General features: G+C 42.8%; 39 protein-coding genes. 15 read left to right on the forward strand and 24 right to left on the reverse strand.

All coding sequences use genetic code 11. The annotated features are described in order from the left end of the window. Positions 1 to 100: 100 nt before the first annotated feature. The gene (locus DUL71_RS29690; protein WP_244228876.1) at positions 101 to 1,387 is read right to left on the reverse strand and encodes a Fic family protein; all 1,287 of its coding nucleotides are present in this window, start codon (positions 1,385 to 1,387) and stop codon (positions 101 to 103) included. Further along, the gene (locus tag DUL71_RS32590; protein ID WP_244228877.1) at positions 1,321 to 1,647 is read right to left on the reverse strand and encodes a hypothetical protein; all 327 of its coding nucleotides are present in this window, start codon (positions 1,645 to 1,647) and stop codon (positions 1,321 to 1,323) included. The genes DUL71_RS29690 and DUL71_RS32590 overlap by 67 nt, the downstream gene beginning before the upstream one ends. 134 nt (positions 1,648 to 1,781) lie before the next feature. On the opposite strand from DUL71_RS32590, the gene DUL71_RS32120 reads away from it, so the two are divergent. Both DUL71_RS32120 and DUL71_RS29700 read left to right on the forward strand, forming a co-directional pair. Continuing rightward, positions 1,782 to 2,006 carry a hypothetical protein gene (locus tag DUL71_RS32120; RefSeq protein WP_154402518.1) on the forward strand — a complete coding sequence of 75 codons (225 nt, stop codon included), beginning with the start codon at positions 1,782 to 1,784 and terminating at the stop codon, positions 2,004 to 2,006. Positions 2,007 to 2,138: 132 nt separating this feature from the next. After that, entirely contained in the window at positions 2,139 to 2,561 is a 423-nt protein-coding gene (locus tag DUL71_RS29700) for a hypothetical protein (protein WP_114941445.1), read from the forward strand. Positions 2,562 to 2,921: 360 nt separating this feature from the next. Here the strand turns inward: DUL71_RS29700 and DUL71_RS29705 are convergent, their stop codons facing one another. Both DUL71_RS29705 and DUL71_RS29710 read right to left on the reverse strand, forming a co-directional pair. Then, the gene (locus DUL71_RS29705) at positions 2,922 to 3,449 is read right to left on the reverse strand and encodes a GNAT family N-acetyltransferase (RefSeq protein WP_114941446.1); all 528 of its coding nucleotides are present in this window, start codon (positions 3,447 to 3,449) and stop codon (positions 2,922 to 2,924) included. Next, the gene (locus tag DUL71_RS29710) at positions 3,446 to 3,676 is read right to left on the reverse strand and encodes a hypothetical protein (protein ID WP_114941447.1); all 231 of its coding nucleotides are present in this window, start codon (positions 3,674 to 3,676) and stop codon (positions 3,446 to 3,448) included. Before DUL71_RS29710 ends, DUL71_RS29705 begins: the two co-directional genes overlap by 4 nt. 452 nt (positions 3,677 to 4,128) lie before the next feature. Here DUL71_RS29710 and DUL71_RS29720 point away from each other — a divergent pair, with 452 nt between their 5' ends. Beyond that, positions 4,129 to 4,902: a DNA-formamidopyrimidine glycosylase family protein gene (locus DUL71_RS29720; RefSeq protein ID WP_114941449.1), complete on the forward strand. Its 774-nt coding sequence runs from the start codon at positions 4,129 to 4,131 to the stop codon at positions 4,900 to 4,902. Between the two features lie 551 nt (positions 4,903 to 5,453). On the opposite strand, the gene DUL71_RS29730 is transcribed toward DUL71_RS29720, so the two are convergent. The 7 genes from DUL71_RS29730 to DUL71_RS29760 form a co-directional block, all read right to left on the reverse strand. Further along, positions 5,454 to 6,467, reverse strand: a complete 1,014-nt coding sequence (locus DUL71_RS29730) for a zinc-binding alcohol dehydrogenase family protein (protein ID WP_114941451.1) — start codon at positions 6,465 to 6,467, stop codon at positions 5,454 to 5,456. 12 nt (positions 6,468 to 6,479) lie between these two features. Next, complete coding sequence (locus DUL71_RS29735; protein ID WP_114941452.1) at positions 6,480 to 6,815, reverse strand: L-rhamnose mutarotase; 336 nt, start codon at positions 6,813 to 6,815, stop codon at positions 6,480 to 6,482. Between the two features lie 16 nt (positions 6,816 to 6,831). Then, a complete protein-coding gene (locus DUL71_RS29740) occupies positions 6,832 to 7,848 on the reverse strand; it encodes an aldo/keto reductase (RefSeq protein WP_114941453.1) in 1,017 nt (338 codons plus the stop codon). A 17-nt stretch (positions 7,849 to 7,865) separates the two neighbouring features. Then, positions 7,866 to 9,134, reverse strand: coding sequence for an L-fucose:H+ symporter permease (fucP, locus tag DUL71_RS29745; protein ID WP_114941490.1), 1,269 nt, complete (start codon positions 9,132 to 9,134; stop codon positions 7,866 to 7,868). A gap of 50 nt (positions 9,135 to 9,184) precedes the next feature. Then, positions 9,185 to 11,137 (reverse strand): glycoside hydrolase family 97 protein, encoded by a 1,953-nt coding sequence (locus DUL71_RS32470; RefSeq protein WP_208645690.1) that lies wholly within the window; start codon positions 11,135 to 11,137, stop codon positions 9,185 to 9,187. An 8-nt stretch (positions 11,138 to 11,145) separates the two neighbouring features. Then, a complete protein-coding gene (locus DUL71_RS29755; protein ID WP_114941454.1) occupies positions 11,146 to 12,792 on the reverse strand; it encodes an alpha-L-fucosidase in 1,647 nt (548 codons plus the stop codon). A gap of 468 nt (positions 12,793 to 13,260) precedes the next feature. Beyond that, positions 13,261 to 14,148: a helix-turn-helix domain-containing protein gene (locus DUL71_RS29760; RefSeq protein ID WP_114941455.1), complete on the reverse strand. Its 888-nt coding sequence runs from the start codon at positions 14,146 to 14,148 to the stop codon at positions 13,261 to 13,263. Between the two features lie 268 nt (positions 14,149 to 14,416). Between DUL71_RS29760 and DUL71_RS29765 the strand changes: the two genes are divergently transcribed. The 6 genes from DUL71_RS29765 (at position 14,417) to DUL71_RS29790 (ending at position 29,547) form a co-directional block, all read left to right on the forward strand. Beyond that, positions 14,417 to 18,568 carry a hybrid sensor histidine kinase/response regulator transcription factor gene (locus DUL71_RS29765; protein ID WP_114941456.1) on the forward strand — a complete coding sequence of 1,384 codons (4,152 nt, stop codon included), beginning with the start codon at positions 14,417 to 14,419 and terminating at the stop codon, positions 18,566 to 18,568. Between the two features lie 454 nt (positions 18,569 to 19,022). Then, entirely contained in the window at positions 19,023 to 20,225 is a 1,203-nt protein-coding gene (locus tag DUL71_RS29770) for a glycoside hydrolase family 5 protein (RefSeq protein ID WP_208645691.1), read from the forward strand. Positions 20,226 to 20,324: 99 nt separating this feature from the next. Beyond that, complete coding sequence (gene galA, locus DUL71_RS29775) at positions 20,325 to 23,198, forward strand: beta-galactosidase GalA (protein ID WP_114941457.1); 2,874 nt, start codon at positions 20,325 to 20,327, stop codon at positions 23,196 to 23,198. A gap of 32 nt (positions 23,199 to 23,230) precedes the next feature. Then, positions 23,231 to 25,387, forward strand: coding sequence for a glycoside hydrolase family 3 C-terminal domain-containing protein (locus DUL71_RS29780; protein ID WP_114941493.1), 2,157 nt, complete (start codon positions 23,231 to 23,233; stop codon positions 25,385 to 25,387). A 22-nt stretch (positions 25,388 to 25,409) separates the two neighbouring features. Then, positions 25,410 to 27,815: a glycoside hydrolase family 2 TIM barrel-domain containing protein gene (locus DUL71_RS29785; RefSeq protein ID WP_114941494.1), complete on the forward strand. Its 2,406-nt coding sequence runs from the start codon at positions 25,410 to 25,412 to the stop codon at positions 27,813 to 27,815. Positions 27,816 to 28,035: 220 nt separating this feature from the next. Further along, the gene (locus tag DUL71_RS29790; RefSeq protein ID WP_208645692.1) at positions 28,036 to 29,547 is read left to right on the forward strand and encodes an alpha-L-fucosidase; all 1,512 of its coding nucleotides are present in this window, start codon (positions 28,036 to 28,038) and stop codon (positions 29,545 to 29,547) included. A 98-nt stretch (positions 29,548 to 29,645) separates the two neighbouring features. Here the strand turns inward: DUL71_RS29790 and DUL71_RS29795 are convergent, their stop codons facing one another. The 8 genes from DUL71_RS29795 to DUL71_RS29830 form a co-directional block, all read right to left on the reverse strand. Further along, complete coding sequence (locus tag DUL71_RS29795; RefSeq protein ID WP_114941459.1) at positions 29,646 to 29,885, reverse strand: hypothetical protein; 240 nt, start codon at positions 29,883 to 29,885, stop codon at positions 29,646 to 29,648. Beyond that, positions 29,882 to 30,469, reverse strand: a complete 588-nt coding sequence (locus DUL71_RS29800) for an MBL fold metallo-hydrolase (RefSeq protein WP_114941460.1) — start codon at positions 30,467 to 30,469, stop codon at positions 29,882 to 29,884. The genes DUL71_RS29795 and DUL71_RS29800 overlap by 4 nt, the downstream gene beginning before the upstream one ends. A 79-nt stretch (positions 30,470 to 30,548) precedes the next feature. Then, positions 30,549 to 30,932 carry a helix-turn-helix domain-containing protein gene (locus DUL71_RS29805; protein WP_114941461.1) on the reverse strand — a complete coding sequence of 128 codons (384 nt, stop codon included), beginning with the start codon at positions 30,930 to 30,932 and terminating at the stop codon, positions 30,549 to 30,551. Positions 30,933 to 30,949: 17 nt separating this feature from the next. Next, a complete protein-coding gene (locus DUL71_RS29810; protein WP_114941462.1) occupies positions 30,950 to 31,408 on the reverse strand; it encodes a hypothetical protein in 459 nt (152 codons plus the stop codon). A gap of 211 nt (positions 31,409 to 31,619) precedes the next feature. Continuing rightward, on the reverse strand, positions 31,620 to 33,086 hold the full coding sequence (locus DUL71_RS29815; RefSeq protein WP_114941463.1) for a cellulase family glycosylhydrolase: 1,467 nt from the start codon (positions 33,084 to 33,086) through the stop codon (positions 31,620 to 31,622). Positions 33,087 to 33,467: 381 nt separating this feature from the next. Beyond that, entirely contained in the window at positions 33,468 to 34,679 is a 1,212-nt protein-coding gene (locus DUL71_RS29820; RefSeq protein ID WP_114941464.1) for a glycan-binding surface protein, read from the reverse strand. A gap of 35 nt (positions 34,680 to 34,714) precedes the next feature. Further along, positions 34,715 to 36,322, reverse strand: coding sequence for a RagB/SusD family nutrient uptake outer membrane protein (locus DUL71_RS29825; RefSeq protein ID WP_114941465.1), 1,608 nt, complete (start codon positions 36,320 to 36,322; stop codon positions 34,715 to 34,717). Between the two features lie 11 nt (positions 36,323 to 36,333). Continuing rightward, positions 36,334 to 39,495: a SusC/RagA family TonB-linked outer membrane protein gene (locus DUL71_RS29830; RefSeq protein ID WP_114941466.1), complete on the reverse strand. Its 3,162-nt coding sequence runs from the start codon at positions 39,493 to 39,495 to the stop codon at positions 36,334 to 36,336. Between the two features lie 830 nt (positions 39,496 to 40,325). Between DUL71_RS29830 and DUL71_RS29835 the strand changes: the two genes are divergently transcribed. From DUL71_RS29835 to DUL71_RS29850, 4 genes are all read left to right on the forward strand, one after another. After that, a complete protein-coding gene (locus tag DUL71_RS29835; RefSeq protein WP_114941467.1) occupies positions 40,326 to 41,915 on the forward strand; it encodes a GH39 family glycosyl hydrolase in 1,590 nt (529 codons plus the stop codon). Between the two features lie 159 nt (positions 41,916 to 42,074). After that, a complete protein-coding gene (locus DUL71_RS29840) occupies positions 42,075 to 43,622 on the forward strand; it encodes a carboxylesterase/lipase family protein (RefSeq protein WP_114941468.1) in 1,548 nt (515 codons plus the stop codon). A gap of 818 nt (positions 43,623 to 44,440) precedes the next feature. Then, positions 44,441 to 46,135, forward strand: coding sequence for a cellulase family glycosylhydrolase (locus tag DUL71_RS29845; protein WP_114941469.1), 1,695 nt, complete (start codon positions 44,441 to 44,443; stop codon positions 46,133 to 46,135). A gap of 456 nt (positions 46,136 to 46,591) precedes the next feature. Continuing rightward, positions 46,592 to 46,861 carry an alpha/beta hydrolase gene (locus DUL71_RS29850; protein WP_161964546.1) on the forward strand — a complete coding sequence of 90 codons (270 nt, stop codon included), beginning with the start codon at positions 46,592 to 46,594 and terminating at the stop codon, positions 46,859 to 46,861. Positions 46,862 to 47,052: 191 nt separating this feature from the next. On the opposite strand, the gene DUL71_RS29855 is transcribed toward DUL71_RS29850, so the two are convergent. Both DUL71_RS29855 and DUL71_RS29860 read right to left on the reverse strand, forming a co-directional pair. Continuing rightward, a complete protein-coding gene (locus DUL71_RS29855; RefSeq protein WP_114941471.1) occupies positions 47,053 to 48,417 on the reverse strand; it encodes an alpha-L-fucosidase in 1,365 nt (454 codons plus the stop codon). Between the two features lie 590 nt (positions 48,418 to 49,007). Further along, entirely contained in the window at positions 49,008 to 50,084 is a 1,077-nt protein-coding gene (locus DUL71_RS29860; protein ID WP_114941472.1) for a DUF4932 domain-containing protein, read from the reverse strand. Between the two features lie 192 nt (positions 50,085 to 50,276). Here DUL71_RS29860 and DUL71_RS29865 point away from each other — a divergent pair, with 192 nt between their 5' ends. Both DUL71_RS29865 and DUL71_RS29870 read left to right on the forward strand, forming a co-directional pair. After that, entirely contained in the window at positions 50,277 to 51,335 is a 1,059-nt protein-coding gene (locus DUL71_RS29865) for a sensor histidine kinase (RefSeq protein WP_114941473.1), read from the forward strand. After that, positions 51,332 to 52,051 (forward strand): LytR/AlgR family response regulator transcription factor, encoded by a 720-nt coding sequence (locus DUL71_RS29870; RefSeq protein ID WP_114941474.1) that lies wholly within the window; start codon positions 51,332 to 51,334, stop codon positions 52,049 to 52,051. The genes DUL71_RS29865 and DUL71_RS29870 overlap by 4 nt, the downstream gene beginning before the upstream one ends. Positions 52,052 to 52,406: 355 nt before the next feature. Here DUL71_RS29870 and DUL71_RS29875 read toward each other — a convergent pair whose 3' ends face one another. The 3 genes from DUL71_RS29875 to DUL71_RS29885 all read right to left on the reverse strand — a co-directional run. After that, positions 52,407 to 53,615, reverse strand: coding sequence for a DUF2252 domain-containing protein (locus tag DUL71_RS29875; RefSeq protein WP_114941475.1), 1,209 nt, complete (start codon positions 53,613 to 53,615; stop codon positions 52,407 to 52,409). Continuing rightward, entirely contained in the window at positions 53,596 to 54,066 is a 471-nt protein-coding gene (locus DUL71_RS29880; RefSeq protein ID WP_114941495.1) for a low affinity iron permease family protein, read from the reverse strand. The genes DUL71_RS29875 and DUL71_RS29880 overlap by 20 nt, the downstream gene beginning before the upstream one ends. 374 nt (positions 54,067 to 54,440) lie before the next feature. Then, positions 54,441 to 55,083 (reverse strand): sensor histidine kinase (locus tag DUL71_RS29885; RefSeq protein WP_244228878.1); only part of this gene is annotated, 643 nt, incomplete at its 5' end.

A 55,083-nucleotide genomic window follows, 5' to 3' on the forward strand; every position in this document is an offset into this window, starting at 1 on the left:
TTAGTAATCAATAAACTACTATGGTCAAAGTGTTACGGAATTAGCTGTTTGCTATTCCGAAACAGGCTGATCAATAACTCCGGAATGTCCAATGTTAGCATTAAACTGTCGCCGCCGGTTTACCTGCCACGGTTTGGCTAACAAGTTTTGCAATAAATCCCGCTAAGGCTTTGATGTCGCCGCCTACACTGGCTGCTTCCAATGATTTCATGTAAGCTTCGCGCTGTTCTACGGGAATTACCGTCCAGGGGTAACCGCCTGATGCCAGCATTGCGTTCATTAGAAACCTACCCATCCGACCGTTGCCATCCATATAGGGATGAATGTAAACAAAGATAAAATGTCCTAACACAGCTCTGACTGATGCTTCAGGTTCCTGTTCGAGTAGCTCAAAAAGCAGGGGCATGGTATCTCTCACCCCTTCGACATCCACTGGCACGTGTTTGGAGCCGCCAATATAAACCTGATGATTACGGTAACCAGCCAAATCTGAAGGTCTTAATATACCAGCCGTTACACTTGGGCCAAATAGTTCCCGGTACCAGCCAGCATGGTCGCCGTCAACTGCCGCCCCGGCATTTTCACCGTCTAACACTCGTTTGATGGTATTTTCAACTTGCTGAAATGCCAGCCAGTAGCCCCTTGCGGCCATTGCATTGCGTTCCCGGTGGTCATCCGCATTTCCTCGGACATTCCATTGGCCACCCCTGACACGCTCAATCAATTCCGGTGTAACCTGGTAACGTTCAATCGACAAAGAGTGATAAGCATCGTTAACGTAAGCGTCTTCAATGCTTTTCAAGTAGGCCGCTTTGTCGGCAGGTATGCCGGGCGCTGCTGGAAAAACCGCTAATACCTGTTCGCGCATTTGCTGCCACAGTAACCTGATCCGGTTGGCGTAGGGTGACCGGTCTCTAAAAGATAGTTCTGCAGTAAGTTGCGTTTCAAATGGGTCCGTCTCCCGCACCTCATAACCGGCGGCGCGCATTGCATTCAATATATCATCTGCGATCCGCTGCTGACCCATACTGCGGAAAGATCCCGCCAATCGTCCGGCGATAACACTGTGTCCACCCTCTAATAAAATACCTAATACATCCGCTGCGTTTCTAATGAGCGCAAGGGCGGTCCGGGTATCTGTTTCTGCTTGGGTATAAATGGCCGGCGAACAATAAACCAGTGCAGCGGGTAAGGTGAACATGCGGATACCATTAACCATCATCCGCTGTTCCTCCGGCGGCAAATTGCCTTGCAAATGAAACAGGGACGTATGATGCAGTAAGTTAGTATTAAAATTAGTGGCAGCGGGCGCTTTGATCATCAACTGGGCCGGCACTGCATGATTGCCCACATGCCATTGCAGCGAGTGATCAGCATTATAATCCATTGATCGCCATACCGGCTTTCCAGATAGCGTGCGCAAAAGTCCCAATAGTTCGCATACCAGGAAGTGGTGTCACCAGCCCGTTCATTAGGCCTGGCTGGAATATACCAGGCCCGTACCACTTCCTTCAAAAACCCTTGTTTTGTGAGTAAGCTGCGATGCTGATTGCTTAATTCGTCGGTATGAATTGCAATTAGTCCGCGTTGTTGTAACGCTTGTAATGCCGCTAATGCTGCTGCTAATTTTTCTGACGGTGTTGCCATTGATAAACACGATAACGAACATAAAGCGCAAAACGCGCAAAACGTTTAGGGCGAAAACTATAATAAAGATACGGACAAAAACTATAATAAACGAACGAATCAAAACTATAATAAAGATGCGGACAAAAACTATAATGAAAAATAGAACAAACCGGGTGCGACCCAATGTTACGGGTGAAGATTTTCTGGAGAGGGTACCCGATGAAAAAGCAAAAGCTGTTTCCCGCGGGTTTTTGGGGAAACATCCTATCGATGAGCTATACTTTCAAAAACTTAAATCAGGATTAAAAAGATTACTTCCGAAGAAGATCATTAATCCAGGATTAATTATCCTATTGGGCTTAAATGAGCTCGGCTAAGCTCATTGTGAAAAGATGAGATTCAGGAGAAAGTCCCGGCGGCGAGCGCTTTGGGGTTTTTATTTTTAACGGCAATTGAGCCGAACATTGAAAGTATCAATTTAAACCTGCCGAAAATCTTTATTTTTGAACATGATCGTAGAGGAACTCATTTATTTTGAAAAGCAACAGCTGAAGCCTGCTGATCCTTTGGAGGTTCAGTTATCGAAGGTTCAGACATTTTTTTCCGGCTCTCCTCCTGTAAGTCTTGAAAAACTAGAGTTTTTTGTCGTTTTGCTCAAGGAACGTCAGGCTGAAGATCGACCCTATGAAGGATTTAATTTCTATAAGCTTATTTCAGTTTTTCTCGTGGTCAGTTTGATTATCTCGGCTTTAGGGTTCAGGGGGCTATCTCCCTTCCAGGAAATAAGGACGGAACTCCTGTTGGGTTCAATGGCATTGGCTGTTTTATGGATGTTCCCGTTGGTGCAACTTGTTCGTTCCAAGAGAAACCTAAATTATCAGCTTCTTATCCGTGTATTGGAATGCTATATTGCGAAAATGTCAGTTGGCTAATTCCGCCTCGGGTAATACTCATTCAACCTAAGCGCCTGGACGTGCCTGAATGATGCCTGTACGGGCAAGGATATCTATATTCCGGACTGTTTGTTAACTTACTTTACTGTATAAGGCATATTTAACAATCACTTTTGAATCAAATTTTTTTAGAAAGATATATTAAATTCCCACTGGCGTATTAGGCAGGAATCATTCAGCAGCCCGATCTCAATAAGCTATTCCGTGATTTTTTAGAAACCTATCGTTTTGACGAATCAATTGTATTCTTTCAAGGATATCATGCATGGGATACCACCTTTTACGGATCTGAAACCGGTGTTATGGCAACTCTGAGATTGGTCCTTCGTGAGCTACTATTCAGTAATAATAAAGATCCTGGGTCTGGTCAAAAATCCCCGCTAACCTGAAGCCGGAACGCTTTAATACTTTTGCAGCCGGAATATTGCGGCGGTTGACGACTGCTGCTAATTGTCCGATCCCTTCTCCTTCCAAATGTTTAACTACTGTCGACAGCAAGCGCGTCATTAAAGCTTTACCCCTTACGTTCCCTTTCAAATAAAATTCGATAAAAAACGGATAGTGCGCCAGCTGGTAATGCTCTTTAGCCACCGCCGGCGGGATAAGATCCAGAACACCTAATAATGCACCGTTCGACTTTGAACGGATCAAATGAACCTGATTGCGACCGGAATAGAAATTCAATATGGCGGTACTCAGCCAGATCCTGGCCTCACCCAACGATGTGAGTTTTTTGCTGGGTAAGTATTGTAACGTATGCTCATCAGATAATAACTGGTAGATTTCCGAAGCCAGTTGTTCATGTTGAAAGACATCATTTGCGGTTAAAGGTGCGATACAGTGTGCCTCGTTTTCGATAACCGTCATATGCGGAAACGTAAGGCTATGTTTTTAGCTATTGCGTTAACGAGGTCTGATGTTATGCCTTCCATAGGCTTTTCCATCACCCAAAACTTACCTTCTTTAATGATCGTCACCGACTGGCCGTCCAGTGACAGATCGATGATCTGTGTCTCACGCGTAATAGCTTCTTTATTCAAAATCCTGAAACTATGATCTTGATTCTCAAAATTTATTCTTAGTAATTGTCCCATACCCAGCGGCTGAAATTAATTTATTTTTTCTTTTCGGGCAAATTGGCCATTTTATCAACACATGCAGCAATGTGAAAGTGCATGGCGTGAAGCAATATGGAAGTTATCCGTCTTTTGGGGTTCTTCCAGTGCCTGGATACCTGAGATATCAGACAAATTATTTAGTGTATGATGATGCTTTTTTGATAGGACTCAATACCTTTGATTTATGCACTTTGGTAGAAACGAAATGGATATAACAAATTTTGATCATCACTTGCCAGCGGACAGCGTGAGAACTTTACGGGTGTTCGAAAACGCGCAACCTGTGGGTGATTTTGAAGCCTTTGTGGGCGCGCCCATACAAGTGACGCGACCTGGATACAGGAATCGGGTATCATATTATCAGATTCGATCATTGAAGAAATTGGCCTGCGGGTCGAAAGTGAATATCAATAATAATAATTAAAGCCATGCCGGAAATCCCTGATTTAAATGTATTCAGCAGCAACCTTGCCCGAAGACTCGTTGGAAAGACCCTGGCGTCAATCCATATCCCGATAACCCGCCAGCTCAAAGTCTCCGAAAACGTCATTCAGGAGGCGCTGGAAGACCAGTCTTTAACGGGCATTAACAGGATAGGCAAGGAACTACACTTTTTATTTGGAAACGGGCATGTATTAAGCATCCATCTGATGCTGCACGGCACCATGTACTGGTATGAAAATGAAAATACCAACCGGTTCACGATCGCGGAACTGCTGTTTGCCGATGGTACCGGGCTGGCGGTCACGGACTGGCAAAAGGCGGTGATCCTGACGCTCGATCCTAAACCCAACGGAGCCCCCGATGCCATGGACCTGCCCGCCGGTTATTTGAAGGCGGCACTCTTCAAATTGTCCAGGCCCATCAAAACGGTGTTAACCGATGGGAAAACTGTCCAGGGTATCGGCAATGCGTATGTGGATGAAATCCTTTACGCGGCAAAAATATCCCCTTTTTCCAAGGCCAACAAAATACCTGAAGCTCATATTGAGGTCTTAACCCAGGCCATTAACAATGTTTTAACTGATGCGGAAAACCATATCCGCGGAAATTTTCCGGATACCATCACTGAAAAGGAACGTGATTTTCTGCAGGTGCACCGGCCGAAGCAAAGCTTGACGCTTAATGGTGAAGTAATACTCAAATCTGAATTGGATAAACGCAAAACGTATTATACGGAAAGTCAGCAGTTGTTTGAATAAGTTTTTCAAAAGCGAAAATCACAAGAGGTTGCTCAAACGTGCTGATGCCAAGCACTTGTCTAAAATTATTCCGATTTGATTCAGATTCGGCGTACAATTTTAGACAATCCTCATACGTAACACCACTCGCAGAAGTTAGTTTCGGCATCAACAAAATCGCAATCTACTGATACTAATCTTCTGGTGTCCATTGGCACCTCAATGCCCGATACCAAAACAACAGATTCTTCAACTTTTTGTCAGCATTTATATGTAGTTTAACAACAAGTTGATTAACTTCTCGTCAGCATTTACATGTGATTTGACAACAGGTTGATTAACTTTTCGTTGTTGTAACAATCGGCGAAACAATCAACTACATCTTTCAAAGTATAATTAGTTCTTGAAGACTTTGCGAGGTGTCTTTCCACCCCCGCGTTCAAATTAACAAGTGTCTGCTTATTCACTCCAAGAATAATTGACGCTGCGAGCGCCATCTTGCTGTTTACAATAGGAAGTGCATTTGATAAATTCTTAAAGTTAAAGTTTGTGGGCTTGAATGTTTATCTTATTTAAACCTCTGCCATCGCTTTAATCACCCCATTCGCTGGGTCAAGCCAGCTTTCAAAGTTATCCTTCACTTTATTAAACGCTACCCGATGTGTAATATAATTTGCCGGTTGCACTAACCCTTTTTTTATTGAGGTGATCACATGCTCAAAGTCTTCCCTGGTTGCATTGCGGCTGCTCATGAGCGTAGCTTCACGTTTATGAAATTCAGGATGGCTTACTCTGATCTCCCCCTTTTGTAGACCGACCAATACATATCTGGCACCGTGAGCCATGTAGCTAAACCCATTATTAATTGCATTTAAGCTGCCGGTTGCATCTATTATTACAGCAGGCATATCGCCGTTTGTTATTTTTGACAATCGCGTTATTACGTTCTCGTCCAATACATTGATCGTGTGATCTACCTTTAATTTGTCGCTGCAAAATTTAAGCCGCCCGGCATTTAGATCCATTGCAATTACCCTGCCGCCGGCAATGCGGGCAAATTCCATGATCCCCAGGCCTATTGGCCCTGCCCCGATAACCAGCACGCATTCCCCTGGTTTAACATCCGCCCGTCTTACACCATGTGCACCAATAGCAAGTGGCTCTACTAAAGCCAGTTCATCATAGCTTAAACCTTCGCCATGTACAAGTGAGTAAGTTGGCACATTCAGGTATTCGGCCATTCCGCCGTCAATATGTACGCCGCATACATTGATCTTTACACAGCAATTGGGTTTGCCCGATCTGCAAGCTATACAAGAGCCGCAGTTGAAGTAGGGGATAAATGTAACAACATCTCCTTTTTGAAAACCTGCTGCGCCGCCTGTATCAACCAATTCGCCAGAAAGCTCATGGCCCAAAACGCGCGGGTAGCTAAAATATGGTTGTGTCCCATCAAAAGCATGCAGATCGGTGCCGCAAATTCCTATTCTCCTGATTCTGATCTGTGCATAGCCTTCTTGAATTTCGGGTTTTTCCTGTTCTTTAAAAGCCAGCCGCCCTGGCTCCTCGCAAACTATTACCTGCATATACTCTCGGTTTTAAAGCTTAAAAATCTGTTTCATAAGTACCCATTTCTCCCCGTCCTTTGCCCAGGGGAGGGGCTGTTGAAATAGCCACATCAACTGTTCCCATTCCTGTACTTTAGGGTTAAGCGCATCCATTGCTTCTTTTCTTTTTGCCTGGTAGTCATCGCTAGTTTCCATGATCATAAACAATCTGTTTCCGGTACGATAGATCTGCATATCGAGTATATCTACGTCCACGATGCTTTTGCGTATCTCCGGCCAGCTATTTTCTGCCTTATGCCAGTGTTCATATTCTGCTATCAATTGCGGATCATCCTTTAAATCAAGGGCCAAACAGTATCTTTTCATCGTGATATTTTATTTTTTACAGGTAGGTGGAGGCGTATGACACATCGATTAAACCAGTTGCCTTCATTTCTTTCCAAAATTGCGCAGGGATCGTTAAATAGGCTAAAGCAACATTTTGGGACACCCGCTCCGCATTGGTGGTATTTATGGCAATGCTTTTAACACCGGGCGCTTTTAGTCCAAAGGCAACACAGGCGTCGGCGGGTTTTATGTTATAATCTGCACATAAGCCATAGAACAACTCCCTCCAGCGGTACAAATGGCTGTCTTTTACCGGATCGGTTAACCGGTAATTGTAATAAGCAGATCCTGTTAAAAAGCCCCCGTTAAAAACAGCGGAATTAATGATCTGAGTTCCTTGTTTTTCAAGGTCCTGCATAAATTCAATTAATTCCCGGGGGTGGCTGTGCACTGTCATACTATTGGCTATCATCACCCAATCGAGCTTTACATCATCGGTTATTTTCCTGATGATCCGCCAGTCCTTAGAACCTACGCCGATGCCCTTTACTTTACCATCCCGTTTCAACTCGTTTAGCGCACGGTAAGCTTCCAATATATCATGGTAACGTTGCGCTTGTTCCTGCTCATCTTTTGCCGCATTAAAATATTCATCCGGGTCATGTACAGACACCAGTTCTGCATGGTAATTGCCCAACAATTTGTTTCCCTGTTCATAGCACTCCAGGATGCCTTCATAACTAATTCGTTGAACGGCATCGTATTTCAGGTCACGCCAAACCCCAGGTTCAAAAGTAGGCTCCGGACTTGTTAATGCAGTACGCAGCCAGCCTAATTTATTGCTAATGAGTACATCTGAAGGGTTTGCCTTCAATTGTGCCAGTGCACTTCCCAGCGATTCGAGCGCAAGTCCCGCGCCGTATTTGCCAGCGGAATCAAATACGGCCGGTTTAGGGGAATATCTGATGCTTTCGGCAACAATTGACCGTTTAACTTCATCAGAAAGTGCTACGTATAAATTTCCTAATCCGCTGGTTCCAAAAATTATTTTAGGTAAATTAATTTCTTGCATATCGAAAATGGATATTATTAAAGGATAGCTGAAACAGGTATATTTTCTTGTTTCACTTTTATCTGATGGCCTTTTAATCCAAAAAATGCTACCACCGCAAAGCATACCAATGGTACCACATAGCCATATTGAATATTACCGGTTACGTCGCTGATGTAACCAAACACCCTTGGCAAAACAGCACCGCCGACGATGGACATAATGATCAGGCTGCTGCCAAATTCCGTATCGGCTTTCAAGTCCTTTATGCCCAGCGCAAAAATTGTTGGAAACATGATCGACATAAAGAAACATATAGCCATAACCGTATAGACGGTGATCATACCATGACTTAAGATAGCTATCGCGCAAAGCAAGATATTAATAGCTCCATAGGCAGCGAGTAAGCTCGCCGAGCTAAAATACCTCATCAGGAAAGTACCGATAAACCTGCCGATAAGGAATGCAAAGCCACATACTCCCAAATAATCTGCCGCTTTTACTTCTGTAATACCTGCCGATTTTGTTGCATAAAGAATAAATAAACTAAACACGCAAACCTGCGCACCTACGTAAAAGAACTGTGCGGCTACACCCCAGGCCAAATGACGGTGCTTGAGGGCGTGTAAGATATTTTTACTGGCCGCATGTCCTTCATGTTGTTGGATTCGGGGGAGATGGGTAAATGCAAAGATTAAGGCGATAAGTACCAGTACACTACCTAATATAAAATAAGGCATTTTTACGGAAGAAGCCTCTGCGGCCAGCGCCAGTTTTCGGCCTTCTTCTGTCATAACTCCTAATTGTGCAGCGGTATATCCTTTAGTGAGGATGATACGTGCGCCAATAATGGGGGCGAGGGTGGCAGCCAGCCCGTTAAATGACTGGGCAAAGTTAAGCCTTTGTATAGAAGTTGCCGGATCGCCCAATGAAGAAGCATAGGGATTGGCGGCGGTTTCTAAAATGGTTAACCCGCAGGCAATGATAAATAAGGCTACCAGGAAAAACGTGTACTGTTGGGTATTAGCCGCCGGTATAAATAAATATGAGCCAAATGCAAAAACAAGCAGACCGGTTATGATACCTGCTTTATAGCCATATTTTTTCATGATGAAGCCTGCCGGCAAAGCCATCAAAAAATAGGCAATAAATACAGCCGAATCCACCAGTGTGGCTTGGACGGTTGTGAGCGTAAACGACTTTTTTAAGTGCGGTATCAATATAGGGTCGAGGTTATGGGCGAAACCCCATAAAAAGAATAAACTGGTTATTAGTATAAATGGAAAGAGTGTTTTATTCTTCGTCATGATCGGATCATTATGTTTTATGTTTCTGTTGCCGGGTAAAAGGGCCATTCTTATTTGTAGGCTGTGATTTTGGCTACCCATCCGCCCGAGGTATCCAAATGGATATTCATAACTGCACTTGCTGATACTTTGCCTTCAGTCCGGGTTAAGTTTTGAGGTGAGGACAACACATCCGCCCATGACGATAAGGTATATTTACCCGCCGGTAAAAAATCCATTTTTAATTGAATCGTCCTTTCCGAACCGTTGGTCATTGCGCCTACGTACCAGTCTTTTCCGCTTCTTTTGGCGATGATGACATATTCGCCCGGGTAACCGCCAAGTACTTTCGTATCGTCCCAAACGGTAGGCATATTGTTTAGGAAATCGGCCCCTGGCTTACCCAAAATGTAGTCGGGTGCATCGCAGTAAACCGTAAAGGGACTTTCGTAAATCACAAATTTTGCCAGTTCGGCGCAACGGCTGTTCATTACCTGGGTGGGGCTGCCTTTCCTGAACTCTTCTTTTTTTACATTTAAAAAACCGCCGGGAGTATAATCCATTGGCCCTGCCAGCATACGGGTGAATGGGAGTGTAGTATTATGTCCTGCTGTTATTCTGGTCGAAAACTTGGAATATTCCTCTCCTAAAACTCCTTCGCGGGTTAACATGTTCGGATAGGTACGCTCAATACCATCGGGTTTATAAGCACCGTGAAAATCAACCATCAGGTGATACTGGGCGGCAGTTCTAATGATGCGGCGGTACCAGTTTACCATTTGCTGGTCGTCCCGGTCCATAAAATCAATCTTAACCCCGGCAATGCCCCATTGTTCGTAAATTGGAAAAGCTTTTTCAAAATTATCATTCCGGTTAACATCCGAACTATACAACCACAGCCAGCATTTAACCTTTTTTGCTTGGGCATAAGCTAAAATTTCGGGCATGTTCAATTGCGGGGCAGGTTTGGTAATATTAGCTTCTGGCTTGTTAAATGGGCCATACCATTGCCAGTCGATAAGCATGTAAGGCCAATGCTGTGCCGATGCCAGATCGATATACTTTTTGATGGTTGGCATATCCATCTTGACCTCGCCGCTCCACCAGTTATCCCAGGCGCTCATACCAGGCTTGATCCAGTTTGCATCCTTCAAGATGCAGGGAGGGTTCAGGTTCTGGATCAGTTCCGATTCGATTAATTTACCCGGCGAAGCTGCCAGCATGACCACACGCCAGGGGGTAAGCAGGTTGTTAGCGAAACGCGCCTTAACCCCGTTCTCACTTTCGCCTGGCAGAGGGGATAATTTCGTAACCAGTTCAACTTTGTCAGTTGCGTTCGTATCTGTTTTTAGCGAACCAATATAAAACCCGGGATAGTTATCGATATTAGCCTCTGTAATTGCCGTATAATGGCTTTGATCTAATTCTACCAGCAGGGGTAAGCCCGCTATTGTTTTTTCTGTGATATGGTTTAGGTTTTTGGGTTGAAATTCAGTCTCCTGAGATGAGGTATAACTGCCGTAGTCTGCCACCCAACTCTTTGCCTTTGCCGGTAAATTAAAACTGGTCAGTTCCCTTATAATCTGCCGGTCGCCGATGTTGTCGGCTCCGAATAACTGGTAACGAAAGGCAATCCCGTCATCATAAGCCCTGAACCAGATCTTTATCCGGCGCATAGGACCCGATTTTTCCATCAGTGACAGTTCCAGTTCATTGTAATGGTCGGTGATGGTACTATGTTTTGCTTTTACTACCGGTGCCCATGTTTGGTTAACGGAATGTTCAACATGACCGGTTACGGTCATGCTGGCACCCATAGCAGGTTCGTTTTTAAACTCAAAGCCCAGTGAAGAAGGATGGATGATAGTTAAACCATTGCTGGTTACAGTATATTGCAGACTATTGGTATTGTTTACCTCGATAATGTTTTTTTTATCGGGCGATACCAGCTTAAAAGTTTGGGCTAAAGAAGGAACTGCCAACGAAACAGCAGTAATCAAGACGTAAAAAGTTTTCAGGTTCATGATATTGATTAAATAGCCCCTTCTATTTTTAATACAAATGCATCGTTGCAAGGAGCATTTTCAGGCATCTTTACCTTAAGCCCTGCTTCCGTCTGTTCAAAGCTCAGCTTATCGTTTCCAAGCAGGCTTACGCTGCTTATAATACCTGCTTCATTGCCTTTTGCTAATTTTTTAATAATTGCTTCATTACCGGCAGGCCAACCCAGCATAGTAGCGTAAAGGGTTTTACCTTTTGTGGTAAACCGGATATCTTCGGCACCGAATGGCTTGCCTTTACCTTCATTAAAACCCTGTGCATTGATAGGTGCCGCCGAATCTGTTGCCGGCCCTTCTCCAAATACCTTCCATGGCCGGGTGCCGTAAATTGCCCCGCTGTTAACCTGCATCCAGGCTCCTATACCGTCAACTACGGTACGTTCCTCACTATCAAGAGTGCCATCGCCACGTAACGGTATGTTTAAGAGCAGATTGCCGTTTTTGCTTACAATGTCAACCAGGGTGTGAACCACGGTTTTGGCGCTTTTATAATGTTTATTATCAAATATGCGGCGATCATAGTGCCAGGCACCAATACAAGTATCCGTTTGCCATGGCAAGGGCTCTATCTGGTTGCTCTGTCCGCGCTCTATATCCCATATCATACATTTACGCTGTTGCTCATTCAGTACCTTGGCAAACAATGCAGCCTGCAGTTTACCATGTTTTTTAATACTGGTATTGTACATATGCGCTGCAATTTTTAAGCCTGCATCGCTTACCGGCCAAAGAGGTAATGCGGTATCGTCAAAATAGATTAATTCGGGCCCATATTTATCAATTAGCTCGATGGTACGGTTCAGGAACTTATCGCAATAAGCTTTATTAGGCACGCTTGCGCCGTTGCCCCAATCCCAATGAGCCCCCATGCTGTCGTCATTAAGACTATCCTTGCTTAAGGTGTGGTTTTGTGCATACAATTCCTGCGGGTCATAACCGTTCCACCATTTGCCTGCGCCATCAGCTTTAGTGAGTTTACCGTCGTAAGGGATACCTGCATATGGTCCGCTTTTATCTGCACGCTGTGCAACCTCATACCATGTCCATGGATGGGAAGCGTGCACTGTTACACCAAAAGGCAGGCCGTGTTCTTTAGCTGCTTTGGCCCAGCCGCCAATCAGGTCTTTTTTGGGGCCAAGTTTGGTAGAGTTCCAGCTTTGGTATTTGCTGTCGTAAAGGTCAAAGTTATCATGGTGATTGGCCAGTGCCATAAAATATTTAGCACCTGCTTTTTTGTAAAGGCCTACCAGTTCATCGGGGTTCCAGTTCTCGGCCTTCCATTCGTTAATAACATCTTTAAAGCCAAATTTTGAAGGGTGTCCATATTTTTGAACATGGTATTTATATTGATCACTACCTTCCTGGTACATGCCGCGGGCATACCAGTCGCCGCGTTCGGGCTGGCATTGAGGTCCCCAGTGCGCCCAGATACCAAACTTCGCGTCGCGAAACCAATCGGGTACCTGGTATTGCGCTAATGAATCCCATGCGGGTTTAAAAGGGCCGGGGGCGAGACTGGCATTTAAATTTGGGTGCAGCAAACTACTGCCAAAGGCCCTTGACAGATACAAGGATGAGAATCCTGCAGCTAAGCCTTTTATTAAAGTTCTTCTTTTCATAATTAAGTTTAACGATTAAAGAAAACAGCTATGCCGATAAGCTATATGGATGAATAGCCGGGCTTTAAATAAATATCTACAAGTGGCTATCTATAATTGGTTAATCTGCAATTCGCATTATCGGATCAATAATTGATAATCATACAAATTTCTTTGAATTAACAGCTAAATAATTGGCCTAATGGGACTTTTTTTTGTATAAAACCGACTTTTTGGGCGGGAGAAAATGCGAATTATTGAAAAGAATTGAGGTTGCTAAATCGAAGTGTATATTGGGAGGACTGACTGTAACTTGTTTATTTAGTGGTTGTTGTATGTGGAGTAAAGCTAATATGTTGTACGAGCTATTACACATTGATTATTTAAGGCCCGGTATCTATAAATGCATTGGCAATGGTTATTTCAGACCAAGCTTTTTTAATGACAGCCCTATTTTTCTCGGCTATCATGATATCTGTAGCTCGTTGATCAATGATCAAAACCAACCAGGTACATCTGCTTTCTATATTCACTGGGCGACATGCCGGTGAGCTTTTTGAATGTTTTGGAGAAATAAGAAAGGTTATCAAATCCGGTTTGAGTACAGATTTCTGAATAGGACATGCGGCTTGTCGCCATCAGGTACTGTGCACGCTCAACGCGTTTTTCATTGATATAATTTAATGGCCTGCTTCCGGTATATTGTTTAAATTGCCTTGAAAAATAATCAACATTTTGATTGGCCCGGGATGCAAGCAGCTGAACCGAAAGTTCCAAATGTAAATTAACAAGGATATAATTTAATGTTTCTGCAATTTTTACCGGGATAAGTTTATGTTCCGGGCTTTTGAACAATTGAGGAGTCAGGAATTTGGCAGTTAGCATCATCAGGATACCCTGGGTTTCCAGGTATGTTGATGTGTTTTGTTGATTGTTAAGTTCCTGGTATTCCTTATAATAAATATCTTTTTCATACACCTGAGGGTTATCGGACCGGTTGATTCCCCGCCCCGGGTTAATTTGAAGTAATCGGTTGAAAAGGTTAACATCCATTTCGGTGGCCTTTGTTTTCAATACAGCCCTGTTATTGGCAAACAGTGAGCTTCCGTCTATCGAATCTTCAAAAAACTGAACGAAAAACTGACCGAGATAATCACCACAACCCAAGTTGCATAGCGTGAAACTTGGAATGATGTATAAATAGCCCGGTTCAAGTTTTAATGAATTGGCGGCATCTGATAGTTCACCTTCTCCGTCATCTATGTAATAAATACGGTAGTATGGACTTATAACATTCCTATAATTCCATTTACAGTTAAGCCTCACATAGTCAACGTTAAGCAGCGAGAAAGTATGTTTTAAATTTCTTTTGATCATCTGGACCACAAATATGCAAATGCTTTGATATACCTAAATGCATATCAATATCTAAAATATAGTAAAGTCGGATTTTTACAATAAAAAGTCCATTTTAATTAAGTTTTTAGATGGAGGCTTACTGTAGGTTTGAATCAACCAATATAAAGAAGCATATCTCAAAACTTTGAATTAGTACAGGTCATTAATGAGCTTTGCCTTGCATATTAAAATTTGACCTTTGCCAAACTCTGTTTTTATTGCTTATTTTTAAGAATACCCCTAAGCTATGAGATACAAATTATCACTAATGCTTATACTACTGTTGATGCTTAATGTTGCTTTTGCTCAAAATGGCAAATACCAGTTTTCGCAGCTAAACAGAAGCAATGGCTTGTCTCACAACCAGGTTAACTGCATTTTTAAAGATTCTGAAGGTTTTATGTGGTTTGGTACGGCATCGGGCCTTAACCGTTATGATGGTTATAGTTTTAAAGTTTTTAAACACGATGCTCATAACAATAAGTCGCTTAATGACGATTTTGTAAGTAATATTTTTGAAGGTCCGGGCAAAAAATTATGGGTGTCAACGCGCGGCGGATATTGCTTTTATAATCCGGAAACGGAACAGTTTGATAGTGATATGGCTTTAGTTACCAGCTCATTAAAAATTCCGGCATATCCTAATGTATCAAAAATAGTACGTGGTGGCAAAGGTGAATTTTGGTTTTTGTGCCCTGATTCGGGGCTTTACAGGTATAATGAAATTAGCAAAACAACCCGTCGCTATTGTAGCGACCGGTCAGGCGCATCATTATATTCAAATTCACTTTCGGATATAACACAGGATGCAACCGGTTATATTTGGCTGACTTATCGTAACGGCATGGTTGAAAAGCTTGATACCAGGCAGAATAAAATTACCTATCGTACAGAGATTTTTAGCAAAGCTGTTAGTGCCAGAGAGGCATATTATGCTATCACTGTCGACAAGGATAACGATTTATGGTTTTACGCACCTAATTTTTACGCCAACGCTTATTACTACAGCCCCTCAAACGGGACGTTAAAACTTGTAGGTAAAGCGTCGGCCGGATCCAAATTAAAATCTAATATCATCAGTAACATTATCGAGGCCGACGACGGCTTGATATGGATAGCGACCGACCACGGCGGCATAACCTTGTTTGATAAAAAAACATCCAAATTCACCTATTTATTGAACCGGGAAGATGATGCCAAATCATTAAGCCAGAACAGCGTTATCAACCTTTATAAAGACGATGCGGGAATTATGTGGGCAGGCACATTTAAAGAAGGAATAAGTTATTATCATAAAAATATTATCCGTTTTCCATTATACCGGCATTTCGCTTCAGACCATAGAAGTTTGGGCTTCGAAGATGCCAACAAGTTTGTTGAAGATAAAAACGGTAATATCTGGATTGGCACAAACGGAGGGGGCCTGATCTGCTTTAACCGTGAAACCGGCAGTTTCGAACAATATAAGTACGAAACAGGCAATTTAAACAGCCTAAGCAACGACATTATTGTTAGTTTATGTATCGATCATGATCAGAAACTATGGATAGGCACTTATTTTGGCGGCCTGGACTGCTTTGACGGAAAAACATTTACCCATTATAAACATGGTGATAAGGTAGACGGGAGTCTTGCTGATAATCGGGTGATGAGCATTTTTGAAGACTCTTCGCATAGATTATGGATAGGGACGTTTGCGGCGGGGCTGCAGATATTTGACAGGGAAAAAAAGAAGTTTTCCCCTCCCTTTAAACAAACAGATATCAGGTGTCTTTACGTTGCTGCGCTGTTTGAAGACCGCAAAGGCAATATCTGGACAGGAGGATACTTTGGCATCGATGTAATCTTAAAAAGTACGGGGCGGTTTTTGCATTACAGCATAAACAAAAATGATCCTAACAGTTTAATCGCTAACACCATCAACTGTATTAACCAGGACAGGCGTGGCCTCATCTGGATAGCAACACGCTACGGGTTAAGCATACTTAATCCCGAAACCAATAAATTTACGTCCCTCACAAAACAAAACGGGCTGCCTGAAAATGCCATACTGGATATACAGGAAGATAACAGAGGAAGGATGTGGTTAAGCACTGCCAACGGTTTAAGCAGGATAACACTTATCCCGCAAAAGGATGCTTACGTTTTCAGGTTTGAAAATTTTGATGAAACTGATGGTTTGCAGGGCCGGGAATTCAATGAGCAGTCGGGACTGAAAACCCGAAAGGGTGAACTCATTTTTGGGGGAGGGCATGGTTTCAATATTTTCGACCCGTTAGCTATCCATGCCAATATCAATAAGCCTAAACTGATTTTTACTGATTTTTTGCTGTATAATAAAAGTATCAAAGCTAATGAAGAGATTAATGGGCATGTTGTATTATCAAAAGCTATTTCGGCAACAAGCCAAGTGACACTGACACATAGTGAGAACGTATTTACGATTGAGTTTGCAGCACTTAATTTCTTTAATCCCAACAAGGTTAAACATCAGTATATTTTGGAAGGCTTTGATAAGGACTGGATTGATGCGGATAATGCTACACGAAGAGCTACCTATACCAACCTGGATGGCGGGGATTATACCTTTAAAGTACGTGCAATTAGCCAGGAGGGAAGGTGGGATCCAGATTATTTAACATTGAAGATTAAGGTATTGCCGCCATTCTGGAAATCGACAATAGCCTATCTTGTTTATATATTGTTTTTATTTGGAATCCTATTTTTTATGCGCCGGCGCGGAATTCAAAAAATAAGAAGGCAATTTGAAATCGAAAAGGAGAAACGCGAGGCTAAATTGTTGATTGAAAATGAGCGCCAGGAGGCCCGGCGTATGCATGAACTTGATATGATGAAAATTAAGTTCTTTACCAATGTAAGCCATGAGTTCAGGACCCCCTTATCGTTGATTATGGCACCCGTTGAAAAGATATTAAAGCAAACTGAGGCTGAAGAGCAGAGGAACCAGTTGCAAATGATCAACCGCAATGCCAAACGTTTACTCAATATGGTAAACCAGTTGCTCGATTTCAGGAAAATGGAGGTGCAGGAACTTAGGCTGCATGCCCGGAGCGGGGACATTATAAGTTTTATTAACGAAATGGTTTATTCGTTCTCAGATGTGGCCGAGAAAAAAAACATCAGGCTGGTATTCGATTCGGAAATTCAAAACCTGATCATCAATTTTGATCATGATAAAATTGAACGCATTATCTTCAATCTGCTTTCTAATGCATTTAAATTTACACCCGATGGCGGACATATAAGTGTTTTACTGGCAATACTTGAAAAGGCACCGGAAAGGCGGCAACTCGAAATAAAGGTTATTGACACAGGGATTGGAATTCCTTTAGATAAACAGGGCCGGATTTTTGAACGCTTCTTCCAAAACGATGTGCCCGGATCTATGGTTAACCAGGGTAGTGGAATAGGGCTGGCAATAACTAAAGAATTTGTAAAGCTGCATAATGGCGAGCTATCCGTGCAAAGCCAGCCCGGGCAAGGCAGCTACTTTACAATCCTCCTACCAGTTGATTTAGCAACGGAGGAAGAAGGATCTTTGCGTGATCCTGATTTAAGCAAAGCGTCAATCGCTGAAATCTCCGACGGGGTGCGGACAGCAGGCAGCAATACAATTAAAAAATTGTCTGTTTTATTGGTTGAAGACAACGAGGATTTTCGTTTTTATTTGAAAGACAATTTAAATGATACTTTTACCATTATCGAAGCTGCTAATGGAAAGGAAGGCTGGCAGAAAACCCTGGCCCTTCATCCTAACCTTGTGGTAAGCGATATCAGCATGCCCGAGATGAATGGTATCGATTTGTGCCGTAAAATACGTAACGATAAACGGACATCGCATATACCCGTTGTGCTGCTCACCGCAGCTACAGATGAAGAGCTGCAATTGCAGGGTCTCGAAACCGGCGCAAATGATTACCTGACAAAGCCCTTCAATTTCGAGATACTCACTTCTAAATTAAAAAACATACTGGCCATGCAGCAAGACATGCGTAAGGCCTACCAAAAGCAGCTTGATGTTAAACCAACAGAAGTGGAAACCGAATCACTTGATGAGGCGTTTATTAAAAAGGCGGTGCAACTGATCGAAAAAAACATTGATAATGCCGAGTTCTCCGTTGAGGAATTGAGCAGCGAATTATGTGTAAGCCGTGTTACTTTATACAAAAGATCGCTTACTTTAACAGGGAAATCTCCCGTCGATCTGATTCGTACCATCCGCCTGAAACGTGCTGCACAACTGCTGGAGAATTCACAATTAACCATATCACAGATCTCTTACAAAGTAGGCTTTAAAAGCCAAAAGTATTTTGTAAGATGCTTTAAGGCCGAATTTGATTGCCTTCCGTCTGCGTATGCCAGTAACAAAAACAAATAGCTTTTATAAACCTGCGGTCAGTTTACCGTAGGGTAACCCTTGTGAATTTGTCGCTTACGGCCTCAACTAAATTCTCTCTAAAAGGACTTTAAGAAAAAAGTACTCCCTCTCCTTTAGCACCGAGGTTTCAGTCTGCACGCGAAGTCGCGTAACTGTTTTTAAAACGTTTTACCGGGCATTTACCGTAGGCTTAACTTCTGCTTTTAACTCTTTTTGTTAAAATTTCGATAACATCTGTTTAAATTCTGACTGTTTTAAGGCTGGAGATTTAGTTTAAAGTATTGTAGATAAGCGTGGTATGACGACTTAACATTTGTGTCCCTATTTGTGAACAATAGATTGTACCGTAGCTTTTAGTTTAGCAGTATAAACCAATGCCGATTTTATTACTAAACGTAATTAAAAGTGGGCTTTGGTTATAGCCAATTTTTAAACAAAACCTGCTTAATTAACTATGATGTTAAAACGTATACTATGGTTTACTTCTGCTATACTTTCGATCGCTTTACCGTTCAAAGCTGCTTCTTGTGATATTCCCCCGGCAATAAAGGATACAACCGTTGTCAGAACAATTTATCCATCATATAATATATCGCCGAAAGCTCCCGATAGGACGCGAATGAGTAATACTGCAGAGCAACTGGCGGCACATATCAAATTGGGCTGGAACATTGGTAACACGATGGAAGCACCCGGCAGCGAAACCGGCTGGGGTAACCCGTTAATCACCGAGGATTATATCAAATTGGTTAAGCGAAGCGGTTTTAATGCTATTCGCATCCCCTGTGCCTGGAACCAATATTCAGATAACAAAAGTGCCAAAATACAGGATGCGTGGTTAAACCGTGTAAAACAGGTAGTACAATATTGTATAAAAAACGATATGTATGTGTTGCTGAATATTCACTGGGATGGCGGTTGGCTTGAAAATAATTGTACAACGGCTAAAAAAGATTCGGTTAATGCCAGGCAAAAGGCTTTTTGGGAACAAATAGCTACAACAATGCGTGATTTTGATGAACATTTGATGTTTGCCAGCGCTAATGAACCCAGCACCAATGATGCTGCCCAAATGGCTGTATTATTTTCATATCATCAAACCTTTGTTAATGCTGTGAGATCAACAGGCGGGCGAAATACTTACAGAATATTAATTGTCCAGGGGCCTGGTACTGATATCACCAAAACAAACAGACTGATGGGCACCCTGCCAAAGGACGAGGTAGCAAACCGGTTAATGGTGGAAGTACATTATTACTCTCCTTTTAACTTTTGCCTTATGGAAAAGGATCAGTCTTGGGGCCGCATGTTTTATTATTGGGGAAGCGGTCATCATTCATTATCAGATCCCTCACGAAACCCGACATATGGAGAAGAATCTGAAGTTAAGAGCGCATTTCAGCTTATGAAAGCCAAATTTGTTGATAAGGGCATTCCTGTTATTATGGGAGAATATGGAGCCTACAGACGAGCAACCCCAAAAGATTTAGCTGTTCACAATGATGCAATAGATTACTGGATAAAATTTACAACCCGGCAGGCTATTGCAAACGGACTTAAGCCATTTTTCTGGGATATAGGTGTTGCTATAGACAGGCGAAATAATAAAATACTTGATCAGCGTACTATTAATGCCCTTGTAGCCGGTGCCAATTGAGAACTTATTCAAGGGTAATAAACCTACTGCTTATTACTTGTTTGCGCTTTTACCATTGATGTTCATATTGATAACCTTATCCAAATCCATACTTACAAAATGAAATCCCACCGTTTATTGTGTTTTTTAATTTTAGCTTTCGTTGTTACAGAGAAAACTGCTGCCCAATCTCCCGAAACATCAGCTGCCAAACGACAGCATCTATCTATGGATAATGACTGGAGGTTCGCTTTAGGCCATGCTTATGATCCCTCAAAAGATTTTTACAATGGCACGGGCGGCTTCTCTTACTTGGCTAAAACGGGGAACGGGGATGGTGCCGCATCTGCAGAGTTTGATGACAGGGGCTGGCGTAAAATTAATCTTCCGCATGACTGGGCCGTTGAACAGCCTTTTAGCCCTAAAGGCAGTTTCAGTCACGGATCGAAAGCAATCGGTCGCAACTTTCCTGAAGCCAGTGTGGGCTGGTACCGCAAAAGTTTTGTTGTTCCGGCTAATGATCTTGGTAAACGGGTATCCATTGCATTTGATGGCGTTTTTCGAAACAGCATAGTTTGGGTAAACGGCCATTATCTGGGCACCGAACCCAGCGGATATAACAGGTTTGAATATAATATTTCTGAATACTTAAACTATGGTGGCAATAATCTCATTGCTGTACGGGCCGATGTAACCTTGGAAGAAGGCTGGTTTTATGAAGGTGCAGGTATCTATCGCCATGTTTGGCTTAACAAAACAGACCAACTGCATATCGTTTCTGACGGAACGTTTGTTACAACCCAGTTAAAAAACAACATGGTGGATGTTACTGCAACATCCGCCATCATCAACGACGATAAAGAATCAAGGAGTTTTAATGTAACCCAAACCATTATCGATGATAACGGAAAAGTCCTCGCATCAAAAACAACTACCGGGCTTACTTTGCAGCCTTTTGCATCGCAGGATATCAACAATATTTTACCCGTTGATAACCCCAGGCTCTGGAGTATAGAAACTCCAAACCTGTACAAGCTGGTGACTACTGTTGAAGAAGGCGGAGCAGCTACAGATAGCTATACAACAACCTTTGGGATCCGTACCATCAGGTTTGACGCCAATGAGGGCTTTTTTCTGAATGGAAAGCATGTTAAAATTAAAGGTACCAATAATCACCAGGATCATGCCGGTGTAGGTGCCGCTATCCCTGATGCTTTACAGGAATTCAGAATCCGTGCTTTAAAAGAAATGGGCTGTAATGCCTATCGCTGTTCGCATAATCCGCCAACACCCGAACTGCTGGACGCGTGTGACAAGTTGGGGATGCTGGTTATTGACGAAAATCGCCTGATGGGTGTGGCATCAACTCAACTAAATGACCTGAAGAGGATGATCCGGCGCGACCGTAACCACCCCAGCATTATCAGCTGGTCGATAGGTAACGAGGAGTGGGGTATTGAAGGCAATATTACCGGGGCGCGAATAGCTGCCACGATGCAGGCTTTTGTCAAATCGGTTGATTCAACGCGTTACATCACCGCAGCCATAAGCGGAGGGATTGGCTCCGGAATATCAACCGTGATAGACGTGCTGGGGTATAATTATGTTGCCACTAAAAATACCGACGAACAACATAAAAAGTACCCTAACCAATTTAGCTGGGGTACCGAAGAAGGATCAACGGTTGCTTCGAGGGGAATTTATGAGGATGATATGGACAAGCATCAGCTTGTAGCGTATGACAGAAAGCAAAATGATTTTTTCTACAGCCTGGAACAGGGCTGGAAATACTACGCGGCGCGCCCATACCTGGCAGGAATGTTCATTTGGACAGGTTTTGATTACAGGGGCGAACCCACACCTTTCGGATGGCCTTCTGTCGGGTCATATTTTGGGATGCTTGATGCCTGCGGTTTCCCCAAAGACGATTACTATTATTTAAAGTCATGGTGGACTGATCAAACCGTTGTGCACCTGTTGCCACATTGGAACTGGCGCGGTAAAGAAGGCCGGGAAATACGGGTGTGTGCTTATAGTAATTGCGACGAGGTTGAGCTTTTTCTGAATAAAAAGAGCCATGGTAAAAAAACTATGGATTTAAACGGGCACCTGGAATGGCAGGTGAAATATGAGCCGGGAACACTTGAAGCGATAGGTTATAAAAAAGGCGTAAAAGCAGGCAGTGACGTTGTTAAAACTACCCAAGAACCGGTCAGCATTAATTTACAGGCTAACAGGGATGTCATTAAAGCCGATAGCAAGGATATAGCTTTAATAACGGTAAAAACAACTGATAAAAATAAGCTGAAGGTGCCAACGGCCGACAATGAGATAGGCTTTTCAATTGAAGGCCCCGGTAAAATTATAGGTGTTGGTAACGGAGACCCTACCTCGCTGGAGCCTGATCAATATTTAGAACGGATCAACCTTGTTCATATAGGCGATTTTAAAGAGAAGTTCGTAGATGATTTAAATGTAAAAGCAGAGGTTGCAGCCGATTATGATGACAGCAACTGGCAAAATGCTTTTAAAGACACCCGGGACGACGAATTTGGCCGAAAGGTGAAAGCGATAGTATACAGGGCAGGTTTCACTATGCCCGCCGATGGTGCTACCGCTACTGCTACATTTTTTAATAAAAATATAGGCAAGGTACAAAGCATCTATATCAACGGAAAAGAAATAGGCCATGAAATCAAAGAGAATGCAGGAAAGACGGAATTTAAACTTGAAGCTGCATTACTGCACCCTGGTAATAACATCGTCGCTATTGTGGCCACACCGTTGCTTAAAGCTAATATCTGGGCAGGCGTTAATACTGATCCAGGTCTGATCCAGCTGGTTTATCCTGCAGCTCTCTATAAACGAAAGCTGTTTAGCGGGTACGCGCAGGTGATTGTCCAGTCGACCGGGCAACCAGGCACTATAGTTTTACAAGCTACCTCGCCGGAGTTGAAGCAGTCGGTTATTGAAATTACAGCGGCTGATAAGTAATGTTAAACAAGCGATTCAAAGAACTAATATTTATGAAATATATAATTACTTGCGTTATTGCATTTTTTTTATTCGGCAGTGTATCGGCGCAAAACCAAAACGAGGCCGACCTTAAATTGAAGATCAACAGCATCATCAAAAAGATGACACTTGAAGAAAAAATAGCAATGTTGCACGGCAATGCGCTGTTTTCTTCGGCAGGCGTGCCCCGCTTAAGTATCCCTGAATTGACATGTGATGACGGGCCATTGGGTGTTCGTGAAGAAATAAAACGTTTTGACTGGGCTTCGGCCAACTGGACAACTGACTCCGCTACTTTTTTGCCCAATGGTTCGGCAATAGCGGCTACCTGGAATCCCTTAATGGCTAATAAGTATGGGGTGGTGATCGGGGAGGAAGCGAATGCCCGTAAAAAGATTATAATGCTTGCACCAGCCTTTAACATTTGCAGAATGCCTCTTTGCGGCCGCACCTACGAGTATTACGCTGAAGATCCTTATCTAAACAGTCAATTGGCTATTCAATCCGTAAAAGGGATCCAAAGCCAGCATGTGGCAGCCTGTATAAAACATTTTGCCGCAAATAACCAGGAGCTTAACCGTGATAATGTAAATACCTTAGTGGATGAAAGGGCTTTACGCGAAATTTATTTCCCGGCATTTAAAGCAGCGATACAGCAGGGGAATGCTTACACGGTTATGTCGGCCTACAATAAGTTGAACGGTTACTGGTGTTCAGAAAATGATTTTTTATTAAACAAGGTGTTAAAAAATGAATGGGGCTTTAAAGGTGTGGTCATGTCTGACTGGGCCGGGACGCATCATACGGTTGCTGCCGCAAACAATGGCCTTGATATTGAAATGGGATCAAGCGGATCCTATGATCAGTGGTATTTTGCCAAACCCTTGTTGGCAGCAGTTAAAGCAGGCCAGGTTTCTGGAAAAATCATTGACGATAAAGTAAGCCGGATTTTATGGCTCATGTATCATACCTCCATGAGTGCCAATCATCCTAAAGGATCTATAGCCACGCCTGAACATGCCAAAGCCGCGTATGAAATTGCATCAGAATCTATCGTTCTGCTAAAAAACGACAACCATTTATTGCCTTTAAAAACAATCGCAATCAAAAGCATTGCTGTTATAGGCGATAATGCCATACGTACATTTGCTTTGGGTGGCTATGGCGCCGGAGTGAAAGCCAAATATGAGATTACCGCGTTAGCCGGCATAAGATCAAGGTTCGGCAAAACAGCCAGTATCAGTTTTGCGCAGGGTTACAAGGCCAATTACCTGGCAAATAAAACTGAGGAACAAAACCGTGGCTACGACAAACCTGATCAGAACCTGATTGATGAGGCCGTAGCGCTTGCGAAAACCAGCGATGTTGCCATTTTGTGTGTGGGCTCAAACCGTGAATATGAGAGCGAAGGCCATGACCGCAAAAGCCTGGAGCTTCCTTTTGGCGAACAGGCCCTCGTTAATGCGGTGAGCGCCGTTAACCCTAACACTATTATTGTTATTATGGCCGGCGCGCCGTATGATCTGGGTGAAATAAAAAAATCAAATCACACCATTGTTTGGTCATGGTTTAACGGATCGGAAGCGGGTAATGCGCTGGCCGATGTTTTAAAGGGAGTTATCAATCCTTCGGGAAAACTGCCGTTTACCTTCCCGGTTTCGTTACATGATTCACCTGCATTTAATCTGGATACCTATCCCGGTAAGGGCCTTACGGCTGATTATAAAGAAGGTATATTGGTTGGATATCGCTGGTATGATACCAAGAAAATTGAACCACAATTCCCTTTTGGATATGGTCTTTCCTATACCGATTTTTCTATCAGTAAACTTTCCACAGATAAATCAAGCTATAAAAAGGATGAAACAATTCATGCGAAGTTTTCGATCAAGAATACAGGTAACAAATCAGGGGCTGAAGTTGTACAATTGTATGTAAATGACCCGGTTTGTTCGGTTTTGCGTCCTGAAAAAGAGCTTAAAGCTTTTGAAAAGATATTTTTAAAACCCGGTGAATCAAAGACGGTAGAAATGCAGGTGAAAGTTGCCAGCCTGGCATTTTATGATGAATCAAAAAAGGGATGGAATGCGGAAGCCGGCGACTATAATCTTGAGTTAGGTAATTCATCCCGCAATATTATTCAAACAACAAAAATTGCAGTTAAATAACCTTGTTAAACATTTCATTATTATGAAAGCAATAATCATAGTCATCCTGTTCTTGACCGGCGGTATGGTAAGTTTCGCGCAACCACCGAATGGTATTCAACGAAAACAATTGTTTGATTACGATTGGAAATTTAAGCTCGATGATTCACTGGCTAAATTGAAAAACTTTAGCGATACAGGCTGGCGTAGCCTCGATTTGCCGCATGACTGGAGCATCGAAGGAAAGGTAAACCCTAAAAATCCAACAGGTGGTGCAGGTGGTTATTTTCCGGCGGGCATTGGCTGGTATAGAAAAACGTTTAAGGCCATGCCTGCATGGAAAGGAACAAGTGTTTCCATTTATTTCGAAGGTGTATACATGAATTCCGAGGTGTTTATCAATGGGAAGTTACTCGGGATCCGCCCTTATGGTTATTCTTCATTTAGTTATGATCTGTCTCCTTACCTGGATTTTAGCAAAGAAAACGTGATAGCTGTTCGTGTAGATAATTCACAACAAATAAACAGCAGGTGGTACAGTGGCTCGGGGATTTACCGCCATGTTTGGATGAATATTGCCAATCCTTTACATGTAGCCGATTGGGGAGTTGCGGTTACAACGCCTCAGGTATCTTCAAAACAGGCCTCTGTACAGGTTAAGGCTACGATAAAAAACGAAACGGCCTTTTCACAAAGTATTGCCGTAAATACCCGGCTGCTGTCCGGGCGTTTTAAAGATGCGGGGAATAACATGATGAGGTTAACATTACCGGCTCATAGCGAAAAGGAAATAACACAAACTATAAAAGTATCAAATCCCCTGTTGTGGACACCGGAAACCCCCAATTTATACCAGGTCCGGATCCGGGTGTTAAAAGGCAATGATCTCGCAGATGAAACAAAAACTTCGTTCGGCATTCGTTCCTTAAAGTTTACAGCCGGGCATGGCTTCGAGCTCAATGGTAAAACTGTCAAGATAAGCGGTGGATGTGCACATCACGATAATGGCTGCCTCGGCGCTGCAGCTTTTGACAGGGCTGAGGAGCGTAAGGTGGAGTTGTTAAAAGCTGCCGGGTTTAACGCCGTAAGAACATCTCATAATCCCCCTTCCGAAGCTTTTTTAGACGCTTGTGACAGGCTGGGTTTATTAGTTATTGATGAGGCCTTTGATGGCTGGAGAATCGGTAAAAACAAGCACGATTATTCGGTGTATTTTGATAAGTGGTCGAAGCTTGATCTGGAAACAATGGTGCTGCGCGACCGGAATCATCCGTCAATTTTTATGTGGAGTATAGGTAATGAGGTGGTTGAGCGAAATAAGCCAGAGGCTGTTGTGACTGCCAAAATGCTTGCAGCTACTGTTAAAAGTATCGATACCACAAGGCCTGTAACATCGGCCATTGTAAAATGGGGCAATGACTGGGAATCACTGGATCCGCTTATGGCAGTTCATGATGTTTGCGGCTATAATTATCAGCTGCAAGGCGCCCCTGCCGATCATAAAAGGGTTCCTTCCCGTGTTATTTTTCAGACAGAGTCATACCCGCGCGATGCTTTTGCTAATTGGAAGCTGGTACAAAACAACAATTATATTATTGGTGATTTTGTATGGACAGCGATAGATTATTTAGGCGAATCGGGGATTGGCCGTTGGTATTATTCGGGCGAGGTGCCCGGAGAACATTGGGAAAACGATTTTTTTCCCTGGCATGGTGCTTATTGCGGAGATATAGATTTAACCGGATGGAGAAAGCCCATATCGCATTACAGGAGCCTGCTGTACAATAATAAAGAGAAGTTATATATGGCTGTACGCGAACCAAAGCCGGAGCCATTGGAAATCAAAGAAACCTGGTGGTCGGTATGGCCTACCTGGGAAAGCTGGACATGGCCGGGCTTTGAGGGAAAGAATATTGACGTAGAGGTATATTCAAAATATCCCAAAGTAAGGCTTTACTTCAATGATAAACTTCTTGGCGAAAAGTCAACAACAGAAGATCAGGAATATAAAGCTACTTTCTCAGTGCCATATACACCAGGGACCCTCAAAGCCGTGGGCGTTGAAAATGATAAAGAAATGGAATCAACTACGCTGCAAACTTCAGGCTCCGCTGCTAAGATCAGGCTCGGTGCCGACCGTAAGGAGCTATTGCCGAATGGACAGGACCTATCCTATGTTTCAATTGAAATCACTGATAAGGATGGTATACTACAACCAAACGCATCAGATCGACTTCAATTTAAACTTGAAGGGCCTGGTGTAATAGCCGGGGTAGACAATGCAGACGTCAAAGATACTGATCCCTATACAGGCAATTCGCGCAAAGCCTGGCATGGCCGGGCCATAGTGGTAATCAGGAGCACTCATAATGCCGGCGATATTAAGCTTACCGTTAGTTCGGCGGGGTTATCTGCAACAACTATAACTGTTAAAGCGCTCACACATTGATAGATTGAAATGTGCAGTGGATATGAGAATTATGATGAAATTGATATGAATGCTTTTCAATTTGTGTTATACTGGGTTCAGCTTAAGTTGGGCTTTAACGTATCGAAAGAGTTATAGCGCAATTATTAACAATAAGCATAAACTTTTCACTTGCGCCTTATGAGCCGAGTTTATCGAGTTGCGATAGATTTTTCTGTTTACATATAAATACCTGACTACAATGATAACTAACCTTAAAAAGATTTTCGCAATTAGCCTCGTCCTGTCCGGGATGTCGTTAATGCTGCACGGACAAGAGCTGTCCATTAACAACGGACCCTTCAAGCCTTCTGATAGTTCTTTTAAACAATACCAATATCCTGCGTGGTTCAGAGATGCCAAATTTGGTATTTGGGCGCATTGGGGGCCGCAGGCCGTACCACGCCAGGGTGATTGGTATGCCCGTAACATGTACATTCAGGGCAGCGAACAAAATAAATATCACGTTGCACATTACGGGCACCCGTCAAAGTTTGGTTATAAGGATATCATACCTTTATGGAAGGCTGAAAAATGGGATCCTGCAAAATTGATGGCGCTATATAAAAAGGCCGGGGCAAAATACTTTGTAAGCATGGGGACCCATCATGATAATTTCTTTTTATGGAATTCTTCTCTGCACCGGTGGAATGCTGTACAAATGGGGCCTCATAAAGATGTAGTTGGCATTTGGCAAAAAGAGGCTAAAAAGAATGGCCTTAAGTTCGGCGTTTCCGAGCATTTGGGAGCAAGCTATACCTGGTACCAACCGGCACATAATGCCGATACTTCCGGCGCTTACAAAGGCGTTCCATATGATGCAAACGATCCAGCTTATGCTGACCTATACCATCCTAAAGCAAAAGCAGATGACCGCGGCTGGTATACTACGGGTCCTGAATGGCAGCGAACCTGGTATAAGTCTATTAAAGAACTGGTAGATACTTATCACCCCGACCTGCTTTACTCAGATGGTGGGTTCCCGTATGGGGATATTGGCAGGGACATGTTAGCCAATTTTTACAACGGAAATATGGCCTACAACAATGGGCAGTTCACCGCTGTGTATAACTGCAAGCAACCTTCAAAGGGTATGTGGGTAGAGGATCTTGAACGGGGCGTTCAGGATTCCATCAGTCCGTATCCATGGCAAACAGATACTTCTATAGGCGACTGGTTTTACCGCACTGGCCAAACCTACAAAAGCGGTACCGATATCATACGGATGCTGGTAGATATAGTAAGTAAGAATGGAAACCTGTTAATTAATATTGTGCAAACACCTGAAGGGGATTTGGAACCCGATATGTTAAATACACTTGATGAGATAGGTAAGTGGACTGCCGCCAATGGTGAGGGTATATACGGATCACGTCCGTGGAAAATATTTGGAGAACGCCCGGGGAATGCAGTAAAAGTTAAAACCGACAACTTTAATGAAGACCGGATGAAATACACGTCCGAAGATATCCGCTTCACAAGTAATGGCAATAAGCTATACGCGTTTCTGCTTGACATACCGACCGCGGATATTCGAATTAAGTCGCTGGGTAAATCGTCGGGAGTAAATACAAAAAAAATACGCTCTGTGAAACTCTTGGGCAGTAAAGAAAAGATACAGTGGCAGCAGGACGCGGATGCGCTTGTTATCAAAAAGCCTGTAAACTTGCCAGCCTGGAAGGTATCAAGTTTTAGGATTGATCTCGCTGACTAAAATCTGCTTAAGATGAATAAATTAAAAGTCAGGTCCTCCTGTTTAAGCAGAGGGACTGACTTTTTTGAAGAGTGTTGCCTGCAATTTTGGTATTTGATTTAATGCTCCTGGCTGCCAAAAAGGATTGGGCTATAAATATCTATCAGCTTTGCAGCCGCGTAGTAAGGGTATGCAGCTAACAGGGATTGCTTGTACTCTTCTGCATTGTTTGCTTCGGAGAAGATTTTGCTGCTTTTGTCAAGATAAATCAGCTCATTGTCAATGGCAGCTTTGTCGGCAGGCGTACCGTGCCCGGGTAAAAAGATATCATATCCCTCAATTGCCCTTAGTTCCTTCAATGCTGTTTTCCAGCCATTAACAGGCCCTGTAATAAAGGCATGGGCATTGTGGTAAAGGATTCCTGGGCAATTACAATTCCTAACTCAGGAAGCTTGATAACCAATGCGCTTGGCGATTCAGTATTTAAAACACGTTCAAAAACGAACCTGGTTCCGCCTATGATTTCTTCTCCCGGCTCAACAGCTTCTGTGGGGAGCGCGAGCTTACCGGCAATCAGGCTGCCCATTTGTTGTTGTTTTTGCTGTAATTCATGCGGGCCGTTTTTTAACAGCGATTCTATAATTTCCGGCAACGCGTAAACTTGTACGTCTGCAAATGCGTCGCCCATGCTCAGGTAATGGTCGGGGTGATCGTGTGGTACGTAAAAACGGGTTATGGGTTTTTGAAGGCTGTCGGCCAGCGTACGGAATTCCTGCCCGTATTGAGCGAAAAACTGTCCGTCTACCAGGATTAGCTCCCTGGGTAATTCAATGATATGAGTTGCATTAGCAAACATTGGCGCCGGAGATACCAGCGTATGAACTTTTACATTTCCGTTGTCTTTTACCAGGTAACTAGTTGCTTTGGGAAGTTGATTTGTCATCGTTTTATTTAGTTAAATATTACGATGCAAAGCTATTGCTGCAAAAGCCGGCTATACTATCAGTATGCTTTAGTTATTATCAATTTGCATATTCCTGGCGATAATTGGCCGGGGATTGTTTGGTTAATGATTTAAAAAAGCGAACAAAGTTGGATGGTGCGGAAAAGTTATGCTCATAACTAATTTCTGAAATGGTTTTGCCGGTAGTTAATAAATCACTTTTACAAGATTTTAGCAATTCGTCATGAATTATAGAGAGTGCATTTTTTCCAAAGGTTTCCTGGCATAAATGATTAAGACGGTTGCGGTTAATGTCAAGTAAATCGGCGTACTCTTTAACCGTTTGCTTCATCCGGATGTGCCGCCTCAATAAATTTCTGAATTTTAAAATGTCGTTATTCCTGTAAAGATTGCCTTTCAATTGAAAATGATCGGTATAGCTTCTGTTAACCAGGATAAGCAATTGGTAAAGATATGCCCTTAGTAAATGATAGCTGTCGGAGGCAAGCAGGTTAATTTCTGGTCGATGTGTTTAGATAACCCCAGTAATGTATCTAAATCGCCGTTTCCTAACGGTAAAGTAGCAGGCGCATCGTAGTTACCAAAATAATAAAGCCTGTTCAGGAAAAGATTGTCTTTTAGAAAAGTTTCTATAAACTCTCCCTCAAATATTACAACCATACCTTCGGCAGAACCTTGCAGGTGCCATTGCCGCGGTTGGGCAGGGGGTAAGAGTAAAGCTACCTGTCCGGCAAGTTCCAGTTTGGTATCTTCCAATAAAATGTGGCCGGCTATTTCCTTAAAGAAAAACATCTCATAAAAGGAAGTTGCGTGAAGCTCCTGCAATGATAAACTTCGATGGGCTATTTCGGCCACATTAAAGCAATCCATGAGCAGCTCTTTACCATATTTATTTTTATAAAAATCAAGCCGGATCACCTGTAAATTAATAGAAGATTTGTCAATTTAAGAAACCCGGCTGAAGAACGAAAAAGTAATTAGCCCGGCCATCAATGCCAAGTCTTATTGATTTTTACTTTAGCAAAAAAAAGCTAAAAGTTAGTGAATCTGGCGCTGATGAAATTGCGGACGCTAATTTAACTTGTAAACATAAAAATGCCCGGGAGCAGTTGAAGTCCCCGGGCGTTTTTTAATTTCCGCCTTGTTTGATAGCGGTTATCGTGCGCTGATCTTTTACAGTATAGTTTCTTCTGTCAAGAGCTCCGCCCGTATCCCAGAAAAATGGCAGCATGCCGGTTGTTTTAGCTTGCTTTGTAACGTAAGTGATCCAATAGTCTACCGAACTTTCATGCGTCGGCAAATCTAAAGGGACATGCGCTGTGTTGTCGCGCCTGTAAGCGCCATATTCACCTAAAAGAACAGGAGTTCCCTTATCTATGAATTTGGTCTTCATTAAGCTGAATGAGGCATCAACATCGGCTTCTTCGCCCCAGGTGGCGTTTCGCTCAGGTTCAATGGCCGAGTGGTGCCCTGTACCCCAATAATAGAACATTTTACCCCAGCTTGCATCATTATCCAGCAGGCAGCAGAACTGAAACGGAGAGTAATAATGCACCTCAACCATCAGCTTGGCTCTAGCCTGGTCTTGCGGAAGAGTGGTCATAAAATCACTTGTTTTCTCCATATTGGTAGATGGGCCCTGAAGTACCAATACGCGATAGGCATTTTTACCACCGGTTGATCTAACCGCGTTAATAAAGGTTTGATGATAGGTAGAAAGTATTGCTGTAGAGGCCGCATCATCTGCTGCAGGCTCATTGGCGCTGGCAAACATCAAATGTTCGTCAAAATCGCGCATGGCCGTTGCAATTTGTTCCCATAATGCTTTTTGCTTAGCGTTAACAGAATCCTGTTTGGCCTGGGTGATATTATTTTCAAGCCAGCCGCCATCCCAGTGTATGTTCAGCAACACATACATATCATTATTCACACAATATCCTACAACTTCCTTAACCCTTTTTATCCAATTTGGATCAATCTGCGCAGTTGCCGGATTGCTTAAATGCCCCATGTTCCAGGCGCAGGGAAGGCGTATAGCATTAAATCCCTGCTGTTTTACAAATTTTATATAATCTTCGGTGATCAACGGGTTGCCCCAGCCTGTTTCACCGCCCGAGGCTTCCAGTGTATTACCAATATTCCATCCCAATTTTATCTTCGCGGCAAGCTGAACGGCGTTACTGCTCATTCCGGTTGCATCAGGAGCTATGGGTGATGTATTATAGTTGGGAAAGAGGTTAGATGTTTGAGAAACTTTTAAAGTTCTTGCCTGTCCGTTTGATGAGTTTATGGTTAAGCTGCTTGAACGGGTTGATCCGGTACCGTTTTCCGATAATGTTTTGATATGGATAACGATACTGCCGCTGTTGCCTGAGGTGGCGCTTAGCTGCAGCCAGGCAGAGCCTGGATTAACGATATTCCATGTTGCATTACAGGAAATAGAAAAATCCTGCGTGCCGCCTTCGGGTGTAAAAGTTAGTACTGTTTGGTTCACCGTAAGTTCCGGCGTTGCATTGTTCGTTTTTTTACACGAAAAAAACGATATCAATACAACTGTTATTAAAAGTACTGGTTTTAAGGAAAATGTTTTTTTCATTTTTTAAATGATTGGTAATGTTTCTGTGTTTGTTTTTGCATGCGATTATTGGTTTGGGTTAGGTAAGTATTGGAACATCTATGGTGTAGTTGTTCGATGTACGCAGGGTAGTTTATAAAATTCATCCTGCGCATCGTCTTTGTTAGCTTATCGTAGTTAAAAATGCCGGGGCCCTGTTACAACCCCGAGCATTCACCTTTTCAACTAACTTTTACTTTTAATTTAACTGATGTGATGTTTTGTACAGGCGTATTAAATTCTTTACCGGAGTTTTTTTTGTTATATCCCGGCTTTCCGACTTTAATTTCAATGCATCGGTTAAAAAATGCCGGGACCTGTCAGGGCCCCGCGCATTCATTTATAATCAACTAACGCTCTCGCTTATTTAATTCTTACTACCCTGATATTATCAATAGCGGCCTCGAAATTTTGGACGGTGCTTGAGCCATCATTAATAAATTGGAATTCAATGCCGCCTGCACCGGTTGAACCAAGAAAATCCGTAAGGCTTGTGGCAGGGAAGCCTTTATTATCGACGAAACCTGTAAACGGAATAGTAACCGTTTGCCAACCCTTAGTTGTAAATGCGGCGGTTGCGCCCGAAGCTGTTTTCCATGGGCGATAAAGGGCTGCATAACTACCGTAATCTTTCAAAATTTGGATTGAGCCGTTTGTCCACGGTTTGGTAGCTGATATCTCAAACTTAACAGCATAATGGCTCAAGGTGTCTTTTAAATTAGCTTGAGGTACCCATTGTGCCGAGTTTATATTAATTGAGCGGCCGCCATTCCACCACGACCAGTCACCGGCAGGAACATTTGATGCATTCATAATACCGTAATAACCGGTGTTGCCGGGATAGGTGGCTGTACTATTGGAAGTATTCGATCCCCAGGAAAAATTGTTTATATTATCGTAATTATTCAGTACTCCGTTTACGAAATTATGTACAGAATAAATGGTAGCAGCTTTACCTGATTTTGTTTCAACGCTTACAATCCCCCCTGTTTGCGTTACACCTGCAGGTACTGCAAGACTGATGCTGGTACCGTCATTTGACGATTTAAAACTGGTAATATTAATTCCGCCGTAAACTACACTTTTAACAAAGAAAAAGCTAAGCCCGTTGATCCTGACCGAGTCACCCGGATTGGCGTCCTCGTTGGAAACGCCTGAAATTGTGGGGGCAGGGGCGACTATAGGGAACGAAAACGTGGTTTGGCCATGGTTGGTGATGTACTGTATGGTATTCAGTTTATCTGAAGGTACGGTCGGGAACGCAATAACAGCCGGAATCAGCGCGATAGCGCTGGTATCGGAAAACCAGGCATCATTGAATGAGCCTTTTACGCCGTCAAAATTGATAGCAAGTGCGCCTTTTAAATTTTTGCCCGAAATAACTATCCATTGACCGGTACCAACGCTGCTTAAGAGTGAATCGCCGGGATGGGCTACATAATTGCGTATGGCTGTAATTACCGGAGTTCCCTTTGATGATGAGGTTGCATCCTTTTTACAGGCGGATTGCATAATTGCGACTGTAGCAAGCAAGGCAAGTAGCAAACAGCTTTTAATATGATTGAATTTTTTCATGATTTTAAGAATTATCTAAATGATTCTGAAAGCAATTAATAATAAGGTACAGGAGCCTCTAACAACTTAGGATCTGCTGTTTGCTCATTTGCCGGTATAGGCAGCGTGAACGTATTAATGCTTGGCGGCGTTATTATCAGGCTATTGGCTGACGCTGTTTTAACTCCCGTAGCCGGATCATAGCTAAATTGCGAGCGGGGGATATACGGCACTGCATCTTTTGTAGGTGTTATTTGCTTACTAATTATCGAGATTGCCTTATTAGGATCGTAATATGAAAGTCGCACCAGGTCAAACCAGTACTGGCCTTCAAACGCCAGCTCAATGCGCCTTTCCTTCATGATGATATCAGGAGTAAGTTCGGTAACAACATCAACACCTGCCCTGCTGCGTACCAGGTTGAAGTACATCAAAGCATCCGCGTTGGTAGTAGATGCATTATTGCCTAATAAGGCTTCAGCATAAATTAAATATACATCTGCAAGTCGTAATACCGCGTTATGTTCAATAGATGACCAAAGGTCCATCGTGGGAGAATTATTATCTGCCGCGGTGCCAACTACGTGTTTTTTAACGTTGACAGCGGTTGCCGTGTAGCCGCCGCCGGCCGCGTTAAGCTCAGGATACTTATCACCGGTAAGCATAAATGTAGCTTTGCGGCGTACCGAATCCTGGGTGGTATATTGGTTTGCAAGATCAATCGTTGGGCCAATTGCTCCGCCCCAGCCACCGCCGCCGGTAACGAGGCTGCCGCTTGGTGCAAATTGGGCTTGTATGGCATTACCTTGTCCGTAACCTACTCCAGGTGCCCATTGATAGGCAAATAATGATTCAGAATTGTCATTATACTGTGTCCGGAAAAGATTATAGTAATTTGGCAAAAGAGATAAACCGCTGGTTTTACAAACATTACCGGCATAGTAAGCGGCGCTGTCCAGATCAGATTGATTACGTGAGCCTTTTTGGTTTAAGCCGGCCCTGCTTAAATAAACTTTTGCCAGCATACCCTGTGCCGACCAGGTGGTAACACGGCCAGGCTGATCAGTCCTGGGTAAATTGGCAACTGCATATCTTAAATCGTTAATAATAAACTTATATACGTCCTCAAGCTTATGGCGGGGTACCAATGGATTGGCAATCAGTTTGTCATTATCTTCTATAATCGGCACAGCGCCCCATAACTGGGCAAGATAAAGGTAAGAGGTAGCCCGGATAAACCTGATTTCGCCAATGGCGCCTGTTTTACTTTTTACAGATACACTGTCCGGCATTTTGGTATTAATAGCTTTAAGATTGATATTACAATGTCCTATAACATTGTAAAAACTTTGCCATGCCGATGTTAATGTTCCGTTTTGTGGCGTGATGGAAAAGGTGGTGAGCTGAACAAGGTCGCCATTATAAGGCTGTAACATGTTGCCGCTCATGATATCTCCCATTCCAAGCAATGGGAAGTTGTTCCAGGTAGCCCAGGGCTGCGCGTAAAGTGTAGCCGTAGCCAATCTTAAATCCGACCCGCTTTTATAAAAGTTGTCGGTAGTGATACCGGTTAAAGGGGGGCGGGTGAGGTAATCTTTTTTGCAGCTGCTGATCATAATTATACCGATAACCAGCAAGACTATATTTATTTTGATACGTTTCATAAATCTTGATTTTAATTGTTTAGGGATAAATTGAGGCCAAATGTGTAAACACGCGGCTGGGCGTAATATCCATTATCTATACCTGCTGCTAATGGGTTCCATGAACCAATCTCAGGATCATAGCCGGTATATTTAGTGATGGTGAACACATTGGTTACGTTGACATATACCCTCAATGATCTTAATTTGATCTTATTCAAAAGGTTATTTGAAAAACTATATCCTAAAGCGATGCTTTTACACTTTAAAAATGAGCCGTTTTCGATGTATTTGTCAGAGAAGCGCTGGTTATCGTTACCCGTGGCCTGACTAATACGGACAATATTTGTAGATGGGTTTGTAATGTATACGTTATTGATGTCTGAGCTTGAACCATTCGGGTCTATCAATCCGATTTTTGCATAGTTGAACACAGACGGGAAATAGCCAAAGTTTTGATTCGGGTTATCTCCGTTAACTTTTAACTGGTTATAAACTTTATTACCATAATTGCCGGCCATAAAAATATTCAGGTCGAAATTTTTATAGTTGAAGCTGTTATTAATACCAAATTGAAATTTAGGCATAGGCGAGCCCAAAAAGGTTTGGTCGCTGGCGTCAATTTTGCCATCACCATTGATATCTTTAAAAATAACATCACCTACCCAAACACCACCTGAGCCGGGTGTTATAGGTATAGGGCCGCTGCCATTTTGAGGTAATGCCGGGTATTTTGCAAAATCGGCGGCGTTTTTATAAATGCCCAGTACCTGGTACCCGTAAAATTCGCCGATTGATCGGCCAACAACGGTTTTAGAAACAGTGCCGTAAATAGCGGGGGTACCATCAACCAAAGTAAGTACTTTGTTGATATTTCTGGTAAAATTGATGTTGGTGTTCCAATTGAAGTTTTTTGACCGGATATTTTGTGTGTTCAGTGAAAACTCAAAGCCCTTATTGCTCACTGCGCCAACGTTTACATATGGGGCCTGCACCGCGCCGGGTGAATATCCGCCGGCAGCAAATGTGCCTGAATAATACGGTAGGGTAAGACTAAGCAAAAGGTTATTGGTTTTGCGGTAATAAACATCGCCGGTTAAGCTGATCCTTCCGTTTAACACAGTTGCATCCAAACCAACGTTATATGACTTTGTAGTTTCCCACTTGATGTTCGGGTTTCCGGTTGTAGTAGTTATTTGCGAATTTCCAGACAACCCGGTAGATATTGTACTTAACGTTGAACCATAAGCGTATTCGGCGATATTTTGGTTGTTTACCAATCCGTAGCCGAGCCTGAGCTTAAGGTCATTAATAGCTTTTACATTTTTAAGAAAGCCTTCGTGGTTAACTTTCCAGGCAAGCGCGCCGGAGTAGGTGGTATTCCACCGGTTAGCTTCAGCAAATTTCGATGAACCGTCATGACGTACGGTCGCAGTTAACAAATAACGGTCGTCATAAGTAAAGTTAGCCCTGCCAAAATAGGCCTCTAAAGCGCCCTGTCCTTTAACACCGGTATTGGTTGCGGTCGTAGCATCGCCGCTGCTGATTGTCTGTACATTATTACTTGCAAAATTGGTCCGGGTAGCCGATACGCCGCTATTTTTAAGCAATTGGGCTTCATGGCCGGCAACTACGTTTACCCAGGATTTTTTTGCAAATGTGTGCTGGTAGGTTAAATAATTTGAAATTGAGTTATAGAAATTTTGTGCACTTGATGCCGTACCGTTGTTGTTGGTCTTTGTATAAGCGCCCATAACATAGCTTGGGTTAAAATAATCTTCAGTTGCAAAGTCAAAATTCCCGGCCACCTCATTGCGCAAGGTTAAATCTCTGGTGAATTGGATTTCCGCGTAAGCATTGCTGAATAGCTGATAACGGCTTTTAAAATCTTTCACAATAGTTGCTATCGCAAACGGGTTAGTGCCCACAGCACCATAAATATTAGGATCATTACCACCCCATGTACCATCAGGGTTTTTTACAGCTACGTCGGGCGTTTGGTTAAGCGCCTGCAGAATTACACCTGTATTGGAAGTGGTTACATTTTCGGCTACATGTGCCAGGTTCAAATTGATGCCAACCTTTAACCAATCAGTAGTTTTATTATCAATATTTGCTTTAACCGAAGTACGTTTAAAATCCGAACCCAGTGCTATTCCTGTTTGTGAAAAGTAAGTTCCTGATATATAGTATTTTGTTCTGTTATCTCCGCCGCTGACGGATAAATTGTGGTTTTGCATTGGCGCTGTACGGAAAAGCGCTTTTTGCCAGTTGGTACCCGGTCCAAGATATTGCGGATTTGCATATTGCGGCCGCAGGTCATAACCGATAATGGCCGATTTCTCATTCATGAAGGTGGCGTACTGCCTTAAATCCATTACGTCATAATATTTAGGCAGTTTCTGCCAACCCTGGTAGCCGTCATAACTGATAAGCGGCGGACCAGCTGAACCTTTTTTAGTGGTGATAATAATTACACCGTTAGATGCCTGCGAACCGTAAATGGCTGTGGCCGAAGCATCTTTCAACACATCTATCGAAGCAATATCTGATGGGTTGATGCTGGATAACGGGTTAGTGCCATTGCCCGGAATGGCCGATTGTCCATTCGGCGGGATCTGTACACCGTCAATTACATATAGTGGAGGAGCACCCGTGAAACCACCTAAACCGCGGATCTGTACATTAACGTCGCCACCTGGCTGACCTGACACCTGTTGCACTACTACACCTGCAACCCTTCCCTGCAAGGCCTGATCAAATGTGGTAGGTTGCGCCTTTAAAATGTCTGCGGCTGTCACCGATGATATCGCGCCGGTAAGGTCATTTCTTTTCCGCGTGCCGTAACCAATTACAACAACTTCGTTTAGGTCGCTGGTTGAAGATTTAAGGACTACGTTGATAACCGTAGATGAGCCAACGTATATTTGCTGCGAATTGTAGCTTATAAAACTAAAAATCAGGATGTCTCCATTTTTTGCATTGATAGTATAGCTACCATCCGCTCCGGACAGCGTGCCTGTTGGCGAATCTTTTACTTTAATGGTTACACCGGGCAATGGCTGGTTATTGTCTGCACTGGTGATCTTACCTGTAATTTTAATGCTTTGTGCGTAACCTGTAAGGTTTAATAACAGCAAAGCTGTAAACAGGAGTAATACATGTCTTAATCTTTTTCGTAAATCTTTTTCCATGTTAATTGGGGTTCATAATTGTTAGGTTAATTGGTTTATTTATTTGTTTGGTGTTGGCACCCTTATATCCACCGCATATCACGCTTAAACTGTTAAATTGAAATTGCTGACACCTTGATTACAATAGTATTTCAACTGCTGGTGCCCTAAGGCAATTCAATACACATGCACACTTTTTAAATTCATATGCAATACCAACCTGATTGCGGGCGGAGTATTTGCGATAATTCCTGAAATGGTTTTTTTTAATGGTTTGCCGTGCGAATAACACCGCTGCTAATAAGTACGCGTTTTGGCATAATGCTCAGTTAAATCAGACTATTTATAAATTGGTTATCTCGTCTGCGCCGTTGTTCAGGCGTCGGACACGCGGTAATGGTATAGAACATACCGCTTTATGGAGGATGAAATTATGTGGTATATTACAATCGATTGTTTCTAAATAGGGGTACAAATGTTAATTTTATTTAACTAATTGTTTCTTAGAGCTTTATGTTTATTTTTGATTGATTTTGCGGCAAAAAAAAAGGAAAAAGGGAAACAAATTCGTAATGGAATAACTTAAATGCTCAATTCAACGCCAGCTTAAAGTGTTTTGATCTATATAGAAACGTAATCTCGGAAAGAGGATTAGCAAAATATTTATGAAGTAGTTTGAAAAGATCAGGTTTTAATCTGCGACGATTTGCTGAAAATTGAATTAATAAATAAGAGGATTAACATTTGTATCCCCATTTGCCAACAATAGCAGGCGTATCGCCGTTTACCTTTGCTACTTTAACCAATAGCTACTTTGGATCTGTCTGTAAATGCGATATCCACCGCTTAATATGAAAAGAAAAATTTTACCAATTATTTTAGGGAGCCTGTTTTTTAGTAACGTTTTTGGCCAGGGTAACAGCCCGCAAAAAACGGATCAAGTTAAACGGACTATCAGCGTCGATTTTAAGAAGGAAAAAGGGAAATTCAATACGTCGTTCAATTTGTGTGTCGGGGCGGGGCGCGCAAATGAGGGTTTGAGGGCCGACTGGCAGCAACAGCTGGCTACTGTAAGAAATGAATGCGGTTTCAAATATATCAGGATGCACGGTTTGCTGACGGATGATATGGCTGTTTACCGTGAGGACAGGAACGGAAACCCGGAATATAACTATCAATATGTTGATGCCCTGTACGACTATATTTTGAGTATAGGCATGAAGCCTTTTGTTGAGTTAGGGTTTATGCCTGGCGCGCTGGCAAGTGGTAACAAAACCATTTTTTGGTGGAGAGGGAATGTAACACCGCCAAAAGACTATAAGAAATGGGAAGGCCTGATCAGGAATCTCACTCAGCATTTTACAGCACGCTATGGAACTGATGAGGTTAAGACGTGGTATTTTGAAGTTTGGAATGAGCCCAATCTGAAAGATGGCTTTTGGACAGGTTCTCAGGATGACTACTTCAAGCTTTATCAGTATAGCGCACAAGCCATTAAAAGCGTAAACAAGACTTATAAAGTTGGCGGCCCTGCTACAGCAGGAGCAGCGTGGGTGCCAGAAATGATAAATTTCTGTAGCAAAAATTCGGTGCCGATTGATTTTATCAGTACACATGCCTACGGCGTTAATCAGGGCTTTTTGGATGAATATGGTTCAACCGGCACTGTACTTGCTAAAAATAAGGAAAGCATCAGCGGTGACGTATGGAATTCACGCAAACAAATAAAAGAATCTGCAATTCCCGACCTCGAATTACATTACACGGAATGGAGCTCATCTTATACTCCTGCAGACCCGCTTCATGATAGATACCACGAAGCAGCATACATCCTTGAAAAGCTTAAGCAAACAGGGGCTGCCGCTAATTCCATGTCGTATTGGACTTTTACCGACATTTTTGAAGAAGCGGGGCCCAGGTTCACCCCATTTCATGGTGGATTTGGCTTGATGAACACGCAGGGGATAAAGAAGCCGGCATTTTTTGCCTATTCCTTTTTAAATAAATTAGGCGAAACAGAAATAGCGGATCAGGATAATTCATCCTGGGCTTGTAAAAATACAAAAGGTGATGTTCAGGTGTTACTTTGGGATTATACTTATACTTTACCTGATTCTGTTAACAACCAGTCTTATTATACCCGCGATTTGGCTGCTAAAGCAAAAGGAGAGGTAGAATTGGTAGTATCCGGTATGCCCGGGGGAAAATACAGGTTGGAGGTTTATCAAACTGGTTACAAAGTAAATGATGCCTACACCAGCTATCTTTCCTTTAATAAACCGGATCAGCTTAGTAAAACCCAGGCCGATTTGCTTAAAAAGCAGAATAATGGCGCGGCAATTCTGAAAGAGAATATCACCGTAAGCAGTTCAGGAACATTTTCAAAGAAACTTCAGATCAGGGAAAATGATGTTTTCCTGATCAATATGATCAAGCTTTGACAGCTATTCAATTGACCGGGTTTTGTATTTACATAAAGCTCATGGTTGATGCTTTAGTCGCCGGTGCTGAACATTATTTCACGAAACTATACAACCTTAGTTCAGATAGTTGTGAATCAAAACCGCTTAAATTAGTTTTAGTCAGTCAACTATGATTATATGAGACATTTGATTTGTACACTTACTTTAGTACTTGCTATTACAGTTGTTCATGCACAACCCGCCCCGGTTAAGGTGAAAGAAGGGTTGCTACAGGGAACAGCTGAAAATGGCCTTTCAATTTATAAAGGTATTCCGTTTGCTGCGCCGCCGGTCGGCGAGTTACGCTGGCGTGCACCACAGCCAGCCGCAAAATGGGACGGCATCCGTATGGCTGATAAATTTGCGCCGGAACCGATACAGGGAGCGGCCCCTTTTTCTGGAAAAAGTGAAGATTGCCTGTACCTGAACGTTTGGTCGCCGGCTAAGTCACCGCGCGACAAAATTCCGGTACTTGTATGGATCTACGGCGGAGCTTTTAATTGGGGTGGTACTTCCGAACCTGCTTATAACGGAGAATATCTTGCAAAAAAAGGGGTAGTTTTAGTAAGTATCGCCTATCGTGTAGGTCAGCTCGGATTTTTAGCACACACCGAATTAAGTGCCGAAAATCCAAACCATGTTTCGGGGAACTATGGCTTATTGGATATGATAGCTGCCCTTAAATGGATAAAGAAAAATATCGCTGCTTTTGGGGGCGATCCTGGCAGGGTAACTATTTTCGGTGAATCGGCCGGAGGCATTGCAGTTAGTATGCTATGTGCAAGCCCTTTGGCTAAAGGATTATTCGTGGGAGCCATCTCCGAAAGCGGTGGCTCATTTGGCCCTACACGGGTCACAACTTACCCGGGCGAAAACATGAAAAGCCTTCATGACGCGGAGGCCGCGGGCGCAGCATATGTTAAAGGGGCCGGGTTTTTGTCAATTGCCGATTTACGAAAAGTAGATGCCGATAAACTTCCGGGCGTACGCGGACTTGCCTGGCCTGTTGTTGATGGTTGGGTGATCCCCGACGATCAGCATACGCTATACGAGGCCGGTAAATACAACGATATACCGGTATTAATAGGTTACAACTCTGATGAAGGCGCGAGTTTTTCGCCGCCTAAAACTCCCGAAGATTATGTTAATGCTGTAAAAAACCGCTATGGGAAATTTGCTGATGAATTGATCAAGGCTTACCCTCCGGGCACAGGTAAGTTTGCAAAAAACGCCCGCGATTTGACCCGCGATGCGGCATTTGGCTGGCATACCTGGAGTTGGGCTACATTACAGGCAAACGGAGGTAAATCAAAGGTTTATTATTATTATTTTGATCAGCACCCTGAATATCCCGCGGGCTCTCCGCAGGAGGGGTATGGATCGCCCCACGCGCAGGAAGTTGCTTATGTATTCAGGACGCTTGACGCTTCAAGTCGGCAAACAAGTAAAACAGACCTGAATATCTCAGATGCCATGAGTACTTATTGGACAAACTTTGCAAAGTATAGCGATCCCAATGGCCCCGACTTAGCTAATTGGCCGGTGTTTAGTACTGCTCAACCCACGGTTATGTACTTCTCCCAAACTGCCCATACGGGCCCTGTTCCAAGCGAAAGCGCTTTAAAGGTGTTGGACGCTTATTTCAAATGGAGGCGTTCGCCCGATGGCAAAACCGGTGTTCAATAAATTTAAATAAAAAGCTTTTAACCAGTCTTTATCGGTAAGCTGTTCACTTTTGTTGGGGCGAATAAGAGGGCTCACAAAGAAGCTTTTTATTAAACGGCTTCTTAAATTTTTTGATTTCAGGCTGGTCAAAATGGGGTGCCTGCATTGCCATTTGTCCTGCACACCGGTTCGCTTAATAACGTATCCAACCAATACTAAAGTTAGCAAATGGCGGATACCGATTTTCAACATTTACTATCCTCCTATACTCTGCAGATACTTTACAGGTACTTTAAACAGTATTCAGGGTTTCTTTTTTTTGTTTGCCGACCTGATTTGAAAAATCACTACTACTGTTAATATGGTAAGGGAAGAATAAAACTCGAAATTTTGTAACGGCGAGCCTACAGACATGGCTGTGGCCGTTTTTTCTATTTTGTTGATCATTTAAAGCAGGTTGAGGTATTAATGACCTTACTAAATTACTACTAATTACAACTTAAAGGAATAAATGATTCGGTTTTATATAAATTATTCAAGAATTTCTTATCTCAGCTGATAATAATTTTCCTTATATGGTCCTTTTGTTGTCTTCATAGTATAAAAAATAAAGTTTCATAGCCTGGCTTTCTTTAAAATTAAACATTTGTTACCCTATTTATTCACTTTTGTGGCCTCGCCGGTCTATAAATTTGACTCCCAAACCATAGCCAATAAGTGGCTTTAAACCAAAAACAACCCTGCACATTTTTGAAACGAAAGCACAATCGCTAAAAAGGCATTTGTTTATTTGCGCTGTTTAATTGTTCTTTTTACTATAAACCAATTAATATTTAAATATGAGAACACATAACTATTTTTTCGGCCTAGCCGTAATTTTATCGTTTACCCGTTGCCAAAAGCAGCAAATTGGCAGCCCGGAAGTGAGGCCGCCTGTTCCCAAAACAGTTAAAACGCTGGCTATAACCAGTTATCCAAGTTACAATACGTCGCCTCTTGCGCCCGATCAAACCGGGGTAACCAGTACAGCCGCCCAGCTTGCAGCAAAGTTTCAATTGGGGTGGAATATTGGTAATACACTCGAAGCAACAGGCAGCGAAACGGCCTGGGGTAACCCTTTGGTAACCCAGGCACTTATTGACGAAGTTAAGAAAGCGGGGTTCACCGCAGTTCGTATCCCCTGCGATTGGGATCAGTATGCTAACCAAACCACGGGGCAAATTCAGCAAACCTGGCTTAACAGGGTACAGCAGGTAGTTCAATACTGTGTAAACGATGGCTTGTATGTTATACTCAACATCCACTGGGACGGGGGATGGCTGGAAAATAATTGCACCACTGCAGCACAGGCAGCAGTTAATGCCAAGCAAAAAGCCTTTTGGGAGCAAATAGCCACGCAAATGCGGGGTTTCGACGAACATGTGATATTTGCAAGCGCCAATGAACCCGCTGTATCAGATGCTACCGGGATGAGCGTGCTGCTTTCATATCATCAAACTTTTGTTAACGCGGTCAGGTCAACCGGGGGGCATAACAGTTATAGGGTGCTGCTTGTCCAGGGGCCAAGCACTAACATTGATGGCACCAACACTTTGATGAATACGCTTCCAACTGATCCGGCGAACAACCGTTTAATGGTTGAAGTACATTATTATGATCCGGCGCAGTTTTGTTTTTTGACATCGGATGCAAGCTGGGGTAATATGTTCTATTATTGGGGAAGTGGGTATCATTCTACAACCGATGCCTCACGAAATGCTACCTGGGGTGAAGAGTCGTATATGACTTCAGAACTTTCGTTGATGAAAACAAAGTTTGTTGATAAGGGTATCCCTGTTATGCTGGGAGAATATGCAGTAAACCGTAGGTTAGGCCTTACCGGCGATGCTTTAAACCTGCAACTGGCAAGCAGGGGTTATTATCTCAATTATTTTGTCCACCAGGCATTACAGTATGGGTTAAAACCATTTTATTTTGATTCGGGTGGTACGGACTCAACCAACCCGGGTAGAATTATTAACAGGCAGAACAACAGCATTTACGATGAGCAAGGCTTAGCCGCCATTATGCAGGGAGCTCAAAATAACACATCTTCAATAATTCAGGTTGGACAGGTTTACCAGATTTACAGCAGAAATAGTTTCAAAGCCCTGGAATTTGCGGGCTGGGGAAATGCCAATCAAACACAAGCCGATCAGTGGGACTATTTAGCAGGAGCAAACCAGCAATTTAAAGTGGAAGATGCGGGAGGTGGTTATTACAGGCTTACCCCAATGCATGCAACCGGAAAATGCCTCGAAGTTTATGGTTTGAACACTGCTGACGGAGGACAGGTAGATCTGTGGGATTACTATGGTGGCGCAAATCAAAAATGGTCAATTCAGCTAACAGACAATGGATATTATAAAATTATCAATGCCAATAGCGGTAAGGCCTTGGATGTTACGGGCGCTTCGCTTAATAACGGTGTAGCTGCTGTTCAATGGACCTATTCTGGCGGGCGTAACCAACAATGGGGCTTTGTAAAAATATAATCTAGCTGTTAGTTCATTATGGCCTTTTTAGGGCTACTGACAGTGTAAAAAGGAAGAAACAAAAAGTCTTCAGATTTAATGATTTGAAGACTTTTTGTTTTTAATTGAATGCTTTTTAGTTTTCTAGATTGGCTTGTCTGCGTGAAATGCATATGATGCGCCTCTGCTTTCCATTAATTTTATATAAACCGGTAAAGTGATAAGGCGGGGAAAATATCGATATAGCTAAATATTATCTATCGGACTATAAATTATAAACTTGCTAAGCCTGTAATTGTACTATTATTTTTACTAGTACCTGCGTTGTTGTGCGCGCAAAATGACAGCGATTATAAACCGTTAAAGGCAGATAATATAAAATTCCATCTAAAGTTTTGGATGAAGAACGAAAGGTTTAAATCAATGTTGCCCTTTGGATTCTTTAATTCTGCAAAACGTTACCCTATAATGTATTTGATGTACGGAGAGAGCCATTTCGGTATGATAGCTGAGCTTTGCAGCTATCTTAGCCGGTGGCATGTAAATGCGACGCCGGAATTGATCATTGTAGGCATGCTCAATACCAATCGTACCAGGGATCTTACGCCAACACAACGTATGGTGGATTATTATGGAAAACCCGTGGCAAGCTCAACATCATGGCTGAAACCAGGCGGAGGCAGCGACAGGTTTCGACAATTTATCAGAGAAGAATTAATACCCTGTATTGACTTAAACCAGGGTTAACAGATGTCTTGTTTATTTTTACTTAAATTGCTTTTAGTCAACTAATTGTGTGGTTTTTATGCGAAGAGGTGTACCCCTCCCTTTTTTATAAATAGTATCGACTAGATTTCAATTCATAGCTAATATAACACCAGGAGGTGCCAAATTGATTTATGATACAACGCCTCCCGTAAGCTAATTTATGGAAGCTGTCATTTAGTTTTCAAGATCAGGATGGTTACGATTGGATCTAATGCTATCGCTGACAAATCAAGCTTGATACCGGCAGCATCCTGGTGAAATTTAACTTTTTTACCATGCAGTACCGAACACGATGTAACAGTCTGTTTAATTGGCGGTAATTTAATAACAGCTTCTCCCTCAGGTTTTTTGAGCAGGTGGATGTATATGTTATTGCCTTTGTACGTTGCACCATAAAAATCATCAACGGGTTCAAAAGGCCCGGGACGAGTTTGATATATGCTCTCGCCATTTTTCACTAACCAGTTTCCCACTTCTTTCAGCCGGTCCACATGCGTTGGAGGAATAACACCATCCGGGTCCGGTCCAACATTTAATAGCATGTTCCCGCCTCGGTCAACTGTGTTAACAAGCATAGTTATAATTTTTTCCAGCGGCATCAGTTGTTGGGCTTTATTATATCCCCAGCTCGTTTCGTTAAGATTCAGGCATTTTTCCCATGGAAAGGGAATAATAGGGCCCTTAACATCCGCGCCGCCTTCGTCGGTCTGGAAATCTCCCACCATTCCTGATCTTGGGTTAATCACCACATCCGGGTTATAGCTGCGTACCATGGCATTAAGTTTTAATGGTTCCCAAAACCAGGCCGCATCGGCATCAGTACCTTTATGCGCCAGCCACCCGCCATCATACCACAAAATATCTATTTTTCCATAATTTTTCATGAGCTCTTCTACCTGCCCGTAGGTTTGTTTTTTAAGCAAGGCAGCATTGTCTGGCAGTCCCTTAGGGTCGAAATAGCCGGGAAAACGCCAATCCAGCGGAGAATAATAAATTCCTACATACAGGCCAGCCTTGCGGCAGGCATCTGTATACTCTTTTATAAAATCGCGGTGAGCGGCAGTTTCCCAGCTATCAAAATGCTTATAACTTGAAGGGCTGTTCCAAAGGGCAAAACCATCATGATGCCTGCTCACCATTACCATATACTTCATGCCCGCCTCTTTCGCTACTTTAGCCCATTCAGCTGCGCTAAAATGCTTCGGATTAAATTGGTCTGCTAATTTGGCATACTCTTCAGCCGATATTTTCTGGTTAAACATGGTCCATTCTCCCGTTGCCGGTATCGCATATAAGCCCCAATGTATGAACATCCCAAACTTTTGATCTTCCCACCATTGCATCTTTTCGGGCGGAAGGTTAGATCCTGGACCCGATACCCCTTGCCCCACACCCTTTAATGACGGGTAAATCTTACCTTTTTCCAATGATTTTTTTTCTGCATCGCCCATTTCCTGGCTTTTTACAGCAGAAGAATAACTCATGAGCGTTAACGTAAGCCCGGTTGCAATAATTTTAATTTTTTGTTTAAACATAATTTAGATTCGGAATTAGCTGTTTAAATAATTGACAGCACAACCATTTTCGTGTTTATAAAGGCTTATTAAAGAACTGCTGTCATTTGCTTATCTGCTGTACGAAATTATATAAAACACCCTTAGCAGGATGATATTAATCAGACTTTCATTGGCATAAATCCGACCCGATCTGCTTTAAACCGCCATGACAGCAACTCATGGGTGCCTGGCGGCAACCAATGGTTCGGGAATATTATAGATGATCTCGGTTTTATTTTGAAAAGAGGATTACGTTTCTTTTATTCTTTTTGCTGAAACAAAACTTTTATTTATGATCTAATATTAATAACCTTAGCATCTTTTACTACTTCAGTCGAATGAGTGACAATAAATATCGCGGGACCTAATTCCTTTAATATGCCTATTAGTTGCAGTTGTAATCTGAATGCAGATAGATATCCGGCTCGTCGATTATGAAAAGTGTGGCATCCTTGTTTTTTATTATGCAGGTCTACATCTGACACCAGATTTGGAAGCCATAACCTGCCTAATATATTTCCAGCGGTAACTGTTCTTCAGGAAAAAACATATTTAAAACTGAAATCGTTCTATTCCTTTAAAACATTTTTATCAGTTGAGCTATGTTTTTGTTTTAAATAGGTAAGTATTTCCGGAAAAAACTCGGCAAAGCTTTTGTATTTGTCGCTTTCTAAATAGCGCTCGTATATAAAAGGCGCTAACTCTTCTACATAAATAAAATCACTTAGCAGTTCTTTCGCCATTTGCTTCTTATAGGCACGGGGCTCGCGGTATTTATGATACAAAGCGGCTGTTACCGAACGTACCAAATTTTCATCGAAACAGTAACGCCAGTTGCTGATGCTATTACGCCTCATGCCGTCGTCGTCTTTGTTAAACAGGTAGGCCAGTTCTTCTATTTGCTTTTGATACTGCTTTTCCAGTCCGTTAAGGTAAATGTGGCTACCTTCATGAAATACCAGATTATCAAAATTCGTAAATTCAAAGTAGGGGTCTTTTTGCGGGTCGGCATTACGTGCAAAGTATCCGGTATTATATACTATCCAATCGGCAAACTGCGGGTTGATGGTTTTGGTGGTAATAGCATGCGATCCCCAGCTGTTTAAAGGGTCAATACAGATCCACCAGTGTACATCGGCATTATATTTATAAAAGCCCTGCAGCTTTTGCACTAATCCGGCCGAATCGACACTGGCTTTCAGCGCATTGCCCCATTGCGTGTACCGGGCAGCATGCCGCTGATAAAAATCCCAAAAATGAGTATCGTTAAAAAAGTCGCGGCAAAGTTTAATGTATTCCAGTACATTTTCTTTACCGTAGTTTTTATACCAGGATAGCTCGGCTGGTTCATAGATCTTGATGTTTGGAAAATTGCTCATGCACCAGCCAAGCTCAACCAGGTCGGTATAGGTTTTTTCGAAAGTGGCTACCTTTTTCACCGCAGGGTGGTCTTTGTATTTTTCAAAGTAGGCAAGTACCTCTTTACTGTAAGCAGATGGATTGGGCTGCGGGTATTTATCGGCCAGGATCTGCACTATGGTAAACAGCTCCACGCCCGGATGCACATTTACCTTAAGCTGATCTTTTACCTGGCTATAAGCCCGGCCGCTTAAAACAATAAAGACAAGTAACAGTATTTTCTTCATGGTCTTTTGAATGATTTAAAGCAAATATCTTCCTGAAAAACAGAACTGCTAAATGCGATTGATGAAACGGCTAATTTCATTGATGAACAAAGTATTAAGTTTCATCATCAACATTAGCCAGTTGGTCAATAAAATCAGGACGATGGCCTTTCGGCAGCCGGTTGATGCCCCATTATGCGCTATATTTAGCCCATGAAGCAAAAAAACATAGTGCTGCTGCATGTATTGGTGTGGTTACTGTTGGTGCTCAACGATGTTATTCCGCGCTTTTTAGGCAATGAATACACCGCGTTTAAGGCAATGCCTAAAGATGCCGCGTTGCTATTAAAATATACGCTCATCAGTATTGGCTTTTATACTGTTGCGGCACTGTGTTTTTATGGCAGCTCCCTGTTGGTAGCGCCGCTCCTGTTTCTACATAAAAAGTATGTTAAAGCATTGATTGTAGCAGTGCTGATGCTTGCGGTATTGGCGGGCTGGCGTTACGCTGTCGAGTTTGGTTTTTTTAAACCGGTATTGGGTTTTGATAACTATAAAGGCAACCAGGTATCGGCACAATATTACATCGGCAATGTATTTTGGTATTATTATCCTAAGTACTTTGTGTATGGTTTGATGTACTTTTTTGGGGCAAACTGGCTGCAAAGCCGTAACCGGGAGCAGGCTTTGCAAAAGGAAAAATTGGTAACGGAACTGGCTTTCCTAAGATCGCAGGTTAACCCTCATTTTTTATTTAATACCATTAATGATATTTATGCGCTTACCTATCAAAGATCGGAACAGGCGCCCGAGGCCTTGCTCAAACTCTCTGAGCTTTTGCGTTATATGCTGCGCGAAGGCGCTGATGATTTTATGCCCTTGCAAAGCGAAATAGATTACCTCCATAACCTGATCGAATTACAACGAATAGGTGCAAAAGGCAGTGCATTTATTAACTTTGAAGTTGAAGGTTATGTGGGGCTGCAAAAGGTTGCATCGCTGTTATTTGTAGCCTTTGTAGAAAACGCTTTTAAGCACGGTGTGCTTAACAATGTATCCACTCCGGTTAATATCAGGTTATTAGCCACTAATGATCATATTGATTTCACGGTAAGCAACAAGATCAACAATAGTCAAAAAGATAAAGTTGGTGGTATAGGGCTCAATAATGTTAAGCGCAGGCTGGAGCTTCTGTATCCCGGTAAACATAAATTAGAGGTAACTGCTAGCGATCATTATATTGCGCATTTACAACTGCAACTTACTCCATGAGTTTACGCTGCCTTATTATAGATGATAAACCGCTTGCCATTGATATACTGGCAGACTATATAAATAAAACACCGTTTTTGGAACTGGCAGGCAGCACCATTAATCCTATAGAAGGGCTTGGCTTGTTACGCAGCCAAAATATTGACCTGGTGTTTTTAGATATCCAGATGCCCGAGCTTAGCGGTTTACAGTTTATAAAAATTGCGGGAAAGCAATGTATGGTAATCCTGACCACCGCTTATGCTGATTATGCGCTTGATGGCTACGAGCATGATGTCGTTGATTACCTGTTAAAACCCATAGCATTCGATCGTTTTTACCGTGCTGCCGAAAAGGCCTTAAAACAGTCATCACTACCACCGGCATTAACTTCTGGTAAGCCGCTACCAAGAATCAAAACGGTTACCGAATACCTGTTTGTAAAAACAGAGCACCGCATACAACGTATAATCCTCCGTGATGTGTTGTATGTGGAAGGAGTACAAAATTACATATCCATCCATACTGCGGACGCAAGGGTAATGAGCCTGCAAACGCTTAAGGGGCTGGGAGAGCAATTACCGGCGGGCGATTTTGTGCGCGTGCACCGCTCTTTTATTGTAAACCTGCGTCATATAACTTCTGTAGAGCGAGGCCGGATCTTTATAGGTGATACTGTTATCCCTATTGGCGACAAATACCGTGATGAAGTTTATAGGATAATTGGGGCAGGGTAGGGTTTAGTTGTTACGCCAATTCACAAGCGGTTGACAGATTGGATATTCCGGAGACGTTGACCAATACATTCCGAAAAACGAGCTTAATGCATTTCGTTCCGCTTTTTTGTGAATTGGATAGCTAAATTAGAATTTTTAACACAACCTGTTGCGCTAACAAGCGCGAAACAGCATGGTCAAGCATGGCGGAATATCCTGATCGCCATCTTCACCTTTGTTACGGGGACCATTGCAAAATCAAAGGGAAAGAACAATCCTTCAGGTAAGATTTTGCTCAGGTGAAACCTGTTGGATCCGGCTGATGATCCAGTTTGTAAATACTGCCTTTAGGGTATTCGGCCATAGCGTGCCGACTTTATTTTGTTCCATATCTTCCTTTGCTGAATTCTTCGATAAATATCTGGTAATACTCCTTTGTTTTAATGGCATAGGAACGGGCATACTCGATCAATTCCTCCTGCCAGTTTTGGTCAGCCCCAAAAGCCATTAGTTCATCGATGTTTCCCGATCCCTGCATACCGCCGCTTCTTAACTGGGCAGAGGCGGTCAGGCTGGCCATATCGCTGACAACTTCGTACATATCACGATAATTTTCTTTCAGCAACTTGAACTTCAGGGTATCCTTCACGGGCTGTAATTCCTGGATGATAAATGAATCACCACGAAACGTTGTTGTACTTAGTAATGCGGCGGGAACTTGTTGAAGGCGCTTCTGGACGCCGATTACCCGCGCAGCTTCGCTCTCCCAGTTCAGTTGCTGCACATTTGTGTACGGCAAGACCGATGACTGCCGTGCCTGCTTCATATCGATCAATAGATAGTGGTCTTCAATGTTTTTGCTTTTGAGCAGGAATAAGTAACGTTTTACACCAACGCTGCCCGTTCCCGCGAGACGGAATACAACGCTGACCACTTTATAATTGTAAGGGCCGTCACTGCTTGTTTCCAGCCATTCGCTGATATGCGACTTGAGTTCGCCTCTTAGCTTTTTATCGAGCTTAAAGTGACGTTCATCTTCAAGCGAAAGCATGATCCGTTTCTTTTTGCTGACCGTTCGTTTTTTGAGCAATTCCTTGTAACTGGTTTTTTCAGCCGACTCAAGGAAATTACGCACGATACCTTTAGCCGTGCGAGGTTCGATGCTGATAGCCTTGCCGCGGCTTAATGTCGCAGCATAAGTTTTAATATACAGCTGCGCCATTTTAAGGGCCTTCTCAGGTTCGATGCGCAGGTAGTCGAAAGCAATGAATATGCTGGTCACCATCCTGACAACCTCATAACTCGCGGGCGCCAGCAACGCTTCATCAAAATCATTAAGGTCAAAGTAAACGAGTTTATTGTCACCCCGGTAGCTTCCAAAGTTTTCGATATGCAGGTCCCCGCAGATCCAGGCAAGCGGCGAAAGCGGCAGGGGTTTCGCTGCAGCCAGATCCTCATAGAATATGTGACAGGTGCCCCTAAAGAAACGAAAAGCGTTTTCGGCCATGGCCTCATATTTTAGCTGCACCTTTTCAGGCAGTAACGGCGCATTGAATGCTATCAGTCTATCTTTCAGGTTTTTCATTTTTTTGGGAGTAACGGCTGGATTTGCGATGTTGGTTTTCCCTGGCGGCGTCAATGGAATGCGTCGCTGTCAGGTCGTCTTCTTTTTCAGCAAGTTCGGATAACTCAATGTAAAACTTGTGTAGCCGGTCTAGTTCCTCTTCGGTTAAATCCTCGATATCCACCATCCGGTTACTTGCGCCCTGATGGGATGCCAGTAATTCATTTAGTTTTAAATGAATGGCTTTTGAATCCTTGTTTTGAGACTTCTGAATTAAAAAAACCATGAGGAAAGTGACAATAGTGGTACCCGTATTGATCACCAACTGCCATGTTTGGGAATAATTAAAGAAAGGTCCGCTCAGGGCCCAGATAATTACAACTGCAGTTGCACCTATAAATGCGGTTGAACTACCCGTTGCCGAGGTCGCCCAGTTTGAGAATGTTTCGAATAAGTTCTTTTTGTTTTTCATCGTGTTGTTTATGCTGCCCGTTATCACCTTTGGCTCTGTTAAATAACCAGGCTTTACACCGTATAGGATTTAGCTAAATGAATTGGTAAACGCTGAGAAATAAGGTTTTTTGAATTTTAGCCCAGAATAAATCCGCCTGCTAAAATGTCGTAATTGGTATTATTGCCGCCCGCACAAGCTATCGCGCGCTTTAAATAAAGAGCCATGTCGCATTCCCAGATAGATTAAGTTAAATCAGTAAATACACTGCTTCGGCACCTGATTTATAACGGGAACTTACCAGGAATCTTTTTGTTTGTCTTATTGGACAATTTATTGAATTGATCGTGAAACAACATGACCCAGGAGCTCTAAGTGAGACGCGGTTTTAATGATCAAATTGGCAATGTAAAACAGAATTTTGCGCCTTTCCCCGGCTCGCTTTCGACCCATATTTTTCCCTGGTGACGACGTATTATTTCGGAACTTAAATACAGCCCTATACCGAATCCTGATATCTGCCGCGTCTCTGCGATATCGACACGGTAATACTGACCAAATATTTTATCCAGGTCGGCAGCGCGGACACCCATGCCTTCATCCTTAACATAGACCATAACTTCGGTCCCCCGCGGTTCAAAGCCAACGACGATAGTTTTACCATCCGGCGAATATTTTATCGCATTGGACAGGAAGTTTGAAATGACCGAACCAAGCCTTGCCCGGTCTGCGTTAATCACCATTTCAGGACTTTTAACAAGCGTGATGGTATGCGTGCCTGTTGTCAATTTTGCTTCATCGATTTCTTCCTTAATCAGCTCTGAAAGTTTGAAGTCTGTTTTTTCAATGTAAAGTTTGCCGGATTCCAGGCGGGAGACGTTCAAAAAGCTATTGATCATCCCAATCATCTTCCGTAGCTGGAAATTGACTTTTTCAATCGCAGACGGAATAAACGTGTCTTCATTGTTAGCGAGCTTTTTACTCAAAATCTGGGTAAGCGCCGATATGGATGTCAATGGTGTTTTAAGTTCATGGCTT

Origin of the sequence: Mucilaginibacter endophyticus (assembly GCF_003351025.1) — a bacterium.
GTDB lineage: Bacteria > Bacteroidota > Bacteroidia > Sphingobacteriales > Sphingobacteriaceae > Mucilaginibacter > Mucilaginibacter endophyticus.

Coding starts and splice junctions, on each gene's coding strand:
- DUL71_RS29690 (WP_244228876.1), bottom strand. CDS start 1,387: ATGGATTATAATGCTGATCACTCGCTGCAATGGCATGTGGGCAATCAT.
- DUL71_RS32590 (WP_244228877.1), bottom strand. CDS start 1,647: ATGGCAACACCGTCAGAAAAATTAGCAGCAGCATTAGCGGCATTACAA.
- DUL71_RS32120 (WP_154402518.1), top strand. CDS start 1,782: ATGAAAAATAGAACAAACCGGGTGCGACCCAATGTTACGGGTGAAGAT.
- DUL71_RS29700 (WP_114941445.1), top strand. CDS start 2,139: ATGATCGTAGAGGAACTCATTTATTTTGAAAAGCAACAGCTGAAGCCT.
- DUL71_RS29705 (WP_114941446.1), bottom strand. CDS start 3,449: ATGACGGTTATCGAAAACGAGGCACACTGTATCGCACCTTTAACCGCA.
- DUL71_RS29710 (WP_114941447.1), bottom strand. CDS start 3,676: ATGGGACAATTACTAAGAATAAATTTTGAGAATCAAGATCATAGTTTC.
- DUL71_RS29720 (WP_114941449.1), top strand. CDS start 4,129: ATGCCGGAAATCCCTGATTTAAATGTATTCAGCAGCAACCTTGCCCGA.
- DUL71_RS29730 (WP_114941451.1), bottom strand. CDS start 6,467: ATGCAGGTAATAGTTTGCGAGGAGCCAGGGCGGCTGGCTTTTAAAGAA.
- DUL71_RS29735 (WP_114941452.1), bottom strand. CDS start 6,815: ATGAAAAGATACTGTTTGGCCCTTGATTTAAAGGATGATCCGCAATTG.
- DUL71_RS29740 (WP_114941453.1), bottom strand. CDS start 7,848: ATGCAAGAAATTAATTTACCTAAAATAATTTTTGGAACCAGCGGATTA.
- fucP (WP_114941490.1), bottom strand. CDS start 9,134: ATGACGAAGAATAAAACACTCTTTCCATTTATACTAATAACCAGTTTA.
- DUL71_RS32470 (WP_208645690.1), bottom strand. CDS start 11,137: ATGAACCTGAAAACTTTTTACGTCTTGATTACTGCTGTTTCGTTGGCA.
- DUL71_RS29755 (WP_114941454.1), bottom strand. CDS start 12,792: ATGAAAAGAAGAACTTTAATAAAAGGCTTAGCTGCAGGATTCTCATCC.
- DUL71_RS29760 (WP_114941455.1), bottom strand. CDS start 14,148: ATGATCAAAAGAAATTTAAAACATACTTTCTCGCTGCTTAACGTTGAC.
- DUL71_RS29765 (WP_114941456.1), top strand. CDS start 14,417: ATGAGATACAAATTATCACTAATGCTTATACTACTGTTGATGCTTAAT.
- DUL71_RS29770 (WP_208645691.1), top strand. CDS start 19,023: ATGATGTTAAAACGTATACTATGGTTTACTTCTGCTATACTTTCGATC.
- galA (WP_114941457.1), top strand. CDS start 20,325: ATGAAATCCCACCGTTTATTGTGTTTTTTAATTTTAGCTTTCGTTGTT.
- DUL71_RS29780 (WP_114941493.1), top strand. CDS start 23,231: ATGAAATATATAATTACTTGCGTTATTGCATTTTTTTTATTCGGCAGT.
- DUL71_RS29785 (WP_114941494.1), top strand. CDS start 25,410: ATGAAAGCAATAATCATAGTCATCCTGTTCTTGACCGGCGGTATGGTA.
- DUL71_RS29790 (WP_208645692.1), top strand. CDS start 28,036: ATGATAACTAACCTTAAAAAGATTTTCGCAATTAGCCTCGTCCTGTCC.
- DUL71_RS29800 (WP_114941460.1), bottom strand. CDS start 30,469: ATGACAAATCAACTTCCCAAAGCAACTAGTTACCTGGTAAAAGACAAC.
- DUL71_RS29815 (WP_114941463.1), bottom strand. CDS start 33,086: ATGAAAAAAACATTTTCCTTAAAACCAGTACTTTTAATAACAGTTGTA.
- DUL71_RS29820 (WP_114941464.1), bottom strand. CDS start 34,679: ATGAAAAAATTCAATCATATTAAAAGCTGTTTGCTACTTGCCTTGCTT.
- DUL71_RS29825 (WP_114941465.1), bottom strand. CDS start 36,322: ATGAAACGTATCAAAATAAATATAGTCTTGCTGGTTATCGGTATAATT.
- DUL71_RS29830 (WP_114941466.1), bottom strand. CDS start 39,495: ATGGAAAAAGATTTACGAAAAAGATTAAGACATGTATTACTCCTGTTT.
- DUL71_RS29835 (WP_114941467.1), top strand. CDS start 40,326: ATGAAAAGAAAAATTTTACCAATTATTTTAGGGAGCCTGTTTTTTAGT.
- DUL71_RS29840 (WP_114941468.1), top strand. CDS start 42,075: ATGAGACATTTGATTTGTACACTTACTTTAGTACTTGCTATTACAGTT.
- DUL71_RS29845 (WP_114941469.1), top strand. CDS start 44,441: ATGAGAACACATAACTATTTTTTCGGCCTAGCCGTAATTTTATCGTTT.
- DUL71_RS29850 (WP_161964546.1), top strand. CDS start 46,592: ATGTACGGAGAGAGCCATTTCGGTATGATAGCTGAGCTTTGCAGCTAT.
- DUL71_RS29855 (WP_114941471.1), bottom strand. CDS start 48,417: ATGTTTAAACAAAAAATTAAAATTATTGCAACCGGGCTTACGTTAACG.
- DUL71_RS29860 (WP_114941472.1), bottom strand. CDS start 50,084: ATGAAGAAAATACTGTTACTTGTCTTTATTGTTTTAAGCGGCCGGGCT.
- DUL71_RS29865 (WP_114941473.1), top strand. CDS start 50,277: ATGAAGCAAAAAAACATAGTGCTGCTGCATGTATTGGTGTGGTTACTG.
- DUL71_RS29870 (WP_114941474.1), top strand. CDS start 51,332: ATGAGTTTACGCTGCCTTATTATAGATGATAAACCGCTTGCCATTGAT.
- DUL71_RS29875 (WP_114941475.1), bottom strand. CDS start 53,615: ATGAAAAACCTGAAAGATAGACTGATAGCATTCAATGCGCCGTTACTG.
- DUL71_RS29880 (WP_114941495.1), bottom strand. CDS start 54,066: ATGAAAAACAAAAAGAACTTATTCGAAACATTCTCAAACTGGGCGACC.